The 57,671-nt window shown below is 64.2% G+C and carries 48 protein-coding genes, 7 tRNA genes and 1 pseudogene (2 of these 56 only partly in view); 33 read left to right on the forward strand and 23 right to left on the reverse strand.

Annotated features, from left to right (window positions below; translation table 11 throughout):
- The 13 genes from recO to OX460_RS00625 form a co-directional block, all read left to right on the forward strand.
- Positions 1-641, forward strand: partial view of a DNA repair protein RecO gene (gene recO, locus OX460_RS00565; protein WP_211550666.1) — the 3' portion only. It extends 208 nt beyond the left edge of the window; 641 of the gene's 849 nt are visible here — the last part of the coding sequence; its start codon lies beyond the left edge, outside the window; its stop codon occupies positions 639-641.
- Positions 642-683: 42 nt separating this feature from the next.
- Positions 684-1,445, forward strand: a complete 762-nt coding sequence (gene pdxJ, locus OX460_RS00570) for a pyridoxine 5'-phosphate synthase (RefSeq protein WP_034779221.1) — start codon at positions 684-686, stop codon at positions 1,443-1,445.
- Positions 1,446-1,459: 14 nt separating this feature from the next.
- A complete protein-coding gene (gene acpS / locus OX460_RS00575; protein WP_289897277.1) occupies positions 1,460-1,855 on the forward strand; it encodes a holo-ACP synthase in 396 nt (131 codons plus the stop codon).
- A 24-nt stretch (positions 1,856-1,879) separates the two neighbouring features.
- Entirely contained in the window at positions 1,880-3,760 is a 1,881-nt protein-coding gene (gene uvrC / locus OX460_RS00580; RefSeq protein ID WP_077406680.1) for an excinuclease ABC subunit UvrC, read from the forward strand.
- 127 nt (positions 3,761-3,887) lie between these two features.
- Positions 3,888-4,472 carry a CDP-diacylglycerol--glycerol-3-phosphate 3-phosphatidyltransferase gene (gene pgsA / locus OX460_RS00585; protein ID WP_034749601.1) on the forward strand — a complete coding sequence of 195 codons (585 nt, stop codon included), beginning with the start codon at positions 3,888-3,890 and terminating at the stop codon, positions 4,470-4,472.
- A 105-nt stretch (positions 4,473-4,577) separates the two neighbouring features.
- Positions 4,578-4,653: transfer RNA gene (locus OX460_RS00590), tRNA-Gly, on the forward strand.
- 92 nt (positions 4,654-4,745) lie between these two features.
- Positions 4,746-4,821, forward strand: a tRNA-Gly gene (locus OX460_RS00595).
- Positions 4,822-4,892: 71 nt separating this feature from the next.
- Positions 4,893-4,968 (forward strand) — tRNA-Gly (locus OX460_RS00600).
- A gap of 56 nt (positions 4,969-5,024) precedes the next feature.
- Positions 5,025-5,100: transfer RNA gene (locus OX460_RS00605), tRNA-Gly, on the forward strand.
- Positions 5,101-5,183: 83 nt separating this feature from the next.
- Positions 5,184-5,259, forward strand: a tRNA-Gly gene (locus OX460_RS00610).
- A 42-nt stretch (positions 5,260-5,301) separates the two neighbouring features.
- Positions 5,302-5,375: transfer RNA gene (locus OX460_RS00615), tRNA-Cys, on the forward strand.
- 279 nt (positions 5,376-5,654) lie between these two features.
- Complete coding sequence (locus tag OX460_RS00620; RefSeq protein WP_289897278.1) at positions 5,655-7,142, forward strand: SulP family inorganic anion transporter; 1,488 nt, start codon at positions 5,655-5,657, stop codon at positions 7,140-7,142.
- A 33-nt stretch (positions 7,143-7,175) separates the two neighbouring features.
- Entirely contained in the window at positions 7,176-7,628 is a 453-nt protein-coding gene (locus OX460_RS00625) for a hypothetical protein (RefSeq protein WP_289897279.1), read from the forward strand.
- Positions 7,629-7,653: 25 nt separating this feature from the next.
- On the opposite strand, the gene OX460_RS00630 is transcribed toward OX460_RS00625, so the two are convergent.
- Positions 7,654-9,363, reverse strand: coding sequence for a methyl-accepting chemotaxis protein (locus tag OX460_RS00630; RefSeq protein WP_289897280.1), 1,710 nt, complete (start codon positions 9,361-9,363; stop codon positions 7,654-7,656).
- 382 nt (positions 9,364-9,745) lie between these two features.
- Here OX460_RS00630 and OX460_RS00635 point away from each other — a divergent pair, with 382 nt between their 5' ends.
- The 9 genes from OX460_RS00635 (at position 9,746) to OX460_RS00675 (ending at position 22,399) form a co-directional block, all read left to right on the forward strand.
- Complete coding sequence (locus OX460_RS00635) at positions 9,746-11,905, forward strand: TonB-dependent siderophore receptor (RefSeq protein WP_289897281.1); 2,160 nt, start codon at positions 9,746-9,748, stop codon at positions 11,903-11,905.
- A 295-nt stretch (positions 11,906-12,200) separates the two neighbouring features.
- Complete coding sequence (gene fdnG / locus OX460_RS00640; RefSeq protein ID WP_289897282.1) at positions 12,201-15,272, forward strand: formate dehydrogenase-N subunit alpha; 3,072 nt, start codon at positions 12,201-12,203, stop codon at positions 15,270-15,272.
- Positions 15,273-15,285: 13 nt separating this feature from the next.
- On the forward strand, positions 15,286-16,209 hold the full coding sequence (gene fdxH, locus OX460_RS00645) for a formate dehydrogenase subunit beta (RefSeq protein ID WP_034779207.1): 924 nt from the start codon (positions 15,286-15,288) through the stop codon (positions 16,207-16,209).
- Positions 16,196-16,867 (forward strand): formate dehydrogenase subunit gamma, encoded by a 672-nt coding sequence (locus OX460_RS00650; protein WP_099667273.1) that lies wholly within the window; start codon positions 16,196-16,198, stop codon positions 16,865-16,867. The genes fdxH and OX460_RS00650 overlap by 14 nt, the downstream gene beginning before the upstream one ends.
- A 124-nt stretch (positions 16,868-16,991) precedes the next feature.
- Positions 16,992-18,059, forward strand: a complete 1,068-nt coding sequence (gene fdhE / locus OX460_RS00655; RefSeq protein ID WP_251348077.1) for a formate dehydrogenase accessory protein FdhE — start codon at positions 16,992-16,994, stop codon at positions 18,057-18,059.
- Positions 18,056-19,465 (forward strand): L-seryl-tRNA(Sec) selenium transferase, encoded by a 1,410-nt coding sequence (gene selA / locus OX460_RS00660; protein ID WP_289897283.1) that lies wholly within the window; start codon positions 18,056-18,058, stop codon positions 19,463-19,465. The genes fdhE and selA overlap by 4 nt, the downstream gene beginning before the upstream one ends.
- Positions 19,462-21,417: a selenocysteine-specific translation elongation factor gene (gene selB / locus OX460_RS00665; RefSeq protein WP_289897284.1), complete on the forward strand. Its 1,956-nt coding sequence runs from the start codon at positions 19,462-19,464 to the stop codon at positions 21,415-21,417. Before selA ends, selB begins: the two co-directional genes overlap by 4 nt.
- 19 nt (positions 21,418-21,436) lie before the next feature.
- Positions 21,437-21,532, forward strand: a tRNA-Sec gene (locus OX460_RS00670).
- A 153-nt stretch (positions 21,533-21,685) separates the two neighbouring features.
- Positions 21,686-22,399, forward strand: a complete 714-nt coding sequence (locus tag OX460_RS00675; protein ID WP_289897285.1) for a transporter substrate-binding domain-containing protein — start codon at positions 21,686-21,688, stop codon at positions 22,397-22,399.
- Between the two features lie 8 nt (positions 22,400-22,407).
- Here OX460_RS00675 and OX460_RS00680 read toward each other — a convergent pair whose 3' ends face one another.
- The 7 genes from OX460_RS00680 to fur all read right to left on the reverse strand — a co-directional run bounded on the left by OX460_RS00680 (position 22,408) and on the right by fur (position 27,107).
- Entirely contained in the window at positions 22,408-23,148 is a 741-nt protein-coding gene (locus OX460_RS00680; RefSeq protein WP_289897286.1) for a GGDEF domain-containing protein, read from the reverse strand.
- 3 nt (positions 23,149-23,151) lie between these two features.
- Complete coding sequence (locus tag OX460_RS00685) at positions 23,152-23,550, reverse strand: DUF1987 domain-containing protein (RefSeq protein ID WP_152251098.1); 399 nt, start codon at positions 23,548-23,550, stop codon at positions 23,152-23,154.
- 22 nt (positions 23,551-23,572) lie between these two features.
- The gene (locus tag OX460_RS00690) at positions 23,573-24,130 is read right to left on the reverse strand and encodes a SiaB family protein kinase (protein ID WP_071076508.1); all 558 of its coding nucleotides are present in this window, start codon (positions 24,128-24,130) and stop codon (positions 23,573-23,575) included.
- Between the two features lie 64 nt (positions 24,131-24,194).
- On the reverse strand, positions 24,195-25,352 hold the full coding sequence (locus OX460_RS00695; RefSeq protein ID WP_289898397.1) for a SpoIIE family protein phosphatase: 1,158 nt from the start codon (positions 25,350-25,352) through the stop codon (positions 24,195-24,197).
- A 232-nt stretch (positions 25,353-25,584) separates the two neighbouring features.
- Positions 25,585-26,175, reverse strand: coding sequence for an NAD(P)H-dependent oxidoreductase (locus tag OX460_RS00700; protein ID WP_289897287.1), 591 nt, complete (start codon positions 26,173-26,175; stop codon positions 25,585-25,587).
- Between the two features lie 59 nt (positions 26,176-26,234).
- Positions 26,235-26,600, reverse strand: a complete 366-nt coding sequence (locus OX460_RS00705) for a MerR family transcriptional regulator (RefSeq protein ID WP_099667280.1) — start codon at positions 26,598-26,600, stop codon at positions 26,235-26,237.
- Positions 26,601-26,669: 69 nt separating this feature from the next.
- Entirely contained in the window at positions 26,670-27,107 is a 438-nt protein-coding gene (gene fur / locus OX460_RS00710; protein WP_099667281.1) for a ferric iron uptake transcriptional regulator, read from the reverse strand.
- Between the two features lie 240 nt (positions 27,108-27,347).
- Here fur and OX460_RS00715 point away from each other — a divergent pair, with 240 nt between their 5' ends.
- Both OX460_RS00715 and OX460_RS00720 read left to right on the forward strand, forming a co-directional pair.
- Positions 27,348-28,244, forward strand: coding sequence for a LysR family transcriptional regulator (locus OX460_RS00715; RefSeq protein WP_099667282.1), 897 nt, complete (start codon positions 27,348-27,350; stop codon positions 28,242-28,244).
- 146 nt (positions 28,245-28,390) lie between these two features.
- Positions 28,391-29,005, forward strand: a complete 615-nt coding sequence (locus OX460_RS00720) for an OmpW family outer membrane protein (RefSeq protein ID WP_289897288.1) — start codon at positions 28,391-28,393, stop codon at positions 29,003-29,005.
- Between the two features lie 92 nt (positions 29,006-29,097).
- Here OX460_RS00720 and OX460_RS00725 read toward each other — a convergent pair whose 3' ends face one another.
- The 10 genes and pseudogenes from OX460_RS00725 to OX460_RS00770 form a co-directional block, all read right to left on the reverse strand.
- The gene (locus tag OX460_RS00725) at positions 29,098-29,925 is read right to left on the reverse strand and encodes a MetQ/NlpA family ABC transporter substrate-binding protein (protein ID WP_099667284.1); all 828 of its coding nucleotides are present in this window, start codon (positions 29,923-29,925) and stop codon (positions 29,098-29,100) included.
- Positions 29,926-29,957: 32 nt separating this feature from the next.
- Positions 29,958-30,632 (reverse strand): methionine ABC transporter permease, encoded by a 675-nt coding sequence (locus OX460_RS00730; RefSeq protein WP_046683994.1) that lies wholly within the window; start codon positions 30,630-30,632, stop codon positions 29,958-29,960.
- Positions 30,625-31,434 (reverse strand): methionine ABC transporter ATP-binding protein, encoded by an 810-nt coding sequence (locus OX460_RS00735; RefSeq protein WP_289897289.1) that lies wholly within the window; start codon positions 31,432-31,434, stop codon positions 30,625-30,627. Before OX460_RS00735 ends, OX460_RS00730 begins: the two co-directional genes overlap by 8 nt.
- A gap of 185 nt (positions 31,435-31,619) precedes the next feature.
- Positions 31,620-32,291: a TonB family protein gene (locus tag OX460_RS28495; RefSeq protein WP_354669658.1), complete on the reverse strand. Its 672-nt coding sequence runs from the start codon at positions 32,289-32,291 to the stop codon at positions 31,620-31,622.
- A 36-nt stretch (positions 32,292-32,327) separates the two neighbouring features.
- Positions 32,328-32,759 (reverse strand): annotated as a pseudogene (locus tag OX460_RS00745) (YbaN family protein); the annotation flags it as partial.
- The gene (locus tag OX460_RS00750) at positions 32,759-33,379 is read right to left on the reverse strand and encodes a biliverdin-producing heme oxygenase (protein WP_251348083.1); all 621 of its coding nucleotides are present in this window, start codon (positions 33,377-33,379) and stop codon (positions 32,759-32,761) included. The pseudogene OX460_RS00745 and the gene OX460_RS00750, both read right to left, overlap by 1 nt.
- A gap of 35 nt (positions 33,380-33,414) precedes the next feature.
- Positions 33,415-36,336 (reverse strand): TonB-dependent receptor, encoded by a 2,922-nt coding sequence (locus tag OX460_RS00755; RefSeq protein ID WP_289897290.1) that lies wholly within the window; start codon positions 36,334-36,336, stop codon positions 33,415-33,417.
- A 101-nt stretch (positions 36,337-36,437) separates the two neighbouring features.
- Positions 36,438-37,433 carry a FecR domain-containing protein gene (locus OX460_RS00760; RefSeq protein ID WP_251348085.1) on the reverse strand — a complete coding sequence of 332 codons (996 nt, stop codon included), beginning with the start codon at positions 37,431-37,433 and terminating at the stop codon, positions 36,438-36,440.
- Positions 37,434-37,441: 8 nt separating this feature from the next.
- On the reverse strand, positions 37,442-37,957 hold the full coding sequence (locus OX460_RS00765) for a sigma-70 family RNA polymerase sigma factor (RefSeq protein ID WP_251348086.1): 516 nt from the start codon (positions 37,955-37,957) through the stop codon (positions 37,442-37,444).
- A 71-nt stretch (positions 37,958-38,028) separates the two neighbouring features.
- Positions 38,029-38,265 carry a hypothetical protein gene (locus OX460_RS00770; RefSeq protein ID WP_289897291.1) on the reverse strand — a complete coding sequence of 79 codons (237 nt, stop codon included), beginning with the start codon at positions 38,263-38,265 and terminating at the stop codon, positions 38,029-38,031.
- Between the two features lie 26 nt (positions 38,266-38,291).
- On the opposite strand from OX460_RS00770, the gene OX460_RS00775 reads away from it, so the two are divergent.
- Complete coding sequence (locus OX460_RS00775; protein ID WP_099667289.1) at positions 38,292-38,858, forward strand: YceI family protein; 567 nt, start codon at positions 38,292-38,294, stop codon at positions 38,856-38,858.
- 73 nt (positions 38,859-38,931) lie between these two features.
- Here OX460_RS00775 and OX460_RS00780 read toward each other — a convergent pair whose 3' ends face one another.
- Positions 38,932-40,740 (reverse strand): NAD(P)/FAD-dependent oxidoreductase, encoded by a 1,809-nt coding sequence (locus OX460_RS00780; protein WP_289897292.1) that lies wholly within the window; start codon positions 40,738-40,740, stop codon positions 38,932-38,934.
- A 142-nt stretch (positions 40,741-40,882) separates the two neighbouring features.
- Positions 40,883-42,019 (reverse strand): helix-turn-helix domain-containing protein, encoded by a 1,137-nt coding sequence (locus OX460_RS00785; protein WP_289897293.1) that lies wholly within the window; start codon positions 42,017-42,019, stop codon positions 40,883-40,885.
- Positions 42,020-42,229: 210 nt separating this feature from the next.
- Between OX460_RS00785 and OX460_RS00790 the strand changes: the two genes are divergently transcribed.
- The 3 genes from OX460_RS00790 to OX460_RS00800 all read left to right on the forward strand — a co-directional run bounded on the left by OX460_RS00790 (position 42,230) and on the right by OX460_RS00800 (position 46,746).
- Positions 42,230-43,726, forward strand: coding sequence for an alginate export family protein (locus OX460_RS00790; RefSeq protein ID WP_289897294.1), 1,497 nt, complete (start codon positions 42,230-42,232; stop codon positions 43,724-43,726).
- 28 nt (positions 43,727-43,754) lie between these two features.
- Positions 43,755-45,083 carry a serine hydrolase gene (locus tag OX460_RS00795; protein WP_289897295.1) on the forward strand — a complete coding sequence of 443 codons (1,329 nt, stop codon included), beginning with the start codon at positions 43,755-43,757 and terminating at the stop codon, positions 45,081-45,083.
- A gap of 121 nt (positions 45,084-45,204) precedes the next feature.
- Positions 45,205-46,746, forward strand: a complete 1,542-nt coding sequence (locus OX460_RS00800) for a CHASE2 domain-containing protein (RefSeq protein ID WP_289897296.1) — start codon at positions 45,205-45,207, stop codon at positions 46,744-46,746.
- A gap of 15 nt (positions 46,747-46,761) precedes the next feature.
- Here OX460_RS00800 and OX460_RS00805 read toward each other — a convergent pair whose 3' ends face one another.
- Genes OX460_RS00805 through OX460_RS00815 form a run of 3 tightly spaced genes read right to left on the reverse strand, consistent with a single transcriptional unit; the run spans position 46,762 to position 52,003 of the window.
- Positions 46,762-49,545: an Hsp70 family protein gene (locus OX460_RS00805; RefSeq protein WP_289897297.1), complete on the reverse strand. Its 2,784-nt coding sequence runs from the start codon at positions 49,543-49,545 to the stop codon at positions 46,762-46,764.
- Between the two features lie 2 nt (positions 49,546-49,547).
- The gene (locus OX460_RS00810) at positions 49,548-51,419 is read right to left on the reverse strand and encodes an Hsp70 family protein (protein ID WP_289897298.1); all 1,872 of its coding nucleotides are present in this window, start codon (positions 51,417-51,419) and stop codon (positions 49,548-49,550) included.
- Entirely contained in the window at positions 51,416-52,003 is a 588-nt protein-coding gene (locus OX460_RS00815) for a DUF2760 domain-containing protein (protein WP_289897299.1), read from the reverse strand. The genes OX460_RS00810 and OX460_RS00815 overlap by 4 nt, the downstream gene beginning before the upstream one ends.
- Positions 52,004-52,258: 255 nt before the next feature.
- Between OX460_RS00815 and OX460_RS00820 the strand changes: the two genes are divergently transcribed.
- From OX460_RS00820 to urtC, 5 genes are all read left to right on the forward strand, one after another.
- Positions 52,259-52,858, forward strand: coding sequence for a transglutaminase family protein (locus OX460_RS00820; RefSeq protein WP_289897300.1), 600 nt, complete (start codon positions 52,259-52,261; stop codon positions 52,856-52,858).
- Positions 52,859-52,874: 16 nt separating this feature from the next.
- Positions 52,875-53,663 (forward strand): DUF4349 domain-containing protein, encoded by a 789-nt coding sequence (locus OX460_RS00825; protein ID WP_289897301.1) that lies wholly within the window; start codon positions 52,875-52,877, stop codon positions 53,661-53,663.
- A gap of 186 nt (positions 53,664-53,849) precedes the next feature.
- A complete protein-coding gene (gene urtA / locus OX460_RS00830) occupies positions 53,850-55,103 on the forward strand; it encodes an urea ABC transporter substrate-binding protein (protein ID WP_289897302.1) in 1,254 nt (417 codons plus the stop codon).
- A 67-nt stretch (positions 55,104-55,170) separates the two neighbouring features.
- Positions 55,171-56,772 (forward strand): urea ABC transporter permease subunit UrtB, encoded by a 1,602-nt coding sequence (urtB, locus tag OX460_RS00835; protein ID WP_289897303.1) that lies wholly within the window; start codon positions 55,171-55,173, stop codon positions 56,770-56,772.
- On the forward strand, positions 56,769-57,671 hold the 5' portion of the coding sequence (gene urtC, locus OX460_RS00840; RefSeq protein WP_180278740.1) for an urea ABC transporter permease subunit UrtC. It continues 219 nt past the right edge of the window; the window shows 903 of its 1,122 coding nt (coding positions 1-903); it begins with the start codon at positions 56,769-56,771; the stop codon falls past the right edge of the window. Before urtB ends, urtC begins: the two co-directional genes overlap by 4 nt.

The raw sequence follows: 57,671 nt of genomic DNA on the forward strand, positions 1-57,671 counted from the left end.
TCGACGTGTTTACGCGCGAGTACGGCCGCATCGCGCTCGTTGCCAAGGGCGCCAAGCGGCCCCATTCGCAGTTGCGCGGCGTGCTGCAGACCTTCCAGCCGCTGCAAGCGGGCTGGACGGGCAAGTCCGAGCTGCGCATCCTCACCGGTGCGGAATGGGTGGGTGGCATGTTGCCGCTGGAAAAGACCGCCTTGCTATGCGGCTTTTATTTGAACGAATTGCTGGTCAAATTGCTCGCGCGCGACGACCCGCATCCCGTCCTGTTCGACCACTACGTTGCCACCTTGAATCAACTGGCGCACAATGAGCCGCCGCCCATCGTGCTGCGCAAGTTCGAGCGCGCCCTGCTCAAGGAAACGGGCGTGGCGGCCGACCTGACGCGCTGCACGGGCACGCGCCAGGCCGTCGAGGCGGGGCAGGTGTACGTGGTCGACCCGGAACGGGGGCCGCGCCCGGCGCGCGCCGCCGACGCTTGGCCCAGGATCACGGGCAAGACCCTGCTCGACATGGAGCGCGAAGATTATCTTGACGTGGCCACGCAGGCGCAAAGCAAGCTGCTGATGCGCTTTTTGCTGGCCCATCAACTGGGCGGCGCCACCTTGAATACGCGCCAGATACTGATTGATTTAATGCAGCTGTAGCTGAGGTTTGCAGCAGGACAGCACTTTACGGATACCATTTATATGAGCTTTTTGCAGCCTTCCGGCCCCGTCATCGACCTGGGCGTCAACATCGACCACGTGGCCACCTTGCGCAATGCGCGCGGCACCGCGTATCCGGACCCGATCCGCGCGGCCCTGCTGGCCGAACAGGCCGGCGCCGACGCCATCACCCTGCATTTGCGCGAAGACCGCCGCCACATCAAGGATGCGGACGTGATCGCCATCGCGCCGCAATTACTGACGCGCATGAACCTGGAAGCGGCCGTCACGGCCGAGATGATCGATTTCGCCTGCCGCATCAAGCCGGCGGACGTCTGCCTGGTGCCGGAAAAGCGCACAGAAGTGACGACCGAAGGGGGCCTGGACGTGGTGCGCTACTTCAAGGAAGTGCAGGCGGCGGTGCAACAATTGCAAGGCGAGGGCATCCGCGTGAGCCTGTTCATCGATGCGGACGAGCAGCAGATCGCTGCCGCCGCCGAGCTCGGCGCGCCCGTGATCGAGCTGCACACGGGCCGCTATGCCGATACGCAAGGCGCCGAGCAACTGGCTGAACTGGAACGCATCAAGGCGGGCGTGCTGTTCGGCGTGGGCCGCGGCTTGAAGGTCAACGCGGGCCACGGCTTGCATTACACCAATGTGCAAGCGATCGCCGCCATTCCCGATATCGCCGAGCTGAACATCGGCCACGCCATCGTCGCGCACGCCGTGTTTGTCGGCTGGGAAAATGCCGTGCGTGAAATGAAGGCCATCATGGTGGCCACGCGCCTGGGCCACAGGGCCTGACCAGGGAGCGCAGCATGATCTACGGCATCGGCACCGACATCTGCAAGATTCCCCGCATCGAGGCGGCCCTGGCGCGGCACGGCGAGCGTTTTGCGAAAAAGATACTGGGGCCGCAGGAGCTGGAAAAATTCCGCGCCCGCAGCGCCAAGAATGCCGCGCGCGGCGTGCGCTTCCTCGCCACGCGCTTCGCGGCGAAAGAGGCGTTTTCCAAGGCCATCGGCCTGGGTTTACGCATGCCGATGACCTGGCCCGCTGCGCAGATGCTGAACCATCCCAGCGGCAAGCCGATGATCGTCTGCAGCGGCGTGCTGGCCGAGTTCATGGAACAACACCGCCTGAGCGCGCAAGTGACCATCAGCGATGAAGAAGAATATGCGGTCGCGTTCGTGATCGTGGAGCAAGCAGTGTAACTATAAGTGCGCAATGAGCCAGCAATGACCGAAGCAAGCCCAGAATCTTCCTTGGCGGAAACGCCGCCCGACCCGCGCGCGCAGGTGCTGGCCACCGTCGCCAAGCTGCCGAATTTGCCCGGCGTGTACCGCTATTTCGACGCCGCAGACAAGGTGCTGTACGTCGGCAAGGCGCGCGACCTGAAAAAGCGCGTCTCCAGCTATTTCCAGAAGAACCTGGCCAGTCCCCGCATCGCCATGATGGTCGAGCGCATCGCGCGCCTGGAAACGACCGTCACGCACAGCGAAGCGGAAGCCTTGATCCTGGAAAATAACTTGATCAAGGCGCTGCAACCGCGCTACAACATCCTGTTCCGCGACGACAAGTCGTATCCATACCTGAAGATCACCAATGGCGATGCGCCGCGCATGGTGTATTACCGGGGCGCGGTGGACAAGAAAAACCAGTATTTCGGGCCGTTCCCCAGTTCCTGGGCCGTCAAGGAATCGATGCAGATCCTGCAAAAGGTGTTTTTGATCCGCACCTGCGAGGACAGCGTGTACGCCAACCGCACGCGGCCTTGTTTGCTGCACCAGATCGGCCGCTGCAGCGCGCCGTGCGTGGACCTGATCAGCAAGGAAGACTACAAGAACGACGTGGAAAACGCGGCGCGCTTCCTGCGCGGGCGCCAGAGCGAGGTGATGGCCGACCTGGAAAAGAAGATGCATGCGTTTGCCGCCGAGCTGAAGTTCGAACAAGCCGTGGTGGTGCGCAACCAGATCGCCTCGCTGTCGCGCGTGCTGCATCAGCAAAGCATGGAAACGACGGGCGACGCCGATGTCGACATCCTCGCCGTGCTGGTGCAGGGCGGGCGCGCCTGCGTCAACCTGGCCATGGTGCGCGGCGGGCGCCACCTGGGCGACCGCGCCTACTTCCCCAGCCAGCTCAGCGATGCGGCGGCCATTGCCGAGGAACCGATCGAGGTGGAAGTGCTGGCCGCCTTCCTGGCCCAGCACTACACGGAAAAATTCATTCCCGGCACCCTGATCCTGAATATCGAATTCGACCAGCCGGCCCTGATGGTGGCGCTGATGGAGCAGTGCGGCCACCGCATCAACCTGATCTTCCAGCCGCAGGGGCAGCGCCGCCAATGGCTTGAGATGGCGCAAAAGGGCGCCGAGATTTCGCTGGCGCGCCTGCTGTCGGAGCAGGGCTCGCAGCAATCGCGCACGCGCGCGCTGGCCGAGGCGCTGCGCCTGGAAACGGAAGACCTCGACAGCCTGCGCGTGGAGTGTTTCGACATCAGCCACACGCAAGGCGAGGCGACGCAGGCGTCGTGCGTCGTATTCCACCACCACGCCATGCAGAACGGAGAATACCGGCGCTACAACATCAACGACATCACCCCCGGCGACGATTACGCGGCCATGCGCCAGGTCCTGATGCGCCGCTACGAGAAAGTGGCGAATGGCGATGGCGTGATGCCCGACGTGGTCTTGATCGACGGCGGCAAGGGCCAGATCGAAATGGCGCGCCAGGTGTTCGCCGAGCTGGGACTCGATATCAGCTTGATTGTCGGCGTGGCCAAGGGGGAGGGGCGCAAGGTGGGCCTGGAAACCCTGCTGTTCGTCGATGGCCGCGCGGCCCAGGAACTGGGCAAGGAATCGGCGGCCCTGATGCTGATCGCGCAAATCCGCGACGAGGCGCACCGCTTCGCCATCACGGGCATGCGCGCCAAGCGGGCCAAGACGCGCCAGACGTCGCGTCTGGAAGAGATCGAAGGCATCGGCGCCAAGCGCCGCCAGAAGCTGCTGTCGCGCTTTGGCGGCTTGCGCGGCGTGGTCGACGCCAGCGTCGAGGACCTGATGTCGGTGGAGGGGATTTCCACGCAGCTGGCAGAAGAAATCTACAAGCAGCTGCACTGATGATAGAGCCGCCTGGTCCGGTGCCGCGGCAACCGGACTAGGCTAATACCCTGTGGCCATGTAGACTAGTGGCGCTTTCTTCACGCTTTCCTCATGTTCAATTTACCCGTCGGCCGATTGCTCTCTTATGCCTTTTAATATTCCCATCCTTTTGACCTGGCTGCGCGTGGCCCTGATACCGCTCGTCGTCGGCGTGTTTTACTTGCCGCCGTCGATGCTGCTGCATGGCGACCAGAACCTGGTTGCCACCCTGGTCTTCATTGTTGCCGCCGTCACAGACTGGTTCGACGGCTTCCTCGCGCGACGCTGGAACCAGACTTCGGCCTTCGGCGCCTTCCTCGACCCGGTCGCCGACAAGCTGATGGTGGCGGGTGCCTTGCTGGTGCTGGTGCAACTGGACCGTGTCAATGCCGTGCTGGCCTTCATCATCATCGGCCGCGAAATCACGATTTCCGCGCTGCGCGAATGGATGGCGCAGATCGGCGCCTCGAAGTCGGTGGCCGTCAGCTCGATCGGCAAGATCAAGACGGCCGCACAAATGACGGCCATTCCCTTGCTGCTGTACCACGAAGTGATCTTTGGCGCGATCGATACCCATGTGTGGGGCGAGAAGCTGCTGTGGATCGCCTGCGTGCTGACGGTGTGGTCGATGTTTTACTATTTGCGCCTGGCGTGGCCTCTCATCAAGGAAAAGGCTGGAAATCTGCACTAAGAACAGGCAGGCGGCTGCTTTGTGCGGAATATTTTGCAAAAGACCAGATATTGCCCGTTGACAGCCCCTGTAATCCCTCTATAATGCTGGCCTGTTGTTGATGACGCGGGAGTAGCTCAGTTGGTAGAGCGCAACCTTGCCAAGGTTGAGGTCGAGAGTTCGAGACTCTTCTCCCGCTCCAGTTTTCTGGATCGTGTCATAGGTAAAAACAGCAGATGCAGTAAAAAGTAGTACTGGCGATGTAGTAGAGCTTCTGATACAATGTTGTCCACTGCGGGAGTAGCTCAGTTGGTAGAGCGCAACCTTGCCAAGGTTGAGGTCGAGAGTTCGAGACTCTTCTCCCGCTCCAGTGAATGCTGGATCAGCAGTAAAGCAGCACTGGTAAACGGTAGCAAAAGGCAGTAAAATAGCGGTTCGTATGCGGGAGTAGCTCAGTTGGTAGAGCGCAACCTTGCCAAGGTTGAGGTCGAGAGTTCGAGACTCTTCTCCCGCTCCAGCGAAAGCTGAAGCAGTACAGCAAGAATGGCAGTAGCAGAAAATAGAAGCTCCAATGCGGGAGTAGCTCAGTTGGTAGAGCGCAACCTTGCCAAGGTTGAGGTCGAGAGTTCGAGACTCTTCTCCCGCTCCAGAATTCTAAAGGGAAGCTAAGCTGGCTTCCTTTTTTTATCCGTCGCCATGCGCGGCGCGATTATGCGGTAACCAAGCTCCAATGCGGGAGTAGCTCAGTTGGTAGAGCGCAACCTTGCCAAGGTTGAGGTCGAGAGTTCGAGACTCTTCTCCCGCTCCAGTTTTCAAGGTGGGCCGCAAGGCGCATCCAAGCAGTTCCTCTGGCGAGGTAGCAAAGAGGTTATGCAGCGGCCTGCAAAGCCGTTTAGACGGGTTCGATTCCCGTCCTCGCCTCCAGATGAAAAAAATAGCCCACTTTCGAGTGGGCTATTTTTTTGTCTGCGCTTTGGCCAGACTTTTGCCGATGGCGCATCTTGTATAATGCCGGCAAGCTCAGCCGCGCCGCCTGGCGCCTTGATGAACCTCCCCCTTTCCGCCATACCGATGTAGTCACTGACGACTTTCCTGTTCCGTTCGACCTCAGCGCCGCGTTTCTGTGACGCCCGCTGGCATGGCTGCGCCTGATTATTCTCCATCCGGCCGGCATTTTCCTGTTCCGACTTTGGATACGCATCAATGATCAACACAACTTTTCGGGATGAGTGGTACTCGAACCTGCAAAAAAACGTCTTGGCGGGCTTGACCACGTCATTTGCCCTGGTGCCAGAATGCATCGCCTTTGCCCTGGTGGCGCAGCTCAATCCCCTGATGGGCCTGTATGGCGCCTTCATCATCTGCGCCATGACGGCCATCTTTGGCGGACGTCCGGGCATGATTTCGGGCGCCGCCGGCTCCATGGCCGTCGTCATCGTGGCGCTGGTGGCGCAACACGGCGTGCAATACCTGCTGGCTACCGTGGTGCTCGGCGGTATCTTGATGGCGTTATTCGGCATCTTGCGTCTGGGCAAGCTGATTCGCATGGTGCCGCATCCCGTGATGCTGGGTTTTGTGAATGGCCTGGCCATCGTCATCGCCATGTCCCAACTGGAACACTTCCGCCAGGCCACGCCGCAGGGCGAAGCCTGGCTGCAAGGCACGCCCTTGCTCGTGATGGGTGGCCTGGTGCTGCTCACCATGGCCATCGTCTACGTGCTGCCGCGCCTGACAAAAGCCGTGCCGCCGGCGCTGGTGGCCATTCTGGGCGTGGGCGTGCTCAGCCATGTTTTGCACCTGCCCACGCGCACCCTGGGCGACCTCGCGCATATCGCGGGCGGCTTGCCGGCCCTGCATTGGCCTGCCGTGCCGCTGGACATGGCCACCTTGCACATCATTTTTCCGTATGCGGCGCTGATGGCCATGGTGGGTTTGCTGGAAACCTTGCTCACTTTTAATCTCACGGATGAGATAACGGAAACGCGGGGGCAGCCGAACCGCGAATGCATCGCCCTCGGCGCATCGAACATCGTCTCGGGCCTGTTTGGCGGCATGGGCGGCTGCGCCATGATCGGGCAGACGATGATCAACCTGAGCTCGGGCGGCCGCTCGCGCCTGTCTGGCGTGACGGCCGGCGTGATGATCTTGCTGTTCATCCTGTTCCTGTCGCCGCTGATCGAGCGCATCCCGCTGGCGGCCCTCGTGGGCGTGATGTTCGTCGTGGCGCAGCAGACGTTTGCCTGGGGCTCCTTGCGCGTGCTGGGCAAGGTGCCGTTGCAGGATGCGCTGGTGATCGTCGCCGTGACGGTGATCACGGTATTCACGGACCTGGCGATGGCCGTGCTGTGCGGCATCGTCATCGCCGCCTTGAATTTTGCCTGGCAACATGCGCGCGACATGCGTGCCGACATCGATGACAGCACGCAAGGTATGCGCGTCTACCTGCCGCATGGCACCCTGTTTTTTGCTTCCACCACGCATTTCCAGGAGCTGTTCCAGGCAGCGTCGGACCCGGCCCGCGTCATCCTCGACTGCCGGCACCTGCACATGGCCGACCACTCGGCCATCGCCGCCATCGAATCGCTGTATGAGCGCTATGACAGGGCAGGCAAGCATCTGCAGGTGACGCATCTGTCCGCCCGCAACGAGGCCTTGCTGCAGCGGGCCGGGGTGGATGTGGGCGTGGCGTAAAATATTGGATTGCTGAATGTCTGTGGAGTGTGAATGCTGTCGAACGAACAAGAACAATTATTGCAACAAAGCCAAACGGCTTTTGATGCCTACTATGACGCGCTGGGCGCTTCGCTGGTGAATTTTGTCGAGCGCCTGGGCATCCAGCCGGCGCACGAAGTGTTGACGAACGCGGCCGAATACCTGCCGTACATCGATGCGGCCATGCGCACCATCGTCATTCGCGACGAGAGCTGGCAGTGGGTGAAAACCATGCTCGGCTACTTCATCGGCGAGTATTTCGTGCAAGGCCATGCGGGTTGCTGGTATGTGGAAACGCGGGCGGAGTCGCCGCATTTTTTCCGCATTATGGTGGGCGGCTTCGAGCATGGTTTGCCGCCTGACGCCGCCATCGATCCGGAAGCGCTGGCGCTGGAATTTCTGGGGCAATCCGCGCCGCGCGAGCTGGCGGCACTGATCACCCAGGCGCAAGCCCGCGCGGCGTGATGCCGCACGGCTTGCAGAAGCGGATTTAAAACTCTTCCCACTCGCCTTCGGCCGGGCTTGTTGCCTTGCTGCTGGCGCGCGTCGCGGGCAGGCGCAGGGCAGGGGCCGTAGCCTTGCGGGCCGGCGCGGCTGCGGGCGCTGCGGGCGCGCCGCGCTGTGCGGTTTTCACGCTGAAACGGTCGGTGGCTGCCGCGTTGGCGTCCAGACGGAAGACGCTCACCACCTGCGCCAGTTCGCTCGCCTGTTCCTGCATCGCTTCGGCCGCTGCCGAGGCTTCTTCCACCAGGGCTGCATTTTGCTGCGTTACCTGGTCCATTTCGGAAATGGCCTGGTTGACTTGCTCGATGCCCGCGCTCTGTTCTTCGCTGGCGTTGCTGATCTCGCTCATGATGGACGTGACGAAGCCGATGCTTTGCACGATTTCTTCCATCGTCTTGCCGGCCTTGTCGACCAGGTCCGTGCCCACGTCGACTTTTTGCACGGAGTCGTCGATCAAGCCCTTGATTTCTTTTGCCGCCGCTGCCGAGCGCTGCGCCAGGTTGCGCACTTCCGTGGCAACCACGGCAAAGCCGCGACCCTGTTCGCCGGCGCGCGCCGCTTCCACGGCCGCGTTCAAGGCCAGGATGTTGGTCTGGAAGGCGATGCCATCGATGACCGAGATAATATCGACGATTTTCTTCGACGAGGTATTGATCTCGCTCATGGTAGCGACCACTTCGGCCACCACGGCGCCGCCGCGGCTGGCGATGCCGGCCGCGTCGCCAGCCAGTTTATTCGCCTGGCGCGCATTGTCCGCGTTTTGCTTGACGGTCGAAGTCAGTTCTTCCATCGACGAGGCCGTTTCTTCCAGCGAACTGGCTTGCTGTTCCGTGCGCGACGACAGGTCCTGGTTGCCGGCGGCGATTTCCGCGGAGGCCGTGGCGATGGTGTCGGTGCCGCTGCGCACCTGGCCGACGATGCCGACGAGGCTATCGTTCATGGTTTTCAGGGCATGCATCAGCTGGCCTGTTTCATCGCGGCCCTGGGCCGTGATGACGCTGCTCAAGTCGCCCGCTGCCACGGTCTCCGCCACTTTCACGGCGGCGCGGATGGGGCCGGTGATCGAACGCGTGATCCACCAGGCAAAGCCGATGCCCATCAGCACGGCCAGCACGCCCATGGTGATCAGGAAGATGCGGGTGCCGCTGTAAGCTTCGATGATGCTGGCGCCGACGCCGTCGGCCGCCTTGATCTGCATGCCGGCAAAGCGCTTCACTTCGGCCAGGTAAGCCACGGTGATGGGTGCGACTTCCTTGTCGAACACGATCTTGGCGCCCGCCACGTCGCCGTCGGCCTTCATCTTGAAGGCGCGTGCGCGCGTCGTCACGTAGTCGGTGCGCACCTTGCGCACCACCTTGAACTGCTCGATCACGGCCGGGTTGAGCAAGGATGCGATGATGTCGTCCTGCAGCTTGCTGGAACGCTCCGCATCGACTTTCAGGTCTTCCTCGATCTTGGCGCGCACGACCGGATCGGTGATCTCGAACGAGGCGACGCCGCGCACGCTGTTGAGTTCAATGATCTTCGACCATTCGGCCACCATGCGCTGGTTCTTGATGCTGGTATTGATGAGGCGATAGGTCAGGTCGCTGGCCGTTTGCATGCGTACGAGGGCGGTGATGGTCAGGGCGGCAAGCAACAGCAATACGACAGCAAAGCCGACGCCAAGGCGGCTGCCGATGTTCAGGTTTTTCATGTAATTCCTAACAGTTTAATAGTCATGATCGCCGCCGCCAGCAGGGGCGGACAGGCGCCGCAAGGCGCAGGGGATCGGGGTCTTCGGGTGCCGCGTGATGGCTGTGCGGCGCGCCACGCTGAGCGTGGCGATAGAGGTAAAGCAAGGGGCATATCGGTCAGGCTGACCGCTGCCCAGCAAGCCGCAAGTATAGCATTGACGCAGGGAAATAGTTTCTGGTGGCAATTTTAATTATTTTTTGATATTGATTTCCTGTTGCTTTTTTACGTCAAGTACCTAGTTAATAAGTACTATCACTTACATTCATCCTTACTTTTCCCATCGCCGGCTGATAAAATACTAATGATAATCATTCGTATTAAAACTTCGACCAGGGAATTGTATGCAGCAACAGCGCAAGCCAGGATGTAAACCGATCACCATCGCCGTACTGGGCGCCTTGACCTTGGGCGCCACGCCACTGGCGGCCTGGGCACAGGAAAGCTTGCCCGCCGTCACCGTGACGGCGTCGAAGGACAAGGATGGCTATGTGGCCGCCACCTCCGCCAGCGGCACCAAGACGGAAATGGCCTTGCGCGACGTGCCGCAAACGATCAACGTGGTGCCGGCCGCCGTCATCCGCGACCAGAATGCCATGTCGATCCAGGACATCATGAAGAACATCCCCGGCGTGGGCTTGTCCACGGGCGACGGCCAGCGCGACCAGGTGTTCATCCGCGGCTTCACGGCCATCGGCGACCAGTTCGTCGACGGCTTCCGCGATGACGCGCTGTATTTCCGCGACCTGTCGAACGTGGAGCGCCTGGAAGTGATCAAGGGACCGGCCGCCGTGCTGTACGGCCGCGGTTCCTCGGGCGGCCTGGTGAACCGCATCACGAAGAAGCCGGGCGTGGATATCGCGGACGTGGCCCTGAGCTTGACGAACACAGCAGGGCGCCGCGGCGAAGTCGACGTGGGCCGTGTCGGCGAGACGGTGGACTGGCGTGTCACGGGCGCGCGCGAATTGTCGGACAGCTACCGCGACCAGCAATTCATCAACCGCACGGCGCTGGCGCCGTCCGTGGCCATCCGCCTCTCCAGTGCCACCAAATTGCTGCTGCAGGGCGATTACCTGGAAGACCGCCGCCTGACGGACTTCGGCATCCCGTCCTACCACGGCCGTCCCGTGGCCGTCGATGCGGGCACATATTACGGCGCCGCCAACGCCCGCGATGCCGACTTCAGCCAGTCGCGCGTGGTGTCCACGGCCGCCACCCTGACGCACAAATTCAGCGATAGCTTGTCGCTGCGCAATGCCTTCCGCTACTACGACTATCACCTGGACCGCAACAACACGAATATTTCCGGCAACGTCAACGAAGTCAAGGGCACGATGAGCCTGGGCCACGCCAAGCTCAACCGCGACGAGAGCGGCTGGTTCAACCAGACGGAACTGACGCAAAAGCTGGTCACGGGCACCATGCGCCACGAAGTGCTGTACGGCGCCGAATTCGGCAAGCAAAACAAGGATGCCAACAGTTGGGCCGCCATCGCTGTAACGACATCTGCGAAGCCCGTGTCGATCTTCAATCCTGTTCTGCCCGTCGTCGATCGCAGCAAACTGGGCGCGCGCAGTGATACCTTCGGTACCTACGACACGGCCGCCGCCTACGTGCAGGACGCCATCAGCTTCAGCGATGAGTGGAAGGCGCTGGCCGGCTTGCGCTACGACCGCTACAAGCAGCAGTCGCGCCTGGCCAATGCGCTTGGCGTGACGACGGCGGATTTGTCGCGCACGGATTCGGCCTACAGCCCCCGCGCCGGCCTCGTCTGGCAGCCGGGCGCGACGCAATCGTACTACGCCTCGTGGAGCCGTTCGTTCCAGCCGAGTGGTGAGAACTTCGCCCTGGCCGCCAACAATGCCGACCTGGCGCCGGAAACCACGCGCAACACGGAAGTGGGCGCCAAGTATGACCTGTGGGGCGGCCGCGCCAACGCCACCGTGTCGCTGTTCCGCCTGGAGCGCGACAATATCAAGACCAGCGACCCGATCACGAACCGCATCGTGCCCGTCGGCACGCAGCGCACGGATGGCCTGGAACTGACCTTCAACGCGGACTTGCACGATGGCTGGAAAATGATGGCCGGCTACGCTTACCTGGACGCCACCATCACCGATTCCATCGCCAAGGACAAGAGCGTCAATGTGCCGGGCGGCACCGTCGCCAGAGAAGTGCCGGTCAAGGGCAAGCGCGCCACCTTGACTTCGCGCAATACGGCCAACCTGTGGCTGACGAAAGACCTGGGCCACGGCTTCACGGTGGGCGGCGGCGCGAACGCCGTCGGCAGCCGTTTCGCCAATCCGGGCAACACGGTGGTGCTGCCAGGCTATGTGACGGCCGACGCCATGGCCGCGTACCGCACGGGCCGCTATGAAGTGCAGCTGAACGTCAACAATATCGGCGACACGCGCTACATCGTGTCGGGCCACGGTTCCAGCCCGAACCTGAGCTTGCCGGGCGCGCCGCGCAATGTGGCGCTGACCTTGCGCTACAGCCTGTAATTTGGCCTGGCAGTTCGGCCGCATCCCCAAAAACCCGCTCGCGAGCGGGTTTTTTTTCGTGGGTGGGTAGCGATGTGCAAGCGTGCCGGGCAGGCTGGCATTGTTTAGAGGGAACGTTCGGTATCGTCAAATTAATATTGACTAAAGGCAATTTTTTCCAGCGGACTAAGCCTTGTCGGAGTTTGAGGGGTAAAATACTGTCATACGGCACAGGCATGGTGCTTATATCTTGGTGATATGACACTACCACGACGCCGTATGACTTTTTATTTACTCACATCATAGAGGCCTGAATATGGTTCAGATGTCCAGGCGCCAGTTCCTTCGGGTAACTGGCGCGACCATTGCTGGTTCCAGCCTCGCCCTGCTCGGTTTCGCACCGGGCCAGGCGATGGCGGAAGTGCGGCAATACAAGCTGTCTCGCACCACCGAGACACGCAATACCTGTCCCTACTGTTCGGTAGGATGTGGCGTCCTGCTGTATGGACTGGGCGACGGCGCGAAAAACGCCGTCTCCAGCATCATCCACGTGGAAGGCGATGCCGATCACCCGGTGAACCGCGGCACCTTGTGCCCGAAAGGCGCCAGCCTGGTCGACTTCATCCACAGCCCGAACCGCCTGAAAGTGCCCGAGTACCGCGCACCGGGCGGCACGGAATGGCAACCGATCTCCTGGGATGTGGCGCTCGACAAGATCGCGCGCCTGATGAAGGATGACCGCGACGCCAACCTGATCGAAAAGAATGCCGACGGCAAGACCGTCAACCGCTGGCTCTCCACCGGCATGCTGGCCGCGTCCGCCGGCAGCAATGAGGTCGGGTATCTGACCCACAAGACAGTGCGCAGCATGGGGATGCTGACCTTTGATAATCAGGCGCGTGTATGACACGGACCGACGGTGGCAGGTCTTGCCCCGACGTTTGGCCGTGGCGCGATGACGAATCATTGGGTCGATATCAAGAATGCCGATGTGATTTTGGTCATGGGCGGCAATGCAGCAGAAGCACATCCTTGCGGATTCAAATGGGTAACGGAAGCGAAGGCGCATAACAAGGCCAAGCTGATCGTTGTCGATCCGCGTTTTACCCGTACCGCATCCGTGGCAGATTACTACTGCGCCACGCGTACCGGCACGGACATCGTCTTCCTCGGCGCGATCATCAATTATCTGCTGACGAACGACAAGATCCAGCATGAGTACGTGCGCAACTACACGGACATGCCCTTCATCGTGCGCGAAGACTATGCGTTCGAGGACGGCCTGTTCTCGGGTTTCGACAAAGAAAAAGGCAAGTACACCAACAAGGCCACCTGGGATTACGAGATCGGCGAAGATGGCTATGCCAAGGTCGACCCGACCCTGGAACACCCGCGCTGCGTCTACCAGATGATGAAGAAGCACTACGCGCGCTACACGACCGAGATGGTCGAGCGCACGTGCGGCGTGTCGGCCGACAAGTTCCACAAGGTGGCGGAAGCCCTGGCTTCGACCGCCGTGCCGGGACGCGCCGGTACCATCCTGTACGCGCTGGGCTGGACGCACCACTCGACGGGCGCGCAAACCATCCGCACGGGCGCCATGGTGCAGTTGCTGCTGGGTAATATGGGTATCGCGGGCGGCGGCATGAACGCCTTGCGCGGCCACTCGAACATTCAGGGTCTGACCGATCTGGGCCTGATGTCGAACCTGTTGCCAGGCTACATGACCTTGCCGAACGAGTCCGAGCAGGATTTCGACGGCTATATCGCCGCGCGCGCCACCAAGCCGCTGCGGCCTAACCAGCTCAGCTACTGGAGCAATTACCGCAAATTCCACGTCAGCTTCATGAAGACGTGGTGGGGCGACTTTGCCACGGCGGAAAATAACTACGCCTTCGACTACCTGCCGAAACTCGACAAGCCGTATGACTTGATGCAAGCCATCGAGAACATGCACCAAGGCAAGATGACGGGCTATATCTGCCAGGGCTTCAATGTGCTGGCGTCCGCGCCGAACAAGCAGAAGGTCACGGAAGCGCTGTCGAAGCTGAAGTTCCTCGTCATCATGGATCCGCTGGCCGTGGAAACGGGCGAATTCTGGAAGGCGCACGGCCAGTACCACGAAGTCGATCCCACCAAGATCATGACGGAAGTGTTCCGCCTGCCGACCAGCTGCTTCGCCGAAGAGCGCGGTTCGCTGGTGAGCTCCTCGCGCGTGCTGCAGTGGCACTGGCAGGCGGCCGAACCGCCGGGCCAGGCGCGCAGCGACCTGGAGATCATGTCGGGCCTCTTCTTGCGCATGCGCAACATGTACAAGAAAGAGGGCGGCAAGTTCCCCGATCCTATCATCAACCTGACGTGGAATTATGCGCAGCCGCATAACCCGCAGCCGGAAGAAATCGCCCGCGAATTCAACGGCCGTGCGCTGGCCGACTTGTACGATCCGAAAGATCCGACCAAGCTGCTGGTGAAAAAAGGCGAGCAGCTGGCCTCGTTTGCGCAATTGCGCGACGACGGCACGACCACCAGCGGTTGCTGGATCTTCGCCGGCAGCTGGACGCAGGCGGGCAACCAGATGGGACGGCGCGACAATAGCGACCCGACCGGCATCGGCCAGACTCTGGGCTGGGCCTGGGCGTGGCCGGCGAACCGCCGCGTGCTGTACAACCGCGCTTCGTGCGACTTGAAGGGCAAGGCTTTCGACCCGACGCGCAAGTTGATCGAGTGGAATGGCACGAACTGGAGCGGGGCCGATATTCCCGACTTCAAGGTCGACGAACCGCCGGAAAACGGCATGGGTCCGTTCATCATGCTGGGCGAGGGCGTGGCGCGCTTCTTTGCGCGCGGCGCCATGGCCGAGGGGCCGTTCCCCGAGCATTACGAGCCGTTCGAAAATCCGCTGGGCTACAACCCCATGCATCCGAAAAACCCGCAAGCGACCAGCAATCCGGCCGCGCGCGTGTTCGCCGATGACCGGAAAATGTTCGGCACGCATGAGGAATACCCGCATGTGGCCACCAGCTACCGCCTGACCGAGCATTTCCATTACTGGACCAAGCATGCACGCCTGAATGCCATCATCCAGCCGCAGCAATTCGTCGAAATCGGCGAAGAACTGGCCAAGAGCATCGGCGTCGTTGCCGGCGGTGAAGTGCGTGTCAGTTCCAAGCGGGGACACATCATCGCCAAGGCCGTCGTCACCAAGCGCATCAAGGCTTTGATGATCGAGGGCAAGCCGGTGCACACCGTGGGCCTGCCGCTGCACTGGGGCTTTACGGGCGTGGCCAAGCCGGGGTATCTGATCAATACCCTGACGCCGGGCGTGGGGGATGCGAATTCGCAAACGCCGGAATTCAAGTCCTTCCTCGTGAAGGTGGAAAAAGCATGATGGGAGCTCAATAATGGCACTGCAATCCTTAGATATCCGGCGCCTGTCGGCTACCACGGTAACGCCACCGCAAGCACGCAGCCCGGTGACGGGCACCGTGGCCAAGCTGATCGATGTGTCGAAATGCATCGGCTGCAAGGCTTGCCAGACGGCGTGCATGGAATGGAACGACTTGCGCGATGAAGTCGGCGAAAACCATGGCACCTATGACAATCCGACGGATCTGACGCCGCAATCGTGGACGGTGATGCGTTTTGCCGAACACGAAAACAACGACGGCAACCTCGAGTGGCTGATCCGCAAGGATGGCTGCATGCACTGCGAGGACCCGGGCTGCCTGAAAGCCTGTCCGGCGCCGGGCGCCATCGTGCAATACACGAACGGCATCGTGGATTTCCATCAGGAAAACTGCATCGGCTGCGGCTATTGCGTGGCCGGCTGTCCTTTCGACGTGCCCCGCATTTCGAAAAAGGACGACCGCGCCTACAAGTGCACGCTCTGCTCGGACCGCGTCGCCGTGGGCCAGGAACCGGCTTGCGTGAAAACGTGCCCGACGGGCGCCATCGTCTTCGGCACCAAGGAAGACATGAAGGTGCATGCGGAAGAGCGCATCGTCGACCTGAAGTCGCGCGGTTTCGAGAATGCGGGCCTGTACGACCCGTTGGGCGTGGGCGGCACGCACGTGATGTACGTGCTGCACCATGCCGACAAGCCGAAGCTGTATTCGAACTTGCCGGAACGCCCGCGCATCAGCCCGATGGTGGGTTTCTGGAAGGGCTGGTCCAAGCCGCTCGCGGTGGCCGGCATGGCCGCCACGGCGCTGGCAGGCTTCTTCCATTACACGCGTGTCGGTCCGAACGAAGTGAGCAAGGACGAAGAGCACGAGGCGCTGGAAGAGGCCAAACGCATCCGGGAGGAAGACCATGAGCCACAGTGATCTGCATGATGGAAAGCTGCGTGACAAGGATGGCAACCCGCTGATCCAGCGCTACGACCCGAACGAGCGCACGAATCACTGGGTGACCGCCATCACCTTCGTCATGCTGGCCCTGTCAGGCCTGGCCATGTTCCATCCCTCGATGGCGTGGCTGGCCAACCTGTTCGGCGGCGGGCAATGGACGCGCATCCTGCATCCGTTTGCCGGCCTGGTGATGTTCGTCTCGTTCGCGATCCTGGTGGTGCGCTTCTGGCACCATAACAAGTTCGAGGACGGCGACAAGCAGTGGCTGAAACAGATGGACGACGTGCTCAACAACCGCGAAGAAAAGCTTCCGAAGATCGGCAAATACAATGCCGGCCAGAAGATCCTGTTCTTCGTGCTGCTGGCCTGCATGGCGGGATTGTTGCTGTCGGGCATCGTGATCTGGCGCGCGTACTTCGCGTTCTACTTCCCGATTCCCGTCATCCGCGCGGCCGCCTTGCTGCACGCCGTGTGCGCGTTCGGCATCATCTGCGCCATCATCGTGCACATCTATGCGGCCCTGTGGGTCAAGGGTTCGATCGGCGCCATGGTGCGCGGCACCGTCACCTACGGCTGGGCGCGCAAGCACCATCCGAAGTGGTTCGAGGCGGTGATGCGCAACGGCAAAGACTGACCGTTTTTTGCTTAATCAGCCCAAGTGCAAGAGCAGGGGTCAGACCCGCCGGGTCTGACCCCTGTTTTCCTTTGCGGCTTGCGATGACTGTATCGATTAAAATACTTTTACATCCCCTTTTTTGATGGGAACTCCATTGGTACAACGCATTCTTCAGCCAGGCGAAATCGAAGGCCTGGACCACAACGCGATTCCGCGCCTGCTGCTGCCGCAGCCTGACAGCCTGTTCAAGGCGCGCGCCTCGCGCCTGCGCGAACTGGCGCAGGGAAACATCAAGGGCATCCCCGTCGACGCGGGCATGCAGGGTTATCTGGTGCTGATGGCCGCGCTGGCCGACGCGCAGGCCGCCGTGGTGGGAAAACTGGCGCCCGGCGCCGTGCCTGCCGCCGACCCGGACGCGCTGCGCCGCGCGATGCAGCACCGCATGCCGGTGCTGCCCGTCAACGGCGCCCGCCCGCCCGTCTGGCGCGACATCTTCGCCAGCCTGCTCGATGAACTGGCCGCCACGGCGGCAAGCCAGCCGGCCCTGTCCGGCGGCCTGACGCAGGTGCTGGCCCAGCTGCGCGCGCTCGATGCGCCGGCGCTGGACGCCTGCGCCGACGCCGTACTCGATGAAAATGGCGATAACCTGAACCCCATGCATGCGCCGTTCGTCGCGGCCGCACTGCAAATTTTATGGTCGGTGTCGGCCAGCGAACTGCGCGCCGCGCGCGTGCCGGACCTGGAAACGGGCACCCTGTGCCCCGTCTGCGGTTCGCACCCCGTCGCCAGCGTGATCCGCATCGGCGGCGGGTCGCAGGGCTACCGCTATCTGCACTGCGGCATTTGCGAAAGCGAATGGCATATGGTGCGCGTGAAGTGTTCGACCTGCGAACAGAATGGCAAGATCGCTTACCAGGGCCTGGACGCGGCTGACGCGGCGCCGTTCGACCCCGTGACGGCAAAGGACGACAAATTGCCGAACAAGGCGAATGATCCGAAGAAGGTGGCGCGCGCGGAAACCTGCGACGATTGCCATACCTACCGCAAGGTCTTCAACCAGGAACACGATTACAACGTCGAGCCCCTGGCCGACGACCTGGCCAGCCTGATGCTCGACCTGCTGGTGGGCGAAGCGGGCTACCAGCGCGCCAGCGGCAATCCGCTGCTGTGGCTGGGGAAGGGCGACAGCAGCGAGGGCCAGCCAGCATGACGACGGGGCAAACCGTGCGCCTGCCATCGGTAGACCGTATCCTGGGCGACGCGGCTTGCCTGGCCCTGATTGCGCATTACGGTCGCGCGCAAACCCTGGCCTGCGCGCGCGCCGTGCTGGCCGAACTGCGCACGGCCATGCTGGCGGGCGCAGTCTGCGAAGAGGGCGCATCGATCGCCGCCATCGCCGCACAGATGGCCGAACGGCTGCAGGCGCAATCGCGCTCGCAGCTGCGCGCCGTCTTCAACCTGACGGGCACCGTGCTGCACACGAACCTGGGCCGCGCGCTGCTGCCCGACGCCGCCGTGCAAGCCGTGGTGGAAGCGTTGCAGTGGCCGATGAACCTGGAATTCGACCTGGAGACGGGCAAGCGGGGCGACCGCGACGACCTGGTCGAGGAACTGCTGCGCGAATTGACAGGGGCCGAAGCGGCCACCATCGTCAACAACAATGCGGCCGCCGTGCTGCTGATGTTGAACACCCTGGCGCAGGGCAAGGAGGTGGTGGTGTCGCGTGGGGAGCTGGTGGAAATCGGCGGCGCCTTCCGCATCCCCGACGTGATGACGCGCGCGGGCGCCGTGCTGCGCGAAGTGGGCAGCACCAACCGCACCCACCTGGCCGATTACGCGAATGGCGTGAATGCAGATACGGCCCTCTTGATGAAGGTCCATTGCAGCAATTACGCGATTACCGGCTTCACGAAAAGCGTGGAGCTCGACGAACTGGTGCCGCTGGCGGCACAACACGGCGTGCCGACGGCCGTGGACTTGGGCAGCGGCACCCTGGTTGACCTGGCGCAATACGGTCTGCCCCATGAAACGACGGTGCGCGAAACCATAGCAGCGGGCGCCGACCTGGTCACCTTCAGCGGCGACAAACTGCTGGGCGGTCCGCAATGCGGCGTCATCGTCGGGCGCGCCGACCTGATCGCGAAGATCAAGCGCAATCCCTTGAAACGTGCACTGCGCGTGGGCAAACTGACCTTGGCCGCCTTGGCGCCCGTGCTGCGGCTGTACCGCGCGCCGGACTTGCTGGCCGAACGGCTGACCACTTTGCGCTTGCTGACGCGTCCCGCCGCCGCCATGCGCGCGCAGGCGGAGATACTGCAGCCGCTGCTGCAAGGGGCGCTGGGCGCCGCGTACGCAGTCACGGCCGAAGCCATGACCAGCCAGATCGGCAGCGGCGCCTTGCCCGTCGACCAGCTGCCCAGCTTTGGCCTGGCCATCCGCAGCACGCCAGGCTCGCGTCTGAGCAATCCCCTGGGCGCGCTGGAGCAGCGGCTGCGCGCCTTGCCGTGCCCCGTGATCGGGCGCATCGGGCAAGACACCCTGTGGCTCGATTTGCGCTGCCTGGAAGCGGCGCACGAGACGGCCTTCATCGCGCAGCTCGCCGAGTTGTCCGCATGATCGTCGGCACCGCGGGCCATATCGACCATGGCAAGACGACGCTCACGCGCGCGCTGACGGGCGTGCACACGGACCGCCTGAAGGAAGAGCAGGCGCGCGGCATCTCGATCGAACTCGGCTACGCCTACCTGCCGCTGGCAGACGGCACGGTGCTGGGCGTGATCGACGTGCCGGGCCACGAAAAATTCATCCGCACCATGGCTTCCGGCGTGACGGGCATCGATTTCGCCCTGCTCGTGGTGGCGGCCGACGACGGTATCATGCCGCAGACGCACGAGCACCTGGCCATCTTGCAGCTGCTGGGCGTGACGCGCGGCGCCGTGGCGCTGACGAAGGTCGACCGCGCCGACAGCGCCCGCGTGGCGCAGGTGGAAGCGGACATCGAGGCGCTGCTGGCCGGCACGCCGCTGGCGGGCAGCCCGATTTTCCCCACTGCCGCCAATCGCGACGGCGATGCCGGCGTGGCCGCCCTGCTGGCGCACCTGACGCAGGTGGCGCGCAGCTTGCCGCAACGCGACGAGCGGCGCTTGTTCCGCCTCGGCGTGGACCGCGTGTTCACCTTGTCGGGGCAGGGCACCATCGTCACCGGCACGGCGCTGGCGGGATGCGCGCGCGTGGGCGACATGCTGCAGCTGGCGCCCGGCGGCGGGCCAGCGCGGGTGCGCAGCATCCATGCGCAGAACCGCGCCGCCGAGACGGGCACGGCGGGCCAGCGCCTGGCGCTGAACCTGGCCGGCATCGACCGCGAGCGCATCGAGCGGGGCAACTGGATCGTCGCGCCCGAGCTGGCGCAGTGTTCCGAACGCCTCGACGTGGAACTGACCCTGCTGCCCGACGCGGGCGTGCAACTGAAAGCCTGGTCGCCGCTGCACGTGCACCTGGGCGCGGCGCACCAGCTGGCGCGCGCCGTCATGCTTGATGGCGAGACCCTGTCGCCGGGGCAGACGGGCAGAGTACAGCTGGTGTTCGATGCGCCCATGCACGGCGTGCCGGGCGACCGCTTCGTCGTGCGCAATGCGCAAGCGACGCAGACGGTGGGCGGCGGCATGGTGCTCGATCCGTTCGGCCCCGCGCGCAAGCGGCGCAGCCCGGCCCGGCTGGCGTGGCTCGATGCGCTGGCCGCGTTCGTCGCGCACGGCGACTATGCGGCCCTGCTGGCGCAAAGCCCGCTGGGGCTGCGTGTATCGCTGCTGGTGCGCCTATCCCTGCTGCCGGCGGGAGCCCTCGCGCTGCCGCCCGACACGCGGCGCATCGCCCTGCGCGCCGGCGACGCCCTGCTGCTGGCACCGCCGGCGTTGCTGGCGCTGGAAACGCGCGTGCTTGCAGCCCTGGACGTCTTCCACGCGCGCGCACCCGACGAGGCCGGACCGGAACTGTGGCGCCTGAAACGCATCGTCGACGCCGAGATGGAAGACGCCTTGTGGAGCCACCTGGTCGAAGGCTTGCTGGCGCGCGGCGAGATCCTGGCGCGCGGCGCCAGCCTGCACTTGCCGACGCACAGCGTGGAGCTGACGCCGCAGGAGCAGGCCATGGCCGAACCCTTGCTGGCCGCCCTGGAGCAGGGGCGTGCCGATCCGCCTTGGACGCGCGACCTGGCGCGCGGCTTCGGCCTGGCCGAGGATGAAACGCGCCGGCTGTTGCGCAAACTGGCCAAGGCAGGGCAGATCAGCCAGGTCGTGCACGACCTGTTTTATCACCAGGCGGCGCTGGCCGAACTGGCGCAACTGGTGCGGCAACTGGCGCACAAGGCGGAAGAGGATGCAGGCTTGCCAGCCGGCAATGGCGCCGTGGGCGCGGCCACGTTCCGCGACGCCAGCGGCCTGGGCCGCAAGCGGGCGATCCAGGTCTTGGAATTCTTTGACCGCGTCGGTTATACTCGCCGTGTTGGCAATGGGCATCTATTGCGCCCGCAAGCGCTGTGGTCCTACACCGCGGCCTTGCCCAACAGCTAAGTACTAGCTCAGGCACCGCGGAAAGCACACTCATCCGGTGATGTGGCCGGGCTTCAAACCCGGTGGAGGGCGTCAGACGTTCTCCCGTAGGTTCGACTCCTACTGTTTTCCGCCAGTTATTCTTCCTTCCCCCTGCACGGTGATCGCCCCGGCGTTGGCGTGTTGTCACGTTGCGGTAAATAAATGGTGTTATTGATAATATGCAACGATGCCAGGGTGAGCCGATGGTAACATCGGCTTGTATCCCCTGTGGCAGATGAAAGCAAGCATGAAACAAGCAAGCATGGCGTGGCTGCTGGCAGTGGCGCTGCTGATGCCGGCGCTGGCCGCGGCGGTGGATGTGCGCATCGTCGGCGAGCATTTGCCGCCGTCGAGCATGATGGAAGGCAATGTCGTCGTCGGACGTGAAACGCTCAAGGTGCGCGACATCATGGCGCGCGCCGGTCTTTCCTACAGCATCGAGCTGCTGCCGTGGAAGCGCGCGTATGCGCAGGCGCTGCGCGAAGCCGACACCTGCATCTTTTCCACCAGCCGCACGCAGGAGCGCGAAGCGCAATTTCGCTGGATCGGGCCCCTGAATGAAGCGGAATGGATACTCTACGGCCTGGCCGAACGGCATTTGGCGCTGCGCACGCTCGATGATGCGCGCGGCCTGGTGATCGGCACGGTGCTGGGCGACGCGCGCGACGATTTCCTGCGCCAGCGCGGCCTGAACGTGGCGCCCGTGACGCAGGAGTGGCTCAATCCGCAAAAGCTGCTGCTGGGGCGCATCGACCTGTGGGCCGTCGGCATGGCCGTGGGCAGCAAGCCGTTTGCGGGCAAGGCGTGGGAGCACAAGGTGGTGCCGCTGCTGACGTTCAACCGCGTGCAGACTTACCTCGCCTGCAACAGGCAGTTGCCCGAGGCGCAGGCCTTGGCCATGCAGCGGGCGGCGGCGGCCATGCGCCGCGACGGCAGCATGGCGCGCGAACATATCCGCTAAGGTCCGCTTCAGCTTTCCAGCCACTGGCGCACGCAGTTGCGCCCCTCGCGCTTGGCCTGGTACAGGGCCTGGTCCGCGTGGCTGTAGGCCGTTTCGAAGGCCGTGCCGGCGCGGTTCCAGCTCAGGCCCACGCTGACGGTGATGGCGCGCGTGATGGGCGCCGCATGGCGCTGGCGGCCGACGCTCTCGCAGATGCGCTGCGCCACCTGCGCCGCGTCGTCGCGCGAGGAAGTGGGCCAGACCACGGAAAACTCTTCGCCGCCGACCCGGCCGATGGCCGTTTCCTGTCCCAGCAGTGCCTTCAGGCAGTCCACCACTGCCTGGATCACGCCGTCGCCGGCCGGGTGGCCGAAGTCGTCGTTGACCTGCTTGAACAGGTCGATATCGAGCACGATCAGCGCCATGTCGCCCTGCGCCAGGCAGCGCGAGGCGTGGTCGATCACGGCGCCGCGGTTCAGGGCGCCCGTTAGCGGGTCGTGCGTGGCGCGGTATTCGAGCTGGCCGGCCAGCGTCTGCAACTGGCGGTTCAGCAGATGCATGTCGCGCTCGGCGCGGTCGCTGCGGCCGATCAGGCGCCGCGTCTCGCGCATCAGCCGTTCGTAGTGGAGGATCAGTTCACCGAGCACGCGCCGCTGCGCCTCGCCGCTGGCGTGAGTATCGGCGTGCATGCGGCGCGCGGCGGCCAGCGCCGCCGCTTCCACGGTGAACAGGTCCGGTTCCAGGCCGGACTCGGAGAGGGCGGCGCGCATGCCCTAGTTGCCCTGCACGGGATGGTCGTGGAAATCGAGCGCCGTAAAGTCCTGTTGCAACTCCTGGCCGAATTCCAGGATGGTGTCGTCGTCCTCGTCGTGATACCAGTTCAGGCGCACCTGGTTGCCGTCGATGGCCGCCTGGTTCAGGGTGTCGAACAGGGTAAACAGCATCTTCGTGCTGGAGCTGTTGAAGTAGGCCAGCGAGACGTTGACGGTGATGGCGCTCTCGCGGCAGCCTTCCAGGTAGGCGCGCACGGCGGCGATCAGCGGGCCATAGAAGGCGGCCGCATTTTCCGGATACGACTCGCCCTTGATCGACAGGGTGTGCTGCTCGAAACGGAAGTCGATTTCGGGCGAACTCGGGGTCGCGGCGATGAACAGTGGTGACGGTAATTGCATATGCTTTCCTGAGTCGGCTCTTTCAAATGATGGCTTTGATGCAGAAGATGGTGTGGCCAGGCTCCTGTGGATCCTGGACGAATTCGAATTCCAGCGGTTCGCTGGCGTCGCGCGCCATGGTCAGAAAACCCAGGCCCGCGCCCTTGCTGTCGGCCGGCGCTTCCTCGCGCAGGGCCTTCTTGTAGGCCAGGCGGATTTCTTCCATCGTCATGGTGTGCAGCGGTTCCAGCCGGGCGCGGATCTGCGCCACGTTGTCCGTCGAGACGGGGTTGGCGCACAGGAGGAAAAAGCTGTCGCCGCGCGTGCCGATGCAGAAGGAGCCGCGCCGCATCTGCTGGTCCAGCTGTGCATCGGGCGTCAGGCTGTCGGCGGAATAGTGCATGATGTTTTGCGACATCTCGATGAACGAGGAAAAGATGCGCCGCCGCGTGGGCCCGGCCGCGCCGGCCGTGTCCAGGCGCGCCTTGATGGTTTCGGAAATGGCGCTGACCACGTGCTGCGAGAAATAGCCCACGTAAAAAAAGATGATGTTGCGCTTGCGCGCCACATCCCAAAACTCGTTGAATTCTTCGTACAGCACGTCCGTGCTCCTGGCTAGCCGGTGACCCGGTTTCTTGTTGATAAGGTGGCTCGATGGCGCCCAACTACAGGCGAAAACAGAAAAAGGTCAGGTCGTCGCGTCGCGGCTGCTTGCCTTGCCATGCCGCGCTGTCCTGCAGCAGCGCCGCCGCCACGTCGCCGGCGGGCGCATCGCGCTGCGCCAGCAGCTGTTCGCGCATGCGCCGCTTGCCGTAGGCGATGTCGCGCGCGCCGCCGATCTGGTCGAGCAGGCCGTCGGTGGTGAGGAACAGCAGGCTGCCGGCGGGAATGTCCAGCGTCTCGTTGTGCCAGCAGTAGCCGGCCGGCGTGTCGACATAGCCCACGCCCATGCGCGCGCCATCGATGGCGCGCACGGCCTCTTCGCCCGGCGCGACCACGTGCAGCGCCAGTTTCGCCCCCGCGAAACGCAGGCTGGCGCCGGCCGTGTCGTAGCACAGGAAGGCGCAATCCATGCCGTCGTTCGAGCCGGCGTGGCCCGTGGCTTCGCCGCTGCTGGCGCCGTCCTGGCCCAGCAGGGTCTTGATGGCGCGGCTGACGGCGCCGATCAGGGCGGCCGGATCGTGCGGCCCCAGCTCGCGCAAGGCCTGGCTCAGGGCCGACGAGGCGATCAGGGTCATGAAGGCGCCCGGCACGCCGTGCCCCGTGCAGTCGGCGATGGCGGCAAACCAGCCGCCAGCGTGGCGCTCGAAAAAGTAAAAATCGCCGCCGACCACGTCGCGCGGCTGCCATTCCAGGTGCGCGTCGGGCAGGGTGGCGCGCAGTTCCGCATCCGAGGTGCGCAGCAGCGCGCGCTGGATCACGCTGGCGTAATCGATGCTGTGCATGATTTGCCGGTTTTTTTCCGCCTGCATGGTGGCGACCACGTTCATCAGCTGCAAGCCGAAGCCTACGCCGGCCAGCGCGCCATCCTCGGTGATGATGAAGCCGTCGGCCAGCGCCTTCTCGCCCGCTTCCACGGCGCGGAAGGTGAGGTCTTCGATGCTCATGGCGCCATCGACGATCAGCGGCTCCTTGTCCATGAAGGCGATGCAGCTTTTCTTGCCGTACACCTCGTGATAAAAGGGCTTGGACATCTGCGACATGAAGATATTGCGGCTGATCAAGCCGATGGGCTTCTGCTGCTCCGTGACGGGCAGGCTCATCATGTCGCGCCGTTCCGTGAACAGTTCCAGCACGGCGAAATTGCTGGCGTCGGCCTGCACGGATTCCGTGGGAATGCACAGATCAAACGCCACGGACGTGCGATAACGGGGAAGATGCAATCGAGAAGCGTTGAACTCCACAGCGGCTACCTTTACATGACGATCGGACCCTTGTTGTCGCGACGGCAAGGCGACTGACAAACAGGCAATATCATCATGGTAGCCTTGGAATATGACGGCTTGATTACCAGCTTGTCAAAACCGTATGCAAGATGGCTGCATGGCAAGCAACTTACAGGCGCCGGGCCAGTGCCTGTGCCTGGGCCAGCCAGCGCGCGCGCTGCGGCTCGGTGGAATCGAGGAGGGGGCCGAAGCTGGCTACCCTGACGGGTTTGATGCCGCAAAATTCCAGCGTCGTCTTGCGCAACTGGTGGATGCCGGGCATGCGGTAGACCCAGCGGAAATACCAGGGCGGCGTATCCATCGTCACCAGCAGCTGCGCCGTGCGGCCCTTCAGCAATTGCGCCGGGAAGGCCTTGCCGGGGCGGTACTTGAAAGCGTAGCCGGGCAGAAAGACGCGGTCGACGAAGCCTTTCAGCAGGGCTGGCGCGCCGCCCCACCAGATCGGGTAGGCGAACACCAGGTGTTCGGCCCAGCTGATGGCTTCCTGCGCGGCCAGCAAGTCCGCTTCCAGCGGCTGCACCTGGCGGTAGCCTTCGTGCAGGATGGGATCGAAGTCCAGCTGGCCCAGGCGCAGCTCGCGCACGGTGTGGCCCGCGCTGCGGGCCGTGGCGGCATAGGCTTCGGCCAGGGCGGCGCAAAAGCTGTCGCCCGACGGGTGGCCGAGGAGTATCAAAATGCGCTTGGGTGTCGTCTTGGTCATGGTGCAGGCTGTCCGTTAAAGAAGAGCTTGCATGCTAAAGCCTGCCCCTGAGGGCAGAGTCAAGCGGCCGCTTGAAGGTATTGGTGCGCCAGGCAGTCGTGGATTTCCGTGTCGATGTCGGCCAGTTGCGCGTCGAGCTGGCGCAGGCGGGCGATATCCTGCTGTATCTGCGTGCGCTTGGCGGCGATGTGCTGCGACAGGGCGGCCCAGTCCGTATCGTCGCCGGCCAGGATGGGCAGCAATTCGGCCAGGCGGAAGCCCAGCGCCTGCGCCTGGCGTATGAGTTTGACTTGCGCCAGGTCTTGCTGCGTGTAGACGCGGTAGGCGCCGGCGCGGCGCACGTCGCCCAGCAAGCCCAGCGCTTCATAGTGGCGCAAGGCCTTGGGCGAGGTGCCCGCCAGGCGGGCGATTTCTCCGATGTACATGGGTGATCCTTTCTCAAGCTTGAGCGAATCTTACCGTATGGCAGCGGCGCCCAAACGGCCCAGGCATCCTCAGGCCCGGCGCGGCGGCACTTTCTTTGCCGTGCACTCGGCGCAGGTGCCGTACAGCGACAGCGCGTGCTCGTGCAGCACGAAGCCCCGCTCGGCGGCGATCTCGTTCTGGCGCAGTTCGATGCCTTCGTCGACGAATTCATCGACCTTGCCGCAACCCGTGCAGACCAGGTGGTCGTGGTGCTGGCCTTCGTTCAGTTCGAAGACGGCGTGGCCCGATTCGAAATGCCGGCGAAACAGGATGCCCGCTTCGGCAAACTGCATCAGCACGCGGTAGATGGTGGCCAGGCCCACGTCGATCTTTTCAGCCAGCAAGAGTTTGTAGACATCGTCCGCACTCAGGTGCTTGATCGTGCCTTCTTGAAACAGCTGCAGAATCCGCAAGCGGGGGATGGTCACTTTCAAGCCCGATTCACGCAGTTCCCTCAATATATCCATGTCTCCCATTCCTTTTTGTAGTCGCCCTAGCGAGGTATTGCATTATATCGCAAATGATAATCATTACCATTCTCATGTGTGTGCTGTAAATAGTATGCCGCGGGGGCGGGCGGCAATCCAGTGACATCGGCGCAAGTGGCGCTTGCGTGGCAGGCAACTGATGCCGGCAGTATTGGTTGCTGCTGAAAAGTGGCGGTCGAATCGCTATACTGTGCAGCAAGAAATAACAATGGAGGGAGCATGGACCGATTTGATGCGATGCGCATCTTTACGCGCATCGTCGAACTGCGCAGTTTTACGCAGGCGGCGCATGACCTCGGCTATCCGAAGGCCACCGTCACGCATGCGATCAAGCAGCTGGAAGCGCGGCTGCGCGTGCGCCTGCTGCAGCGGACCACGCGGCAAGTGACGCCCACGCCCGATGGCGACGCGTATTACCAGCGCTGCGTGCGCCTGCTGGCGGACCTGGAAGAAACGGAAGCCGTGTTCAGTTCGGCGGCGCAGCAGCCGGCCGGCAAGCTGCGCATCGACTTGCACGCGACCCTGGCCATGCACTTCGTCATGCCCGTGCTGGACCGGTTCTGCGCCCGCTATCCGCTGATCGAACTGGAAATCGGCATGGGCGACCGCCTCGTCGACCTGGTGCGCGAAGGCGTCGATTGCGTGCTGCGCGTGGGCGAACTGGGCGACTCGTCGATGGTGGCGCGCCGCGTGGCGCTGCTGGAACAGGTGACGTGCGCCAGCCCCGCCTACTTGGCCGCGCACGGCACGCCGGAGCATCTGGCGCAGCTGGATGGCCACCGCGCCGTCAATTTCTTTTCCGCCCAGACGGGCAAGGTCTGGCCCTTCGATTTCAAGGTGGAAGGCCAACGCCGCAGCGTGGCCTTGCCGGGCACCGTGTCCGTCAACAATGCCGACGCGTATCACGCCTGCTGCCGCGCGGGCATGGGCTTGATCCAGGCGCCCCGTTATCACCTGGAGCGGGCGCTGGCGGCCGGCGAACTGGTGGAAGTGCTGCGGGACTGGCGGCCCGACCCGCTGCCCGTGTCCGTGCTGTATCCCCACCACCGGCAATTGTCGCCGCGCGTGCGCGTGTTTGCCGACTGGGTCGCCAGCCTGTTTGCCGACGTGCATTGATGCGCTGCAATGCGGCAATTTTTGACCTGGGCAAAGGAAAAAATCCCTCTGGTGATGCCATATAGCACTATTTGATGTGGATCAAAGTTTTTGTTGCACTGCACTCTTAGACTTCGCAGCGTTACTTAACGACAGAGGAAAACATAATGAAAACGTCCGCAACTGCAGCAGCAATCGTCCTGGCCGCCATCGGCGCATTCGCCGGCAACGCAATGGCACAGGAAAGCCCATGGCTGGTCCGTGCGCGCGCCGTGCATATCGATCCGGCCGATAAATCGACTCCTGTTGGTGGCGTCGGCGCATCGGACCGCTTGACGGTCAGCAGCAAGACGATTCCTGAAATCGATATTTCGTACTTTTTCACCCCGAATATCGCTGCCGAGCTGATCCTGACCTACCCGCAAAAGCATGACGTCAAGCTCGATGGCGGCCAAGTCGGCACCTTCAAGCACCTGCCGCCGACCCTGTCGCTGCAATACCACTTCATGCCTGAAAAACAGTTCAGCCCTTACGTGGGTGCCGGCGTGAATTACACGAATATCTCGGGTGTCAAACTGCCCGGCCTGCGCCTGGAACACGACAGCTGGGGCTTCGCGCTGCAAGCCGGTGTCGACTACAAACTGGACAAGAACTGGTCCTTGAACTTCGACATCAAGAAAGTGCAGATCCGCAGCGACGTACTGACCGCTGCTGGCGGCAAGGTCAGCGAAGTCAAGATCGACCCTGTCCTGATCGGCGTAGGCGTCGGTTACCGCTTCTAAGCAGTGATGGCGCCCGGGTGGCGCGCAGAATAAAAAAAGACGGCCAGGTGTGAACCTGGCCGTCTTTTTGTGTGCAGCGCCTTACTTTCGCCTTATTTTTTCAGCGTCTTTTCCAGCGCCAGCTGGTAATCCGTCTTTTCGTAGCCGGCCAAATACTTGTTCGTCGCGTCGAGGAAGGCGCGCGAGCGGTAGGCCGCTTCCAGGTCCTTGACCCATGGCTTGGCCTTGTCGGCCGTGCGGATGGCCACCAGGTTGATGTAGCTGTCCGAAATCTTTTCCACGCTCAGGGCCGACGTCAGCTTCATGCCGGCGGCCAGGGCGAAGTTACCGTTCACGAAAGCGTAGTCGGCGTCGGCCAGCGAACGTGGCAGCTGCGCCGCTTCCAGCGGCACCAGTTTCAGCTTCTTCGGGTTTTCCAGCACGTCGCGCTCGGACGCGCGCAGCGGGTCGACGTTCGGTTTCAGCTTGATCCAGCCCATCTTGGCCAGCATCACCAGCGCGCGTGCCTGGTTGGTCGGGTCGTTCGGCATGGTGATGGTGGCGCCGTTCTTGACTTCCGCCAGCGTTTTCTGCTTGCCGCCGTACAGGCCGATCGGCATGGTCGGCACGGTGATCAATGAGCTCAGTGGCAGCTTGTTATCGGTGGCGAACTTGGTCAGGTAGACGATGTGCTGGAACACGTTGGCGTCCAGCGAGCCTTCGGCCAGCGCGTAGTTCGGCTGCACGTAGTCGTTGAATTCCACGATCTTGACCTTGTAGCCCTGTTTTTCCAGGATAGGCTTGATGCCCAGCTTCAGCTGGTCCGAATACGGACCGGAGCTGGTGCCGATGACGAGTTCTTTCGGGTCCTTGGCGTGGGCGGCGGTGGCGAAGGCCAGGCTGGCAGCGGCCAGGAGCAGGTTGCGGCGAATGTGGTTCATGCTTTTCCTTGTACTGAAATACTGAATATGAATTAACGTTTGTCGAGGCGCTTGGCGATGCGCGTGCCGGCGAACTGGATGGTTTGCACCAGCACGATCAGGATGGCCACGGTGGCGACCATGATGTCCGTCTCGAAGCGGTAGTAGCCGTAGCGGATGGCCAGGTCGCCGATACCGCCGCCGCCCACCACGCCGGCCACGGCCGAATACGACAGGAAGCTGATCGACAGCACGGTCAGGGCCAGCACCAGGCCGGAGCGCGCTTCCACCAGCAGCACGCGGAAGATGATCTGCATTTCCGACGCGCCCATGGCGTGCGCCGCCTCGATCACGCCGCGCGGCACTTCGCGCAGGTTCTGTTCCACCAGGCGCGCCAGGTAGGGAATGGCGGCGAACGACAGCGGCACGCTGGCCGCCAGCGGGCCGATCGAGGTGCCCGCGATGATGCGCGTAAACGGCGTCAGGGCGACCAGCAGGATGATGAAGGGGAAGCTGCGCACGGTATTGACCAGCCAGCCGAGGATCGTCGACAGCGGACGGTTTTCCAGCGACTGGCCTTCCGAGACGAGGAACAGCAAGATGCCCAGCGGGCCGCCGATCAGGATGGCGGCCGTCAAGCCGATGCCCAGCATGGTCATGGTCTGGCCCAGCGCCACCCAGATTTCCGGCAGCAGGTTGATGACGTTATTGATCGATTCTTCAAACATGTGTTGCATCCTTCCATGCGGTGGCTTCAAACGCCTCGGTGCCGTAGTAAGCCAGCTCGCGTCCCAGCGCCGTCTTGCGCGGGGTGGCCGTGTCGCTCAAATCGAATTGTTCGGCGATGGCGCCGCTTTCCACGACGGCGACCCGGTTGCAGATGGCGCCCAGCACCGACAGCTCATGGCTGACGATGACGATGGTCACGCCCAGGCGCGCATTGATATCGCGCAAGGTATCGAGCAGGGCGCGCGTCGTTTCCGCGTCCAGCGCGGACGTCGGTTCGTCGCACAGCAGCACGTCGGGGTGGCTGGCCAGGGCGCGGGCAATCGCCACGCGCTGTTTCTGCCCGCCCGACAATTGCGCCGGATAGCTGTGCAGCTTGTCGGACAGGCCCACCAGCGCCAGGCATTCCTCGACGCGGGCGGCGATCTGCTCGCCCTTGGTGGTGCCATGGATTTTCAGGGGGAAGGCGACGTTGTCGAACACGCTGGTGTTTTGCAGCAGGTTGAATTGCTGGAAAATCATGCCGATATTCTGGCGCGCGTCGCGCAAGTCGCCCTTGCTCAAGCTGGTCAATTCGCGCCCGGCGACCGTGATGCTGCCGCTGTCGGGACGCTCGAGCAGGTTAATCAGGCGCAGCAAGGTCGATTTGCCGGCGCCGCTCTTGCCGATCAGGCCGAAAATATCACCGGGATAGACTTCCAGCGTGACCGATTTGACCGCGTGGAATTGTTCGCCCTTGGGCAGCGCGAAGGTCTTGTTTGCGCCATCGATGCGAATCACCGGCGTACGGTGTGGTGTGGTCATGCAGTGTTTCCTTTTTTATTGGACCGTGACAGGCGCGCTTGCAGGGGCCAAATCGCCCAGCCTGTTACGTCGGTTGCGTAGTATACCTCCGATCGTGTTATTACTCCTACGACAGAATCTTGCTTTGAATATGCAAATAATGTCTATATGGGTGTTTGGCGAGAGTAAAAGCGGTTTTTACGCGATCAGCCGATGGAAAATTCGACGGGAATCGATAATTCCAGCGGCTCCGGCCGTTCCTTGGGAATGCGCGGCAGTGGCGCCGCCCGTTGCAAAGTGTCGAGCGCGGCCTGATCCAGCGCTGCGGAACCGGAACTGCGCTCAATGGCGGCCGCCAGCACCTGCCCGTCGCGGTCGATGCGGCAGCGCAGGTACACCACGCCCTGTTCCTGCTTCGCGCGCGACGCCGTCGGATAGCGGCGGAAGCGCTCCATGCGCGCCAAAACCTTGCCTTCCCAGCTCGATACGCCGCTGCGCAGCTCCTGCGGCGCGGGCGGCAGGGCGGGCGAGGGAGGCGCCGCCGCGACGGATGCCGTGGCCACCGGTGCCGGCGTGACGGGGGCAGGGCGCACCTCGGCGACGGCCGCGACGGCCTCGGCTTGCGGCGGCATGGGCGCGGCATCCGGCTGCGGCGGCACGAATTGCGGCAGGGCTGGCGCTGCTTTTTTGGCAAGGGCGCGCGACGGCGCGGCCGCGGCGCTGGCCTGTTCAGCAAGATTCTGCTCCAGCGGGCGGGGCGGGGCGGCGGCCGGCAGGAACAGCAGCATGGCCGGCTGCGCGGAGTCGGGCGCGATGGCCAGCACGGGCGCTGCCGGCGCGCGGTGGTACACGGCCCATCCCAGCAGGGCGCCATGCATGGCGAAGACCGTGGCGATGGTCAGCGGCTTGTGCCAGTCCGCCGGCGGCGTCTTTTCCGGCACCGGCCCTTCCGGGCGGCGCAGCAGATAGATGATGACGGCGATTTCCATCGTTGCCACGAGGGCGATGACCCACCAGGGCGGATGGCCGAGCCACATGGCGACAAAGCCGATGGCCATGCCCAGGCAAGCGAGGACCTTGCCGCGCCGCGACACGGCGCGGTGTTCGCGCCACTGGCGCAGCGGCGCGCCGAAGCGCGGGTGGTGCAGCAGCCAGTGTTCCAGGCGTGGAGAGGCGCGGCTGAAGCAGGCCAGCGCCAGGATCAGGAAGATCGTTGTCGGCATGACGGGCAGCAGGGCGCCGATCACGCCCAGCGCCACCATCAGCATGCCGGCGGCCGTCCAGGCCCAGCGGCGCAGCCGTGCCGTATGCGCTTCCGCGCCGGCCTGGATTACTGGCTCTTCCATCAGGCGCAAGCCTCCACGTGGCCATGCATGCGCAGGAAGGCGGCGCGCGCGCCGTCGATTACGCGCGCTTCACCGGCGGCGTCAAGGACGGCCGTATCGAGCACGGACGTAAAATCGCGCCAGTGGCGCGCGCGTCCGTCCGGATGGCCGGCCAGGTGGCGCGCGCCGTGATGCTCGTCCAGGCCGATCTTGCCGGCCAGCTTATACAGGATGGCCGCGCCCAGCTTCGAGCCTTCGCTCACGTACAGCCAGCCCAGCGCCGTGGCCAGGTCCAGTTGCGCGTCGAACGGCGGCGTGGCCGCATCGGCCGGCAGGACGGTGCCCAGGTCGCTCAGGTCGGCCGCGATGCTGGCGTAGCGGCGGCGCTGTTCCAGGTCCGGCAGCAGGGCGGCCAGCTGCGCGTTGTCGTACAGCGCGTCGACATCGCGCAGGAACGCGTACTGCGCCTGCAGGAAGCGCGCGTAATTGTCGCGGCTGGAAAACGGCGCGCTGGCCATGATGCGCTGGTCCAGCAAGTCGTGGGTGGCCATGGTGTCGGCTTTCAGGCGCTGGCTGCGGCTAGGGGCCGCGTTAATCGGAACGGTGTTCAAGGTGCTGCTGGTATCGCTTGCTGCATGCATGGAGTATCTGCTCTCTATTATAAGGATGAATCAAATCAGAAACGAACGCCAAGCGTGACGCGCGCCGTGCGGCCCGGCCCCGGCATCAGGCTCAGGGTCAGCGGATCGAGGTAGTAACGGTCCGTCAGGTTGTCCACCGCCACGTCGACGGTGGCGTTGGGCGTGATCTTGTAGCTGGCGAACAGGTCGGCCAGGGTGTAGGCCTGCGTCAGCACCTGCGGCGAGGTGCCCGTCCACGACTGCCACACGGCCTTGTCGTCCTGGCGCGCCAGCGGATGGCCGACGTGCGTCAGGCGCGTGCCGACGGTGAGTTTTTCCTGCAGCCAGCGCGTGCCCAGGGTCAGGTTGGCGCTCAGCTTGGGCTGGATATGGTTGCTCACGTAGGAACTGGAAAAGCCGATGGGCGAGCAGTCGGGCGTGTTCCAGATATCCGATTCCCACTTGCTGGCCTTGCGCAAATAGGCCGCCGTGGCCGCGTCGCAGATCAGGGTCTTGCGGTTCCAGGTGCCGGAAAAATCGGCGAACACGCTACCCTGGTCATATGACGACTGCAGTTCGATGCCCGAGACGCTGTATTTGTCCGTGTTCGCCATCGAGAAATTCTGTGCGTAGGCCGGCAAGTCGGGAATCGGACGGCGCGTGATGTAGCCGTGCGTGACGTTGTCGAAGTAGGAGATGCGCAGGCGCAGCTTGTCGGCGGCGCTCCATACGCCATCCTTGACCACGCTCACGCCCACTTCGCGGTTGTGGCTGCGCTCGGCGTTCAAGGGCGACGAATACGTGGCCGAGAAGCCCATCGTCGATTCGTACAGGCTGGGCATGCGCAAGCCGCGCGCATCGCGCAGGAACAGGCTGACGCTGTCGGACAGGCGCGCCGTCAGGGCAAACGTGGGCGCAAAACCGTGGTCCTTGCGGCGGATCGGCGTGCTGTACTTGAACAGGCCGGGAATGGCGTCGCGGTAGACATAGCCATTGCCGCTCCACTGGTCCACCTGCGAGACGTCCAGCGGCGCAGGCTCGGTGCCGTAGTTTTCCACCATGCCGCCCACCAGCGCGGGATTGGTGGCGGGCGTGAACCGGCCCTGCGCATCCTGGTACCACTTCGCCGCGCCGATCTGATCGCCGTCCTTGTCCCACATGGTGACCCATTGCCAGCCTTGCGGATGGTATTGCTGCTCGGCGCGGCGGTTGCGGTCGCGCGTATCGAAGCGCTGGAAGCGTCCGCCCGCCTCGACACTCAGCCAGTCGCGCGCCTGCCACTGCAGCGAGGCGAAGGCGCTTTGCTCGTGGCGCTTGCCGTTGCGCAGCGTGTGATTGGCGTTCAAGTCTTCATCGAGGATGCGCACGTTGTCGGCCGGGCCGATATCTTCATTTTGCAAGGACAGGCCGTAATCGAGCTTGAGCGCACCCATGCCGGTGGCGAAGCGCGAGGTATTCGTCAGGTCCGCGCCGACGCGGCGCGCCTGGTTCTTTGCCAGGTACAGCACTTCCACGCATTCCTTGCATTCGTGGTCGCCCGGATTGGTCTTGCCTTCCAGCGGATTGCTGAAGATATCGCCGTTGCGCGACTTGCTCTGCATGTCCGTCAGCCACAGGTTGGCCTTCAGGTCGATCAGGTTCTGGCCTTCCGGCTTCCATTCGTAGCGCGCCGTCAGCGCGTTCGTGCGCACCTGGCTGGGGTCCCATTGCGGGATGCTGCCGGTGCTGTTGCGGTAGATTTGCGAGGGCATGATTTCGCCATAGCTGCTGTCGAAATAGCGGTAGCCCAGCTCCAGCTTCTGTTCGTGCGGCAGGCGCAGGTTGGCTTTCAGCAGAGCCGAGGTGGTGCGGTTGGCCGTGTTCAGCACTTCATCGCCTTTCTTGAAGAACTGCGTCACGCCATCGTCGCCACCCCATGCATTGGGCAACTGATAGCGTTCGAAACCGCGCGTGCCGGAAAAGTAGTTGCCGATGCTGCGCTGGCTGATGGCGGCCACCAGGTCGTAGTCGTCCTGGCGCGTGGCCACGGCGATGCTGCCAAAGCCGCTGCGCGGGTTGCCCAGCTTGTTGCGGTGCGTGCGCGGCGCGCTGCCGAAATCGTCCGGCGCCGAGACGCTGTTGTCCTGGATGCCGCCGCGCAGGCGCACGCCCGTGCGCTGGCCCGGTCGCAGGATGTCTTCCGGGCGCAGAGTCTGCATGCTGACCATGCCGCCGATGGCGCCCGCGCCTTGCGCCGACAGGTTCGGCCCCTTGTCGATGCGGATGGCGCTGATCAGGTCAGGGTCGATGTAGCTGCGGTCGGCGATGCCCGCGTAACCGCGGTAGACGGTGGATGATTGCAGGCTGCCGTCGATCAGCACGGGCACGCGACCCTGGCCCTGCATGCCGCGCACGTTGACGTCGACGGCGCCGCTGTTGCGGCTGTCTCCCACCTGCACGCCGGCTACGCCCTTGAAGATGTCGGCCGGCGAGGTGCCGCGGAAGCGTTCGATCTGTTCGCGCCCGATGTAGGCGGAGGAGGCGGACGTGACGTAGGGCAGGTCGGCCGGGTCCGTGTCGTCCGGCTCGAACGTGCCGCTGCCGCCCTGGCCATTCACGCGCAGGGTGCCGATCTGCACGGCGCCTGCGGCGACGGGGGCGGGCGCGCTGATGATGATGGTCGTGCCGCCTTGCAGCTGCGCCTGCAGGCCGCTGCCGGCCAGCAGCTGGCGCAGCGCCTCGGGCAGCGAATGGCGGCCTTGCAGCGGTGCGCTTTGCCGTCCCTGCGTCAGGCGCGCGTCGGCCAGCAGCACCATGCCGGCCTGGCGCGCCAGTTCGTTCAGCGCGCGGTTCAAGGGCTGCGCGGGGATGTGCCATTCGACCTGCGCCACCGGCGCGGCGGCGGCATGCACGGCGGGCGTGGCGAAGGCCAGGCCGATGGCCAGGAAGAGGGGAGACAGGCGGGCGTGCAAGGGATGGCGCGGTGGAGTCATATGCATGTTTTTCCTATGGTGATGTGGTGATCCTTCATAGTTAAAACGAATGAGTCTCATTTACCCTGACGTGCGGATGCATTTTATTTCGCTGCATGTGGACTACATCAGCGGGCGAGAATGTGCAGCTTGCCGTCCTGGCGCAGCAGGCGCACGGGCAAGGCCAGGGGCAGGGCGGCGGCAAATTGCGCCGGCAGCTTCGCGTCGAAGCTGCCGTTCAGGCGCAGGCCGGCCAGGGCCGGGTCGTCAAGCACGAGGCCCGAATCGCCATAGCGCTCGAATTCGGCCAGCGCCTCGGCCAGGGTGGCGTCCTCGAAATCGAGGCGCCCGGCACGCCAGTTGCCCACCGCTTGCGCGCTGACCCTGGCCAGCGCTTGCACGCCCTGCGGCGTGACGGTGACGGTGTCGCCCGCCCGCAGCACTTCGGCATGCGCGCCGGCTTCGCTCTCCACGCGCACCGTGCCTTGCGCCACGCTCACCTGGGTCGTGGCGCCCACGTGGCGCACTGAAAAATGCGTGCCCAGTACCGTCGCCGTGGCCGCTCCCGCGATGACCTGGAACGGACGCGCAGGGTCGGCCTGCACATGGAACATGGCCTGGCCGCGCAGCAGGCGCACGCTGCGCCGGTCGCGGTACAGGGCCACGTCGACGACGCTGCCGCTATCGAGTTCGATGCGGCTGCCGTCGGGCAGGACTTGCGTGGCGAACTGGCCGCGCGCCGTGCTGTAATCGTGCTGGAAGCCGGGGCGCTGCAGATGGCCGGCCAGCGGCCAGGCCAGCAGGCCGCACAGCAGCAGGCAGCCGCCGGCCAGCGCACCGCGCGGCGGGAAAGAGGCCGCCTGGCGCAGCCGCCGCAGCAGCGATGACGGCGTGCCCGCCGCCGCGACGGGCTGGCTGAAGGCCGCCACGCGCTGCGCCGGCAGGCTGGCCAGCAGCGCATCGGTGCGGGCCAGCGCCTGCCAGGCCTGCTGGTGCCGCGGGTCCGCTTCCAGCCATTGCTGCAATGCCGCCAGTTCGTGCGCGGCCAGGCCGGCATCGCGGCGCAGCAGCCATTGCGCCGCCAGGAAGTCGATGTCGTCGGCCGTCGTGTCTTGTGATGTCATGTGCTGTTTCATAGCGTATCCCGCTCGGGCAAGCCTTTTTTACAGGCGAGCATGCCGTTGATGATGTGTTTTTCCACCATGTTGACGGAGATACCCATCTGCGCGGCGATCTCGATCTGGCTCAGGCCATCGAACTTGTACAGTGCGAAAGCCTGGCGGCAGCGCGGCGGCAAGCCCTCGATGATGAGCAGCAGGCGTTCCATGGTTTGCCGGTCGTGCAGCCGTTGCTCGGGTTCATCGGCGCGCGGCGCGCGCAGCTGCATGTGCGGCTCGTCGAGCGCGTCATGGGGCCGCCTCTGGCGCAAGCGCTGTTCGTCGATGGCGATGTTTTTCGCCGTCACGTACAGCAGGGCGCGCTGGCCGCTGTCGGGCGGCGTATCGCCATGCAGGGCGCGGGCGCCGCCTTGCGGCTGGCGCGCCAGGAGGCGGGCGTAGGCTTCCTGCACCACGTCCTGGGCCTTGTCGCGGCATCCCGTGGAGCGCGAAATCAGGCGCAGCAATTCCTGGTAATAGCGTTCAAGCACCGCGCATGTCCCCGTGATCAAAGCGCGCCATGATAGCAAGCCCATCAAATAATAACAAGAATCATTCTCATTTATGATGTAATCTGAGGCGCCGGATAACGCTGGATATTTTTGGCAATGCAGACAATAATCGGCAGCAGAAGGCGCTGTTGCAGAGAATATTGCCATGTATTATCGATTTTATCGATGCTAACTAGGTATATTTTCCGTTTTACATCGATCTTCATGCCATGCATAATCTGTTGCAACTGAAGCCAGACAATCAGCCGCATGCGCCATTCGCCTGCAGCTGCTTGCGGTTTTGACATCCTCCACTTTCTATCAGGAACCTACAATGAAAAAACTGCTCGCTTTTATCGCCGCCGCCGGCTTCTCGCTGTCCGCCGTTGCCGCTCCTGAAGTCTATGTCATCGATGGCAGCCACACTTTCCCCCGCTTCGAGTACACCCACATGGGCTTCTCGACGCAGCAAAGCCGTTTCAATAACACCACCGGCAAGGTCACCCTGGACCGCGCCGCCAAGACGGGCGCCGTCGAAGTGCTGATCGACACCAAATCCGTCGACACGGGTTCGACCCTGTTCAACTCGCACATTCAGGGCGAAGATTTCCTCGACACGGCCAAGTTCCCGGTCGCCACCTACAAATCGACCAAGTTCAATTTTGACGGCGACAAGCTGGCGTCCGTCGACGGCAACCTGACCCTGAAAGGCGTGACCAAGCCAGTTACCCTGACCGTCACCTCGTTCACCTGCGCACCGCACCCGATGCTGAAAAAAGACGCTTGCGGCGCCAACGCCACGGCCAAGATCAAGCGCTCGGAATTCAACGCCGGCAAATATGCGCCAGCTGTCAGCGATGACGTCACGCTGACGTTTGCCATCGAAGCCATTAAACAGTAATTGTTGGCTGCATGATGCAAAATGGCGGCGGACTTCGGTCCGCAGCCATTTTTTTATCTGATTGCCCCTGCCATCACGCCAGGTGATGTACCTCCTGCTGCCCATACACGGGGGTGGTCAAGCCTTCCATGCGCGCCTTCAGTTGCAGCGACAGGTATTGCGAGTAGTGGCGCGACTGGTGCAGGTTGCCGCCGTGGAACCACAGCGCCTGCTGCTGCGTGGGTTTCCACATATTGCGCTGCTCGCCCTCCCACGGGCCCGGGTCTTTCGTCGTGTCTGACCCGAGTCCCCACACCTTGCCCACCTTGTTGGCTACTTCCGGCGAGATCAGGTCGGCCGCCCAGCCATTCATGGAGCCGTAGCCGGTGGCGTACACCACCAGGTCGGCCGGCAGTTCCGTGCCGTCCGACAGCACGATGGAATGGGCTGTCAGCTCCTGCACGCCGACGCCGCTTTTCAGCTTGATCTTGCCCTCGGCGACCAGCTCCGAGGCGCCCACGTCGATGTAGTAGCCGGAGCCGCGGCGCAGGTACTTCATGAACAGGCCCGAATCGTCGTCGCCGAAATCGAGCATGAAGCCCCGTTCTTCCAGGCGCGCATAAAAGTCCGCGTCGCGCTCGCGGATGACTTGGAAGACGGGCTTCTGGAAGTCGGCCAATATCTTGTACGGAATCGAGGCGAACGTCAGGTCGGCCTTGGCCGTCGTCATGCCGGCGGCCAGCGCCCGTTCCGAATACAGGTCGCCCAGGGCCAGGTCCATCAGGGAATCGGACTTGACGATGTGCGTCGACGAGCGCTGCACCATGGTCACGTCCACGCCCGCTTCCCACAGGGCGGCGCAGATATCGTGCGCGGAATTGTTCGCGCCGATGACGACCACCTTCTTGCCGACATACGCGTCCGGCCCCGGATGCTGCGACGAGTGCTGCTGCTCGCCCTGGAACACGTCCATGCCCTTGAACTTCGGCATGTTCGCCTTGCCCGACATGCCCGTGGCCAGCACCAGCTGCTTCGGTTTCAGGGTGACGGGCTGGCCGTCGCGCAGCACTTGCACCGTCCATTCGCCGCTGGCTTCGTCGAAGCTGGCCGATTCGCAGGAAGTCGAGCCCCAGTAGTTCAGTTCCATCACCTTGGTGTACATTTCCAGCCAGTCGCCCACCTTGTCCTTGGGCGTGAAGACGGGCCAGTTGTCGGGGAAGGGGATATACGGCATGTGGTCGTACCAGACGGGGTCGTGCAGGCACAAGGACTTGTAGCGCTTGCGCCAGCTGTCGCCCGGGCGCGCGTTTTTCTCGATGATGATGGTGGGGACGTTCAATTGCCGCAGGCGCGCGCCCAGCGCGATGCCGCCCTGGCCGCCGCCGATGATGACGCAGTAGGGCTGGCGCGCGTAGCCCAGTTCCTTTGCTTCCTGCTCGCGGTGCTCCAGCCAGCTGCTGCGGTTGGTGCGCGCGCCGTGTTCCGCGCCCATGGGCCGCCGGCCGCCCTTGGCTTCCTCAAAACCCTTCAATTCGCTCATGGTGGTGAGCAGGGTCCAGATCTTGCCATCGCGGATGCGGATGAAACCCACGCCGCGCGCCGCCTTCGTTTCCACCGTGATCCAGCTTTGCAGCACGCCGCCGGCCTCGCTGGCATGTTCGCCGTCGGCGATGCGGATGGAGAGCGGCTGCACGGCGCCCAGCTGGGCGGCCAGCATGGCGGCGATCTGCTCGCGGCCTTCCAGGGTTTTCAAATTCCAGGTAAACAGCACCAGGTCGCGCCAGTAGCCGTCCAGTTCGAACAATTGCGCGGCGCCCGTGCTGTCGCTGGCGCGCAGCGCGCCTTCGAGCTGCTCCAGGATGCCGGCCACGGCCAGGTCGTGCGGGTTGCTATCGGTTTGCATCGTGTCTCCTCCAAGTCTGCTGACTTTATGATGGGATGCGGCTGTGTTGCCGCTGACGATGTTGTAACACTGGCGTTCCGGCGCTGCATTGCGCAGCGCAGCATGGCTGAAGTTGAGACGGAAATCTCAGCTTTTCGGACGGCTACTGGCGGTGCGGCGGCACGATGTGCAACTGCTTGAGACGCCGGTACAGGGTGGCGCGCGAGATGCCCAGCATGGCGGCGGCTTGCAGTGGGCGCCATTTGGTGGCGTTCATGGCGTGGACGATGCGCGTGCGTTCGGCCTGTTCCGGCGCGGTGTATGCCAGTGCGTCCGGTGCGACAGGCGCCTCGCGCGTGGCGCGCACGCCGGCCTGGCGCAGCGGTGCGCGCACGCGGGCGTGCAGCCAGGTGCTGCCGCCGGCCAGGCGCAAGGACAGCAGATTGTGTCCCGCGCGCGCATCGAACAGCCGCTCGGCGCGCACTTCCAGCACGTCGCCGACGGGACGCGGCAGCGTGTCCAGGCCCCCGATGACGTCGCGCGCGCAGCGGTTGGCGGCGACGATGTCGCCATGCTCGTCGATGGCGAGCAGCATCTCCGGCTGCACTTCCACGAAGTGGCGGTTGCGGTGCGCCAGCAGGATGCAGCAATGGCCGTAGGACTTCAGGAAAAAGCCGTCCTCGATCAGGGTCGCGCCTTGCCGCACCAGTTGCCTGACCAGGCGCTGGCTGTCGCGCGCGTCGGGGGAAGTCAGCGCGGAGGCATCGAGCACGCCGATCAAGTCGCCGTGCGGCGAAAAGATCGGCGCGGCGCTGCACGTCAGGCCCGTGAACGCGGCGCGAAAATGGTCGGTCTTGTGCACGGTGATGGCTTCCTGGTCGAGCAGCACGGAAGCGATGCCGCACGTGCCTTCCTCCTCTTCCGACCAGCATGAACCCGGGTACAGGCCCGCCTTCTTGAAATCCTTGCGCTGGTCCGCATCGACCGCGTAGTCGATGGTCACGCCGCGCGCATTGGCGAGGATGACGCAGTAGCCCGCTTCGCGCACCATGGCGTGCAGGCGCGGCAGGCACTGGCCCGTGGAGCGCAGAAAACTTTCTTCGGATTGCTGGATGGCGCGCAGCTCGGCGCCCGTCAGGATGCGCGGCCCCGTGGTGGAGGCGGGGTCGAGCCGGTAGTCGTCCAGCGAGCGCCGGTACGATGACGCCAGCCTGGCCGTATCTGCCCCTGGATTGACGATGCGGCCGGAGATCAGGTCGCGCACGCGGTCGATATGGCTGGTCTGGCGGACGTAGGGCATGGCGCTCTCCGGTGTCTCGGTATTTTTTATGGTATGCCCGTTTTTAGCACGAAGCGCTGGCACATGCATGCCGCATTGCAGCATGGGACTGCCGTGAGACGTTCGTCTCACCACAGCCGCGCCGCACAATAGGATGCTTTACAACAATAAAAAAGAGCATCTCTGATAACATTCGCTCAAATTGACAGTCAGCCAGCGCAAGGGATATCTATGGCAATGCAAGCGATGTTCCTGGCACGCAGAACGATGATGCTGGCCTTGCTGGGAGCGAGCGCCTCCTGCGGCGCCGCCGGCCAGCTCGATCCCGATGGCCAGAGCAGCCTGGAAAAGGAAGTGGCCCGGCGCGCCGCCGTCGAACCGGCCATCGGCGCCGACTGGCAAATGACGCGCTCCGTGGAAGCGGGCGTGCAGGTGGCCGGCGAAAACAACTTGTTCTGGAAGCTGTCGAATACGCCCGCGCGTAATCCCGGCTTCGAATTCAACCCCTATTGGTACGAGTTCTATGTCAAGCCGGCCCTTGGCTTCAAGCGCAATCTGGGCGACGGCAAGCAGCTGTATGCGCGCGTTTCCGCCGTCGGCTCCGGCACGGCGCGCCATGATCCATTCGGCGCCGGCGATACGGGCCGCATCTCGATCGAGGAATTCGTCGCCGGCATCCGCATGCCGCTCGGCGGCACGCGCGCCATGCTCGACCTGTCGGCCGGCGCGCAAAATTTCACGCTGGGCACCGGCATGCTGATCGCCAATGGCGGCTCGAACGGCTTTGACCGTGGCGCGCTGAAACTGGGGCCGCGCAAGGCTTTCCAGAATTCCGTGGTGGCGAAAGTAAGCCAGGATGCGTTCAGCGCCCAGGCGTTCTATCTCGACCCGAATGAAAACCCCGACAACGATTCGGGCACGCGCGTCGTCGGCGTTGATTTCAGCTACGCGCCCGCGAACGACCGCAAGGCCGGCATTGCATATGGCAAGGTGCCCCGTTCGCATGCCGCGTATCCGCAGGCGGCGCCAAGCGGCATCGGCGCGCCGCTGGCCGTGCCCGAAGGCCGCAAGGACTTGCAGTTCGTGTATGGCTACGCGCGCGTTCCCGTATTGCCCACCGTGCTGCCGAAAGGCTGGTTCGGCGTTGACGCCGCGCGCGAATGGAACACGCGCGAGCCGATGCGGGCCTGGGGCTGGCGCACGGAAGGGGGCTTTTCGCTGCCCGACGTGGCCTGGACGCCGAAGTTCACGCTTGGCTACCAGAGTTTTTCAGGCGACGATCCGCGCACGGCGCGCAACGAGCGCTTCGACCCGCTGTTTTTCGAAGGCACGCCGGGCGCCTGGGCTTCTGGCAGCAAGGCGACCTGGGTCTTCGTCAATGCCAACGTGAATGCGCTGCAGGCTACCATCGAGCTGCATCCGACGCCGAACGATACCGTGACCGCCTACCTGGCCCAGGTACGGGCCAACCAGATGGGCAGCCCGCTGCAGTTCGGCCAGGCCACGCGCCTCGACGTGCCGGGCGACGCGCCCGTGGTGATCGCCGGCGTGCTGCGTCCGATGCTGGCAAACGATGTCTTCGTCAAGTACGTGCGCGTGGTGAACCCGAATACCTACCTGACTCTGGGCTTCAGCGCTTCGTTCGCGCAGTCGGGCGTCAACCAGCTGGTAAATGGCCAGGCCAGGACGTGGACGGGCTGGCTGGCAAACGTCGTATGGATCTATTAAGTATTCTGTCTATCAAGGAGAGCATCGCATGAATAATTTCCCCAGCATGAAACGCCTGGCCCTGGCCGCAGCCTGCCTGGCGCTGGCCGCCGGCGCCCATGCGGCAGAAACGACGGCGCCGCTGTCGGCCGCCGCCAGCGACCCGGCCACCTTGCAATGGATGGTGGGCGCGCCGCCGCCGGCCGATAAAATCATCCGCTTCGACGATGGCAGCTATTTCAATTTCCCCCAGTTGCGCTGGAGCGTGTCGCATTTCCGCCAGCTGATGCCGACGGTCGAGGTGTCGCGCGGCTTGAAAGCGCCCGTGCCCTTGCCGCGCGCGCTGCGCAAGGATATCGACAGCCTGCGCTTCACGCCCCTGGGCGCGACGGAAACGATGACCTGGGAGCAGTCGCTGGGCGCCAATTACACGGACGGCATCGTCGTGCTGCACCGGGGCCGCATCGTGTATGAGCGCTATTTCGGCGTGCTGAAGGACAGCGGCCAGCATGGCGCCATGTCCGTGACGAAGTCCGTGATGGGCACCATCGGCGCGGCCCTGGTGGCCGAAGGCAAGCTCGACCCGAACAAGAAAGTGGCCGAGTATGTGCCGGAACTGGCCAAGTCCGCGTTTGGCGACGCCACCGTGCGCCAGGTGCTCGACATGACCACGGGCCTGAAATTCAGCGAAGATTACGCCGACCCGACAGCGGAAGTGTGGCAGCACGCGGCGGCTGGCAATCCGCTGCCCAAGCCGAAGGATTACACGGGGCCGCGCAGCTATTTCGAGTATTTGCAAACGGTGCGGCACGAGGGCCGGCATGGCGAGGCGTTCGGCTACCGCACGGTGAACTCCGACGTGCTGGGCTGGATCATCGCCCGCGTCACGGGGCAGAACGTCAACGCCTACCTGTCCGAACATATCTGGCAAAAGCTGGGCGCCGAACAGGATGCCTACATGAGCGTCGATTCGACGGGCACGCCGTTTGCCGGCGGCGGCTTGAGCGCGGGCTTGCGCGACCTGGCCCGCTTCGGCGAAATGCTGCGCAACGATGGCCGCTACAACGGCCAGCAAATTATCCCCCGCGCGGCTGTCGCGGATATCCGCCGCGGCGGCGACAAGCAGCTGTTCGCCAAGGGCGGCTACGATTTGCTCAAGGGCTGGAGCTACCGCGACATGTGGTGGGTCACGCATAACGACCATGGCGCCTACATGGCGCGCGGCGTGTATGGCCAGCGCATCTACGTCGACCCGAAGGCGGAAATGGTGATCGTGCGCTTCGCCTCGACGCCGACGGCAGCCAATGCGGCCAATGACCCGACCACCACGCCGGCCTTCGAAGCGCTGGGCAAGCTACTGCTGGCCAGGCCGAAGTAGGGTGCCAGGCTGACCCTTGCCAGCCGTGCGGCGGAACGGGCACAACTGCAATACACTGTCCTTTCGTCATCACTTGTTGCTTGAGTGATAATTTATTCGTTGCGCGCAAGGAGCAGGCACCGTGGAAACCAGCCAGCCGGATCAACCGCACCCGCCGCTCTGGCGGCGCCTGCTGTGGCCGGTCACCCAGCTGGGTTCGGCCTTCAAGCTGACGGGCACGCACTTGCTGCACCACGTGATCGGCGCCAGCCTGATCGCCGCGCTGATGCTGGCGCTGGAAGGTTTTCACGTGCTCGAATGGCTCGATGCGGCCATGCTGCGCGCCAGCGCGGCGCAGGAGCAGCTGCTGGACCGGGGCAAGGACCCGGGCGCCGCCTACCGGCCCGGCATCATCGAAATCGACCAGCCCGCGTTCGAACAGGTCTTCGACGAGCGTGAACCGCTGGAACGCACGCGCCTGGAGCAATTGATCGCCGGCGCCGCTGCGCGCGGCAGCCAGGTGCTGGCCATCGACCTGGACCTGGCGCCGGCCGTGTACGAACAGCACAAGGCGGGAGAGCGGCCGCTGGACCGCCTGCTCGACCGGCTGGCCGCCGATGGCCGGCAACTGGTGCTGATCCTGCCCGAGCAATCGGACGAGAATGCGAACCTGCCTTGGATACGCGCGCGCTGCGCGGCCGGCATCCACTTTGCCAGCCCGCGGATCCGCGAACGCATGGGCGCCGTCACGCGCATCGAGCTGAAAAGTCCCGTGCTGGCGGCCGTGGCCTTCGAGCTGGCGCATGGCACCGATGAACAGGAGCTGAAGCAGCCCATGCCGGCCGTCCTGTCCGAGCAAAAGCAAGGGCTGGCGCTGGCCGGCCGCGTGTGTCAGCTGGCGCGGCGCACGGGCAGCGAAAGGGAATTGGCGCGCTGGGCGTTCGAACCCGTCATCCGCGGCGACGCCAAGGATGCGGCGGAGCAGAACGCCGTCACCGCGCCGTTTCACCCGGCCGCCGTGGCGCCGGCCTTCCTGAACCCCACGCGCACGCGCGTCAAGCTGGTCGAAGGCCAGGCCGGCGTGGATGCCGGGGCGTTGCGCAAGAACGTCGTGTATATCGGCAGCACGTATGACGTGCGCGACCGCTATACGACGGCCGAAGGCGAGCAGGCCGGCCTGCACCTGCATGCGGCCGCCCACACGTCGCTGGGCATCGGCACGGCCGACGTCAATAAATATGCGGTGTTCGCGGCCGATATCGTCATCGGCGTGTTGCTGGGCTGCCTGTTCGGCGGCCTGTGGACCCTGTACGGCCGCGCCGAACTGGCCATCGACAAGCGCATGGAAGACCACGATTTCAGCCGCCTGCACCGCATGGGCACCCTGGCGGAATTCTATGGCATCCGCCTGATGCTGGCGCTGGTGTGGGCTTCGCCGTTTGCCATCGGCGCGCTGGCCATCTATTTATCGCGCGGCTTGCTGGAGCTGGGCTGGTGGGTCAATCCCGGCCCCCTGATCGCCGGCATGTTCCTGCACGCGATGTCGCTGCGCGACGAAGCCCACCATCCGCACGAGGAAGTGCCGGGCCTGTCCGTGTGGGCCCAGCTGCGCCGCACGCATCCCGGCATCGTGCTGGTGCAGGCGCCGCTGGCTGTGGTGTTGCTGGTGGTGGCGCTGGTGTAGCGAGATGGCAGTTGATTAATTGATCAGCTTCAACCCCGGCGGCAGCGCCTCGCCCAGCATGCGCTTGGTATTCGCTTCGTCCAGCTGCGTCACTTCGCTGACCATCGCCTGCCACAGGGGCGGGGCGCCGACGGCTTTCAGGCGGGTGAGGATGGTGGCGCGCAGTTCGTCGGCGATGTCGCGCGAGCGGTCTCCTGTCATGCGCGCCAGGTGGGTGGCGGCGAAGGCGGCCGGCTCGATTTTTTTCCAGTCCAGCGCCAGCAGCACCTGCAACCAGTCGGCCACGGTGGCGCTGTCGACCACTTCGTGCGCGCTGCCGTGGAAGGGCTGGCGCGCGCCGACCCTGGCCAGCGCCCACAGGGTGTTCGTGTCCGCCGCTTCCCCCTTCTTGCCGGCTTTCTCCAGGCGTTTCAGCAGCCAGGCGCCCACTTCGGCCTTGTAGGCGCCGGGGATGCGCTCGAGCGAGGCGCCCAGGCGCAGCATGTCGTCGTCGCTGCCGTTGACCAGGGTGACGGGGCGGCTGCCGCGCTGCGCCGCATCGGCTTGCAGGTTGAAGGCGAAATCGTCGAGCAGGCGCAATTGCTGCTCCGTGTTCAAGCCGCCGGCCACCCGGCGCCACAGGGTCCACCATTCGGCGCACACCTGGCTATCCTTGTGGTGCTGCACGCCCGTGTCGAACATCGCCCACAGCTGCTCGATGCGCCACGGGTCCAGCGCATCGCCGTAGCCGGGACGCAGGCAGTAGCCGGCCAGATTCAGCCAGACCCGCTCATGCTCGGCGGAGCGGCGCCGGCCGCGGGCGCGCAGCAGGAGGGCGTCGAACAGCTGGCGCAACAGCGGCGTATCCCAGCTTTCGCGCCCGCCCAGCCCCCGTTCCAGGTGCTGGCGCAGCTGGCGTACTTCCTTGACGTCGACCTTTTGCGCCTTGCCGCCGAAAATGCGCTCGATTTTCTCGATGGCTTCCTTCATGCGCGGCGACACGGCTTGAGCCTCGCCACCGCCTTGCTCTTCCTTGCCAACGCGCAACTGGAATTCCAGCAGCCAGCGCGCACTGGCATCGGCTGCGGCCACGCAATGCACTTCCAGCGTCCCCACCTCGGTCATGACTGTCGCCAGCTGCACGGTGATGTCGCGTTTGTCATTGCCGTCGTCTTTGGCGTGCAACACGCTGGCCAGCGGCGGCAGGCGCAAATACTCGCCGTCGTCCAGGTCGACGATCTCGCCCAGCTGCGGCGGCGTGCCCGCCTCAAAGAGGGACGTGGCCAGGTGGAAGCGCACGGGCCGGCCCAGGCGCAGCGCGAACAGGCGCTCCGTCAGGCGGATTTCTTCGCCGCTGGCGCTGCCACGGGGCAGGATGCAGACGGCGCGGTGGTCCTTGCCCGCCTCGCCCAGCACGAGGAAATAGCTGCGCGGCGAACCGCCGCCGATGCGCGGCGCCTGGCCGCGCCGGGCCAGCGCGTAGGCGACGGCGCCACGGGCCACGGCCACGTCGGGATTGTCATTGTGCAGGATGGTCAGCGGCTGTCCGCGCCAGTGCGCCAGGGTGTCGGCCAGGCGGCGCGCCAATGCGTCGGCGCGGAACACGCCGCCATTCAGCAGCAAGGTATCGGGCAGAGCGCCCGCATGCTGTTGCAGAAAGCTGGCCAGGTGGCGCGTGATGGCCGCGTCCTGCGCATATGGCAGGCCGAATTCGACGATGCCGGCGCGGCCTTTTTTCGCCGTGTCGCCCAGCTCCACCTTCGGAAAGAAGCCGTCGACCACCATGGCCGCCACTTCCTCGCGCGTGACGTCGGCGGAACGGCTGCCGCCGATCAGGCGCGAACCGGCGCCCAGCAGGGTGACGGTGGCTTTCTCCGGCGCGTCGGCGGACAGCAGCAGCTCCTTGGCGGCGCGGCAGCGTTCCATCAGTTGCGACAGGCGCGCGGCCGACAGCTTCATGCCGCCTTCCTGGCCGGCGGCCAGGCGCGTTTCCACCAGGCGGGCCAGCGCCAGGTCCATATTGTCGCCGCCGAGTATCAAATGGTTGCCCACGCTGCTGCGCGTGAGCTGCGGTTCGCCGTCGTCATCGAAGGCCACGTCGATCAGGCTGAAATCGGTGGTGCCGCCGCCCACGTCGCAGACTAAAATGCGGCGCGTGTCGGCCAGGTCTGCGCGCAGGGTGGCGCGCCGGCGCTGCAGGAAATCATAGAAGGCCGCCTGCGGTTCTTCCACCAGGCGTAGCGCGGGCAAGCCCGCCATGCGGGCCGCTTCCAGGGTGAGTGCGCGCGCACCCTCGTCGAACGAGGCGGGGATGGTCAGCACCAGTTCCTGCTGCGCCAAAGGAGCGTCGGGAAAGCGGTGGTTCCAGGCGGCGCGCACGTAGGCCAGGTAGCTGGCGCTGGCCGCCACGGGCGACACTTTCGCGACATCGGCATCCGCGCCCCAGGGCAGGATGGGCGCCTGGCGGTCCACGTTCGCGTGCGACAGCCAGCTCTTCGCGCTGGCCACTAACCGGCCCGGCACCTGGGCGCCCAGCTGGCGCGCCAGGGCGCCCAGTACGGCATGGTCCACGCCGGCCACGTCTTGCTGCGGCCAGGGCAGCTGCAAGTCGCCCGCCGCCAGTTCGCCGGCGGCGGGATGGTAGCGCAAGGAAGGCAGCAGGGGGCGTGCGCCCACTTCGCCGGGAGCGACCAGCTGCTCGATGGCGAACAGGTTTATTCCTGCCTGCGCATCGCCAGCCGCCGCATATGCCACCACCGTGTTGGTGGTGCCCAGGTCGATGCCGACCAGGAAGGCCGGCTTACCCACAGCGCTGCGCATGCCTATGGCTGCGGCGTGCCGCGCACGTCGAATTCCACTTTCCAGCGCTCGGCGCCATCAGGGGAAACGGCCAGCAGTTCCAGGGTGCCCGCTTCCGTCACGCGCGCGTGCAGCTTGACCTGCACCACGTCGCCGGCCGACCGGCCTTCGGCGGACAAGGTCGCCTGGATTTCGCTCAGTTCCTGCAATTCGTCGGGACCCCAGAAATCGAGCAAGTCGCCGATCTGGTCGTTGCGGCGCGTGGACGAGGCGAAGAAGCGGAAGTGCACGGGTTCGCCCACCACCAGGCCGAATTGCTGGCCCGGCAATTCCAGTTCGCTGCCTTCTTCCATGCCGAACGGCGCCACGCACAGGGCCTGGATCGGCGGTTCCATGCCGGGGATGGCGGGCATGGCCGATTCGATGGCGACATAGAAGGAACTGGCCGTGCCGCCGCGGATGCGCACGCCATGGCCGCGCCGCACGTAGCTGTAGTAGGCGGCGCCGCGCGCCACGGCCAGGTCCAGATCGGCCCCGGCCAGCATGCGCGCCGGTTCCGCGCCTTCCATGTACAGCCAGTCGTTGACGGTGGCCATGATGCGCTGCACCAGCAGGTCGGACTTGAAGACGCCGCCGTTGAACAGCACGGCCGTCGGGTGCAGGAAGCTCGCGTCCTGCGACTGGCGGCCCGCGAAGCCTTCCAGCTCGGCGGTCGCCGCCACCTGCCGGCCCAGGAAGGCGGCCAGATGGCGCGTGATGGCCGCATCCTGCGCATACGGCAAGCCCAGTTGCGTCAGGCCGGCGCGCGTGCGCACGGCGGGGCGGCTCGACGCTTCCACTTGCGGGAAGAAGCCGTCGAGGATGAAGGTGGACACTTCCGCGCGCGTCAGTTCCGTGCGGATGGAGCCGCCGATCAGCTTTGAGCCGCGGCTGGGCACGACGATGGGCGCCGTGTCCAGGCCGCTGTCGGCCAGCAGGCTTTCCTTGGCGCTGCGGCAGCCATAAGTGAGCGCGCGCATCTGCCAGGCGTCCAGCTGGGTGCCGTTGGCGGCCAGCTTGCGGGCCACCAGGTGGGCCAGGGCCAGGTCCATATTGTCGCCGCCTAGCAGGATGTGTTCGCCCACGGCCACGCGGTGCGGTTCCAGCACGCCGTCGCGTTCCAGCACGGCGATCAGCGAAAAGTCGCTGGTGCCGCCGCCCACGTCGACGACCAGGATGATGTCGCCCGGCTTGACTTCCTTGCGCCAGCGCCCTTCGCTGGTCTGTATCCAGCTGTACAAGGCCGCCTGCGGCTCTTCCAGCAGGGTCAGCGAAGCGTAGCCGGCCGCCTGCGCCGCTTCCATCGTCAGCTCGCGCGCGGCCGGGTCGAACGAGGCGGGTATCGTGACGGTGATTTCCTGCTGCGCGAACGGCGCTTGCGGGTGGGCGTTGTCCCAGGCCTGGCGCAAATGCGTCAGGTAGCGCGTGGCGGCCGCGATGGGCGAAATGCGCGCGACTTCCGCCGGCGCATCGTTCGGCAGGATCGCCGCGCGGCGGTCCACGCCCGGGTGGCACAGCCAGCTTTTCGCGCTCGACACCAGGCGGATCGGCGTGGTGGCGCCGCGGCTGCGGGCCATTTCACCGACGACGAACGGCGCTTCGGCTTCCTCGGTGACCCAGGGCAGGGCCAGGTCGCCCGCCGCCACTTCATCGGCGTGCGGCAGGTAGACGAACGACGGCAGCAGCGACAATTCTTCGACGGTGCCCGGCGCCGACAACTGCGGCACTTTCAGCACGCCGTGGCTCGATTGCTCGCCGTCGCTCTCGACCAGGTTCACATACGACAGGGCGCTGTGGGTGGTGCCCAGGTCGATGCCGATGGCGTAGCGCGGGCTTGGGTTGGCTTGATCGTTCACAGTTCCACCTCGGCCGGTGCCAGGATGGCCGCGTCGTGCTGCTCGCTCAGTTTCGGCAGGCGCACGCTGGACGCGCGCCAGCCGCGGTGGCTGAGGGTACCCGTGAATGGCGCGGAACCGACGACGTTGCCCGTCAGGCGTACTTGCGCAGAATCAAAGCCTTCCTGCAGTACGATGCGGCTGCCTTCGGCTTCCTGGCGCACGGCCTCGATGGTGAAGTATTCGCGCATGACCTTGGCGCAGCCTTCATGCACGACGCGCGCGGCCGCGCCGATGTCGGCATCGGCATGGCTGCCCAGGTTTTCCTGGGTAAAGTCGATCAATCGCGCTTCGCGTTGCAGCAGGGCCAGCAATTGCAGGGCCGCACCGGGCGTCGCTTCCTTCAAAATGACGGGCGCGGCGGCCGGCGTCGGCACGGGGGCGGGCGCCGGAGCCGGGGCCACTGGCGCCACCGGCGCGGCTTCAGGCAAAGACAGCTTTTCCACGCGGGCCGCATAGGCGGCGTCCGACAGGGTGCTGAAGAAGGCGCCGAAAGCCAGCGGGACTCGGCGCCAGAACGATGGGTGGGACGATGAAGTGCTCATAGGGAACTCGTTTCTCTGATCTGTAGGGAGGCGTCGGCGGCGGAGGCCGCTTCGCAAGGTAGTGCCATGTGCGGGGCCAACAGGGCCGGCTGCGTTTGCCCGCATGATACCAGCTACCGGGCCGCCGCCAAAGTCGCCGCCCCCCTGGCAGGCAGGCCGAAGCGTGGATTTTCTTTGTTCTTGCGCAAGGAAACGTTCGATTTCGTGCCGCTTCGACTAGAATCGCGCATTATCTTTTTGCATGACCTCGATGCCATGTCTACCGACTTTTCCCTGTATTTAGCCAGCAGCACTTACATCGACAGCGACCATCTGGCCGTGCGCGCCAGGGCGGCCGCGCTGGCGGTGGGCGCGGTGGGCGACGCCGCGATCGCGGCCCGCTGCTTTGCCTTCGTGCGCGACGAGGTCGCCCACAGCTGGGACTACCAGCGCAATCCCGTCACCTGCCGCGCTTCCGACGTCTTGCAGCATGGCACGGGCTATTGTTATGCGAAGAGCCATCTGCTGGCCGCGCTGCTGCGCGCCAACGGCATTCCTGCCGGCCTGTGCTACCAGCGCCTGGCCGTGGGCGAGGCGGGGCCGCCGTTCTGCCTGCATGGCTTGAACGCCGTGTACCTGCAGGAGTTTGGCTGGTACCGCATCGATGCGCGCGGCAACAAGCCCGGCGTCGACGCGGCGTTTGTGCCGCCACGGGAACAGCTGGCCTTTCCCGTGCTGGCGTCCGAGGAGCGCGATTTGCCGGAAATCTGGCCGGCGCCGTTGCCGCAGGTGATCGTGTCCCTGACGGGCCATGCGACGGTGCAGGATGTGGCGGCGCATCTGCCCGATGTCGAGATGCTTCCGTTGAACAAGTAATTCATAGAAAGAAACCATGAAAAAAATCCATATTGGTCTGATTGGCCTGATGCTGCTGGCCGGTTGCGGCAGCAAGGGCGAGAGCGGCGGGCAATCGAGCGCCGCGCGCCTTGATGGCAAGGAAAAAGGCAGCGAGTTTCTTGCCTATGAACATAATGTCAGCGTCGATACGCGCGAAGCGCAAGTGCGTCCCCTGTATGAAAAAGTGGTCGCCGCCTGCAAGGCCGATACGGAAAACGGCTGTCTGCTGCTCGATTCCAGCGTCGACAGCGGCCGCTACGTGCATGCGCGCATCAGCATGCGCGCCAAGCCGGCCGGCATCAAGAAGCTGGTCGCGCTGGTCGCGGCCGAAGGCGACGTCACCAGCCAGGGCACCAAGGTGGAAGACCTGGGCCGTCCGGTGCTCGACAGCAAGAAACGCCTGGAAATGCTCAAGCAATACCAGGCGCAGCTGCAAGACCTGGAAAAGCGCTCGGGCACCAACGTCGATGCCCTCATCAAGGTGACCAAGGAGCTGGCCACCGTGCAAGTGGAGCTGGAGCAGGCGACGGCCGCCAACGCGCTGTTGATGCAGCGCATCGATACGGACTTGTTGAACGTGGCCATCAGCGCTGAAGGCAAGCAATCGTTCTGGCGCCCCGTCAAGCGCGCGCTGGGCAATTTCACGGAAAACCTGTCGGAAGGCGTGGCCAACGCCATCACGGCCATGGCGTACATCCTGCCGTGGCTGCTCGCGTTCGTGCTGCTGTTCCCGCTGGGCCGCAAGGGCTGGCGCCGTTTGAAAGGCGTGCCACGCAAGAGTTGATGCGGGTTACGCACCGTTTTACGGCAATTTGAAACCTGGCTGCACAGTCCTTGTGCAGCCAGGTTTTTTTTCGTGCGGCGAGCGCCGCTTGCACCATGGCGGACGCCTGCCGGTGCTGGCATGCATTCTGCTTTAACAACATAGCAGACCCAGCTCGACCCCCACGAACCTATCACAGGAGTCCCCATGACACGACGCATCATCCTGAAAGCGGCCGCCGCCGGCGCACTGGCCCTGGCCATGTCCACCACCATGCAGGCAGCCTTGGCCGCCGATACGATCAAGGTGGGCATTTTGCACTCCCTGTCGGGCACCATGGCCATTTCCGAAACGTCGCTCAAGGATGTGGCGCTGATGACGATTGCCGAAATCAATGCCAAGGGCGGCGTGCTGGGCAAGAAGCTGGAAGCCGTCGTCGTCGATCCCGCATCGAACTGGCCCTTGTTCGCGGAAAAAGCGCGCCAGCTGGTGGCGCAGGATAAGGTGGCTGTCGTGTTCGGCTGCTGGACGTCCGTGTCGCGCAAATCCGTGTTGCCCGTGTTCAAGGAACTCAACAGCCTGCTGTTTTACCCGGTGCAATACGAGGGCGAGGAGCTGGAAAAGAATGTGTTCTATACGGGCGCCGCGCCGAACCAGCAGGCGATTCCCGCCGTGGAATACCTGATGAGCAAGGATGGCGGCGGCGCCAAGCGCTTCGTGCTGCTGGGCACGGATTACGTGTATCCGCGCACCACCAACAAGATCCTGCGCGCCTTTCTGAAAAGCAAAGGTGTCAAGGACAGCGATATCAGCGAGGTCTACACGCCGTTCGGCCACGCCGACTATCAAACCATCGTCGCCAACATCAAGAAGTTTTCCACGGGCGGCAAGACGGCCGTCATTTCCACCATCAATGGCGATTCCAACGTGCCGTTCTACAAGGAACTGGGCAATGCGGGCTTGAAAGCCACGGACGTGCCCGTCGTCGCGTTTTCCGTGGGCGAGGAAGAGTTGCGCGGCATCGATACCAAGCCGCTGCTCGGTCACCTGGCGGCATGGAATTATTTTGAATCCGTCAAGAATCCCGTCAACACGGCCTTCATCAAGCAGTGGAAGGCGTATGCGGTGGCGCAAAAGCTGCCGAACGCGGGTTCGGTCGTGACGAACGACCCGATGGAAGCGACGTATGTCGGCATCCACATGTGGGCGCAAGCCGTGGAAAAGGCGAAATCGACGGAGACGGACAAGGTGATCGCCGCCATGGCGGGCCAGAGCGTCAAGGCGCCATCGGGATTTACCCTGACCATGGATGCCACGAATCACCATTTGCACAAGCCCGTGATGATCGGCGAAATCAAGGCTGATGGGCAATTCAATGTCGTGTGGAAAACCAAGGAAGCAATACGCGCCCAGCCGTGGAGCCCGTTTATCAAGGGCAATGAGGGCAAGCAAAAGCTGTAAAAGCCACGCCGGCGCCATCGGGCATGCGTCCGGTGGCGCCGACCATCAACGCTTTCCCGGGATATCAATGAGGCTATTCACATCGCTGCTGGTCTTCGCCTGCCTGTGCCTGTCGTCCATGGCGCAGGCCGCCATCCCTCCCGACCTGCTCAAGCCGCTGGCCGGCGACGACCCTGACGCCCGTGTCGCCGCCGTCGCGCAGATCGCCGCCCTTGCCACGCCCGAGGCCGCCCGTGTGCTGCAAGCCTTGCAGGATGACGCGTTGTACGCCACGCCCGACGGCAAGGTGTATATCGTCGACGGCGAGCAGGCGCTTGACCCGGCGCTCGGCAAGAGCGTGCCGCTGCCGGACGGCATCGATGGCGTGATGGTAAACAACCGCTTGCGCTCGGCCGTGGCAGGCGCCTTGTCGGGGCTGAAACTGCTGGCGCCGGAACGGGCCGAACGGCTGGCGGCCGCGCAAGCGTTGCAAAAGGCGGTTGATCCCGCGCAGCTTCCCTTGATCCGCGCGGCGCTGGCGCAGGAAAACGATGCTGAAATTACACAGATTTTGCAGGTGCTGATCGCCAGCGCCAACCTGCATGCGCCCGATGTCGCCACGCGCAAGGCCGCCGTGCAGGCGCTGGCCGGCAGCAGCGATGCGCGCCTGCTGCCCGTGCTGCAAGCCATGCTGGAGAAAGGGCCAGATGGCAAGGTCGGTGAGCCGGACGAGGCCGTGCAACTGGCCGCCATCGAGACCATGCGCCAGATCAAAGGACGAGTGGCGCGCATGGAGTTTGCCGGCAATGTGTTTTACGGCATTTCGCTGGGCAGCGTGCTGCTGCTGGCGGCTTTGGGGCTGGCCATCACGTTCGGCTTGATGGGCATCATCAACATGGCGCATGGCGAACTGCTGATGATAGGCGCTTACACGACGTATCTGTGCCAGCTGTTTTTCCGCCACTTCCTGCCCGGCGTGCAGGACTGGTATTTGCTGACCGCCTTGCCTGCCGCTTTTTTCGTCTCCGGCCTGGTGGGCGTAGTGTTGGAACGCACGGTGATCCGCTGGCTGTATGGCCGGCCGCTGGAAACCTTGCTGGCCACCTGGGGCATCAGCCTGATCCTCATGCAGGCGGTGCGCACGATCTTTGGCGCGCAAAACGTGGAAGTGGCCAATCCCGCCTGGATGTCGGGCGGCGTCACCGTGCTGGGCGGCCTCGTGCTGCCGTACAACCGCCTGGCCATCATCGTTTTTGCCATCGTTGTCGTGGTGGCCGTGTGGTTGATCTTGAACAAGACGCGGCTGGGACTGTTCGTGCGGGCCGTCACGCAAAACCGCCGCATGGCCGATTGCGTGGGCGTGGCCACGGGCAAGGTCGACATGCTGACCTTCGGCCTCGGCTCCGGCATCGCCGGGCTCGGCGGCGTGGCCCTGTCGCAGCTGGGCAATGTGGGGCCGGACCTGGGCCAAAGCTACATCGTCGATTCCTTCATGGTGGTGGTGCTCGGCGGCGTGGGCCAGCTGGCCGGCACCGTGATCGCCGCGCTGGGCCTGGGCGAAGTCAACAAATTCCTCGAACCGGTGGCGGGCGCCGTGCTGGCGAAGATCGCCATTTTGATATTCATCATCATTTTCATCCAGCGCCGGCCGCAGGGCCTGTTTGCCATGAAGGGACGCAGCGTCGAATGATTACCTCCCATCAAATCAAGCCTGGCTTGTTCACGCGGCCCGTGTGGCTGGCGATTGCCGCCTGTACATTACTGGCCGCGTTGTTGCCGATTTTTAACCTGGCGTTTGCCGAAGGGCATGCTTTGCACGTGTCCGCCTATACGGTGGCGCTGGTGGGCAAGTTCATGTGCTATGCGCTGGCCGCGCTGGCGCTGGACCTCGTCTGGGGCTACACGGGCATATTGTCCCTGGGCCACGGCGTATTCTTTGCCTTGGGCGCGTATGCGCACGGCATGTATCTGATGCGCGCCATCGGCGACCAGGGCCAGTACCACAGCAGCTTGCCCGACTTCATGGTCTTTCTCGACTGGAAAACCTACCCCTGGTACTGGGCGTTTACGGAACATTTCTGGTACTGCATGGCCCTCGTCGTACTGGTGCCGGGCGTACTGGCCTTTGTGTTCGGTTACTTCGCGTTTCGCTCGCGCATCAAGGGCGTGTATTTTTCCATCATCACGCAAGCGATGACATATGCCTTCATGCTCTTGTTCTTCCGCAATGACACTGGCTTTGGCGGCAACAACGGTTTCACGGATTTCAAGACCATTCTTGGTCACAGCATCACGGCGCCCGCCACGCGGGCCGTGCTGTTCCTGCTGACCCTGGCCTTCCTGCTGGCGGCCCTGGTGGGCGCGCGCGCCATCGTCCGCTCGAAGCTGGGACGGGTGCTGCAGGGCGTGCGCGACAGCGAGGCGCGCTTGATGTTCCTCGGCTACAACCCGCTGTGGTTCAAGCTGTTCGTGTGGACCTTGTCGGCCGTGCTGTGCGGCATCGCCGGCGCCCTGTACGTGCCGCAAGTGGGCATCATCAATCCGTCCGAGATGTCGCCGGCCAATTCCATCGAGATGGTCGTGTGGGTG

The organism is Janthinobacterium sp. SUN033 (assembly GCF_030397595.1).
GTDB lineage: Bacteria > Pseudomonadota > Gammaproteobacteria > Burkholderiales > Burkholderiaceae_D > Janthinobacterium > Janthinobacterium kumbetense.

Bases quoted from the DNA above. Each gene is read 5' to 3' on its own strand.
- OX460_RS00650 (WP_099667273.1), top strand. From the start codon at position 16,196: ATGAGCCACAGTGATCTGCATGATGGAAAGCTGCGTGACAAGGATGGC.
- OX460_RS00675 (WP_289897285.1), top strand. From the start codon at position 21,686: ATGAAACAAGCAAGCATGGCGTGGCTGCTGGCAGTGGCGCTGCTGATG.
- OX460_RS00825 (WP_289897301.1), top strand. From the start codon at position 52,875: ATGAAAAAAATCCATATTGGTCTGATTGGCCTGATGCTGCTGGCCGGT.
- OX460_RS00725 (WP_099667284.1), bottom strand. From the start codon at position 29,925: ATGAACCACATTCGCCGCAACCTGCTCCTGGCCGCTGCCAGCCTGGCC.
- OX460_RS00755 (WP_289897290.1), bottom strand. From the start codon at position 36,336: ATGCATATGACTCCACCGCGCCATCCCTTGCACGCCCGCCTGTCTCCC.
- OX460_RS00775 (WP_099667289.1), top strand. From the start codon at position 38,292: ATGAAAAAACTGCTCGCTTTTATCGCCGCCGCCGGCTTCTCGCTGTCC.
- OX460_RS00735 (WP_289897289.1), bottom strand. From the start codon at position 31,434: ATGACCACACCACACCGTACGCCGGTGATTCGCATCGATGGCGCAAAC.
- OX460_RS00620 (WP_289897278.1), top strand. From the start codon at position 5,655: ATGATCAACACAACTTTTCGGGATGAGTGGTACTCGAACCTGCAAAAA.
- OX460_RS28495 (WP_354669658.1), bottom strand. From the start codon at position 32,291: ATGCATGGCGCCCTGCTGGGATGGGCCGTGTACCACCGCGCGCCGGCA.
- uvrC (WP_077406680.1), top strand. From the start codon at position 1,880: ATGACCGAAGCAAGCCCAGAATCTTCCTTGGCGGAAACGCCGCCCGAC.
- OX460_RS00700 (WP_289897287.1), bottom strand. From the start codon at position 26,175: ATGACCAAGACGACACCCAAGCGCATTTTGATACTCCTCGGCCACCCG.
- fdhE (WP_251348077.1), top strand. From the start codon at position 16,992: ATGGGAACTCCATTGGTACAACGCATTCTTCAGCCAGGCGAAATCGAA.
- OX460_RS00750 (WP_251348083.1), bottom strand. From the start codon at position 33,379: ATGCATGCAGCAAGCGATACCAGCAGCACCTTGAACACCGTTCCGATT.
- OX460_RS00790 (WP_289897294.1), top strand. From the start codon at position 42,230: ATGGCAATGCAAGCGATGTTCCTGGCACGCAGAACGATGATGCTGGCC.
- OX460_RS00685 (WP_152251098.1), bottom strand. From the start codon at position 23,550: ATGCAATTACCGTCACCACTGTTCATCGCCGCGACCCCGAGTTCGCCC.
- OX460_RS00635 (WP_289897281.1), top strand. From the start codon at position 9,746: ATGCAGCAACAGCGCAAGCCAGGATGTAAACCGATCACCATCGCCGTA.
- pdxJ (WP_034779221.1), top strand. From the start codon at position 684: ATGAGCTTTTTGCAGCCTTCCGGCCCCGTCATCGACCTGGGCGTCAAC.
- OX460_RS00680 (WP_289897286.1), bottom strand. From the start codon at position 23,148: ATGCGCGCCGCCCTCTCCGAGTCCGGCCTGGAACCGGACCTGTTCACC.
- OX460_RS00630 (WP_289897280.1), bottom strand. From the start codon at position 9,363: ATGAAAAACCTGAACATCGGCAGCCGCCTTGGCGTCGGCTTTGCTGTC.
- OX460_RS00785 (WP_289897293.1), bottom strand. From the start codon at position 42,019: ATGCCCTACGTCCGCCAGACCAGCCATATCGACCGCGTGCGCGACCTG.
- OX460_RS00720 (WP_289897288.1), top strand. From the start codon at position 28,391: ATGAAAACGTCCGCAACTGCAGCAGCAATCGTCCTGGCCGCCATCGGC.
- pgsA (WP_034749601.1), top strand. From the start codon at position 3,888: ATGCCTTTTAATATTCCCATCCTTTTGACCTGGCTGCGCGTGGCCCTG.
- OX460_RS00780 (WP_289897292.1), bottom strand. From the start codon at position 40,740: ATGCAAACCGATAGCAACCCGCACGACCTGGCCGTGGCCGGCATCCTG.
- OX460_RS00770 (WP_289897291.1), bottom strand. From the start codon at position 38,265: ATGTCAAAACCGCAAGCAGCTGCAGGCGAATGGCGCATGCGGCTGATT.
- OX460_RS00805 (WP_289897297.1), bottom strand. From the start codon at position 49,545: ATGCGCAGCGCTGTGGGTAAGCCGGCCTTCCTGGTCGGCATCGACCTG.
- OX460_RS00795 (WP_289897295.1), top strand. From the start codon at position 43,755: ATGAATAATTTCCCCAGCATGAAACGCCTGGCCCTGGCCGCAGCCTGC.
- selB (WP_289897284.1), top strand. From the start codon at position 19,462: ATGATCGTCGGCACCGCGGGCCATATCGACCATGGCAAGACGACGCTC.
- fdxH (WP_034779207.1), top strand. From the start codon at position 15,286: ATGGCACTGCAATCCTTAGATATCCGGCGCCTGTCGGCTACCACGGTA.
- OX460_RS00625 (WP_289897279.1), top strand. From the start codon at position 7,176: ATGCTGTCGAACGAACAAGAACAATTATTGCAACAAAGCCAAACGGCT.
- selA (WP_289897283.1), top strand. From the start codon at position 18,056: ATGACGACGGGGCAAACCGTGCGCCTGCCATCGGTAGACCGTATCCTG.
- OX460_RS00760 (WP_251348085.1), bottom strand. From the start codon at position 37,433: ATGACATCACAAGACACGACGGCCGACGACATCGACTTCCTGGCGGCG.
- urtA (WP_289897302.1), top strand. From the start codon at position 53,850: ATGACACGACGCATCATCCTGAAAGCGGCCGCCGCCGGCGCACTGGCC.
- acpS (WP_289897277.1), top strand. From the start codon at position 1,460: ATGATCTACGGCATCGGCACCGACATCTGCAAGATTCCCCGCATCGAG.
- OX460_RS00820 (WP_289897300.1), top strand. From the start codon at position 52,259: ATGTCTACCGACTTTTCCCTGTATTTAGCCAGCAGCACTTACATCGAC.
- urtB (WP_289897303.1), top strand. From the start codon at position 55,171: ATGAGGCTATTCACATCGCTGCTGGTCTTCGCCTGCCTGTGCCTGTCG.
- OX460_RS00815 (WP_289897299.1), bottom strand. From the start codon at position 52,003: ATGAGCACTTCATCGTCCCACCCATCGTTCTGGCGCCGAGTCCCGCTG.
- OX460_RS00715 (WP_099667282.1), top strand. From the start codon at position 27,348: ATGGACCGATTTGATGCGATGCGCATCTTTACGCGCATCGTCGAACTG.
- OX460_RS00705 (WP_099667280.1), bottom strand. From the start codon at position 26,600: ATGTACATCGGAGAAATCGCCCGCCTGGCGGGCACCTCGCCCAAGGCC.
- OX460_RS00730 (WP_046683994.1), bottom strand. From the start codon at position 30,632: ATGTTTGAAGAATCGATCAATAACGTCATCAACCTGCTGCCGGAAATC.
- fur (WP_099667281.1), bottom strand. From the start codon at position 27,107: ATGGATATATTGAGGGAACTGCGTGAATCGGGCTTGAAAGTGACCATC.